Below are 57,671 nucleotides of genomic sequence, written 5' to 3'. Positions count from 1 at the left end.
GACAGCACGGAATGACGGGCCAATAATGGCCCGTCGTCCTTTCCGGAGCGTCCCATGCCTTCGCCAGTCCGCAGCACCTCCCGGTTACTCGCCGCCCTGGCGCTGACCGCCGCCGCAGTCAGTGCCCAGGCGCAAACCGCCCCGGGGATGGTCGCCGCCGCCAATCCGCTGGCCGCCGCCGCGGGCCTGGATGCCCTGAAACGCGGCGGCAGCGTGGTCGATGCGGCCATCGCCGTGCAGATGGTGCTGACCGTGGTCGAGCCCCAATCGTCCGGCCTGGGTGGCGGCTCGCTCATGCTGGTGTGGGACCAGGGCAACGCCACCCTGTCGGCCCTGGACGGCCTGGCCGCGGCGCCGGCGCGAACCACCGCCAGCCTGCGCACCGACGTCAACGGCGACACGCTGCCCCTGAAAGACGTGGCGCGCTTTGGCCGCCCGGTGGGCGTGCCCGGCACCGTGCGTGTCATGGCGCTGGCCCACCAGCGCTACGGCAAGCTGCCCTGGGCCAGCCTGTTCCAGGCCGGCATCCACAGCGCCGAAGACGGCTTCCCGATGTCGCCCTACCTGCACGACAGCCTGCAGCGTCTGCCGCAACTGGCCGAGAACCCCGCCATTCGCGGCGTGTTCTACGATGCCCAGGGGCAATTGCTGCCAGTAGGCGCCACGGTACGCAACCCGCTGCTGGCCGATGCGCTGCGCAAGGTCGCGGCCGACCCCGAAGCCATCAACCAGGGTGCGCTCACCGCCGACATCCTGGCCGTGACCGGCGCCGGCAAGTATCCCAGCCTGATCCAGGCCCAGGACCTGGCCGCCTATCGCCCGGCCGAACGCACGCCGATCTGCGGCCCGTTCCTGTCCTGGAAGGTCTGCACCTTCCCGCCCCCCAGCTTTGGCGGCGTCTCGGTCTTGCAGCAACTGGGCATGCTGTCTCAGCGCCGCATCGACACGCTGGCGCCAGGCTCGACCGCGGCCGATCATCTGCTCATCGATACGGCTCGTATCGCCCGCGCCGACCGGCTGGCCTACCTAGGCGATCCCGACCAGGTCAAGGCGCCCGTGCGCCAGTTGATCTCGCCTGCCTATGTCGATCAGCGCGCCGCCCTGCTGTCCGGCAAGGCGGTCGTGCACCCGCGCGCCGGCGTATTCGCGGGCGTGCCGGCGCCGGCCGGCGCCGAAGCCCCCGGCACCACCGAGACCAGCCAGGTCGCCATCGTCGATGCCCACGGCAACGCCTTGTCCATGACCACCACCATCAACCTGAACTTCGGCTCCTGGCTGATGCCGCATGGCTTCTTCCTGAACAACGCGCTGACCAACTTCTCATCAAGCCACGGCAAGGATGCGCCCAACGCCATGGCGCCCAACAAGCGGCCGGTCACGTCGATGGCGCCCACCATGGTGTTCGACCGCGACGGCAAGCTGGTGCTGGTCACGGGGTCGGCCGGCGGCGGCTACATCGTCGACTACATCGCGCAGGCCGTGGTGGGTACGCTGGCCTGGGGCCTGCGCCCGGCCGATGCCTTGGCGCTGCCGCACGTTGCAGGCAACACCGGCCGCAGCCAGGTCGAAAAAGACCGCGTGCCGCTCGAATCGGCGGCACAGCTGGCCGCGCAAGGCCACAAGGTCGAGCAGGTCGAAATGAAAAGCGGCGCCGCCGCGATCCGCGTGACGCCGCAAGGGCTGGATGGCGCGGCAGACCCGCGCCGCGATGGCGCTACGCTGGGCGGCTAGGGCCTTGGCCTGGCGGCGCCCGACGGCGCCGCGCGCAGGCCCGCCGGTGCGCTACGCGCTAAGCGTGTCGTACAGGTCCACGTGGATTCTGGCGACGCGTTCGATGTTGAACTCGCGCTCGGCCAGGGCCCTGCCGGCCGCCCCCATGGCCTGCCGCAATGCCGGATCACCGGCCAGGCGGGCGATGGCATCGGCCAGCGCCTGCGGGTCGCGCACCGGCACGAGCAGCCCCGTCTTGTCCGGATCGATCGCATCGCGGCAGCCGGGCACATCCGTGGTCACCACGGCGCGTCCGCAAGCGGCGGCCTCGATCAGCGATTTTGGCAGGCCTTCGCGATACGACGGCAGCACCGCGATGTGCGAGGCCGCATACAGCTGCGGCACATCCGAGCGCTCGCCCAATGCCTCGACACACCCCTCGCGTTGCCAGGCATCCACCTCGGCCTGGGTGGCCGATGCCGGATTGCCGGCGTCCACGCCGCCCACCAGGCGCATCGTCACCGGCACGCCGCGCTCGCGCAGCAGTCTGGCGGCCTGCACGAATTCCTGCACGCCCTTGTCGCGCAGCAGCCGCGCCACCATGGTCGCCACCACGGGCGGGTTGGCAGGTTCCGGCTGCGCCCGGTAGTCGTTCAGGTCTACCCCGGCGCCACGGATCAGCACCACCTGTTCGTCACGCACCGCCCCCAGCGACTTGAGCATGTCGCGGTCGCTGGCGTTCTGGAAAATCACGCGGCTGTTGGGGTGCCCCAGCGCGATGCGGTACAGCCGCGCCACCACGGCGCGCACCAGCCGCATCTTGAGCGAATTGGACAGGAACACGAACCCCAGCCCGGAGATCGCCGCCACCATGCCCGGCACGCGTGCCAGCCGCGCGGCGATACCGCCATACAGGACCGGCTTGATGGTCACCAGGTGCACCACCTGCGGCCGCAAGCGGCGGAACAGGCGCAGCAGCGCCATCAACGTGCCCAGTTCCTGCAACGGATGCTTGCCGCTGCGCGTCATGGGAATGGCGTGGTGCGTCATGCCCAGCGCCTGGATATCGGTCACCGCGGGGCCATCCATCGTGGCCACGTGCACGTCGTAGCCGGCGCGCTGCGCGGCCAGCGCCAGCGGCACCCGATGCGACATGAAGAACGCGGGGTTGTTGACGACGAACAGCAAACGACGGGCGGCGCTCATGCCGGCGCTCCGGAAATGCGGCGCCAGACCGCGATATAGCTTTGCACCATGCGCGCCAGGTCGAAGTTTTCCAGCACCCGGGCGCGTCCGGCCTCGCCCGCACGCCCCTGACCGCGTGAAGCCACTTCACGCAGGCCAGTTTCGATGCCACGCGCCAGCGCCTCGGGCTGCTCGGGCGGCACCACCACGCCGGTCTCGCCGATGATGTAGGCGGCGTCACCCACATCCGTCGCCACGCAATAGACGCCGCAGGCCATGGCCTCGGCCACCACGTTGGGAAAGCCCTCGGCGCAGCTTGACAGCACGTGCAGGTCCAACCCGTTCATCACGGCGGGCACGTCATCGCTGGGGCCGGCCAGCACCAACCGGTCGCGCAGATTCAGCTTGTCGACCAGCGCCATCAAGTCCGGGTTGTCCGCCGTCATGCCGCGCCCCACCAGCACGCAGCGCAGGCCGGCATCGCGGCCATCGCGCACCAGCGCGGCCACGGCACGCAGCAGGTTGGCATGGTCTTTCAGCGGGTCCCAGCGGGCCACGCAGCCGATCACCGGCACGTCGCCCGCCAGGCCCCATTGGGCCCGCACGCGTTCGCGCGCAGCCGGGTCCGGTGCGTAGCGCGACAGATCGTAGCCATTGGAGATCACCACCATGCGATCGCGCCGGTAGCCCTTGGCGGCATGGCGTTCGGCGGCATTCTGCGCGGCGCAGACGATGGCCCGAGGCAATACACCGGACAACGCCGCGCACGCGCGCAACACCATGCGTGCCGAACGGCTGCTGCGCTCGAGATGCGCGCCAGAATTGCGGATGCCCCAGGCAATCGCGCGCACGCCGGCCAGGCGGGCCGCCACGCCGCCGATCAGGTCGGCGTGGTACATCCAGGTCTGCACGGCCTGCGGCTTCGTTTGCGCGATCAACCGGCGCAACGCCATGAAGCCGCCCAGCGTGATGCGGCCGCGCGGCATGCCCAGCGTATGCACGGCAACGCCCGCCGCACGCAACCGTTCGCCGTACACACCGTCATCGGTCAACGACACCACCACGTGTTCGACGGCCTGATCCGGATACGTGGCCAGGCGCCACAGCACGGATTCCGCACCGCCCTGGCCCAGGCCGGTGATCACATGCAGGACGCGCAATGCGGCTTGGCTCATCGCCCTTCCCTTACGGCTTCGAACAACTCATCCCATTCCGACAGCACGCTGGCCAGCGCGTAACGCTGGCGCACGGCGGCCGCGGCGCGCACGCCCATCTGCTGGCGCAGCGCCGGATCGCTCAGCAGGCGCCGCAGCGCCTCGCGCAGCGCGTCGCGGTCGCCGGCAGGCACCAGCAGGGCGTCCTGTCCGTCGCGGGTCATTTCGCGCGGGCCGCTGGGGCAGTCGAATGCGGCGCAGGGCAGGCCCAGCGCCATGGATTCCAGCAGCACATTGGGAAACCCTTCCACCAGCGAACTCAGCACGAAGGCCTGCCCGCGCGCCAGTTCATCCCAGGGAGTCTCGGTGCGCCCCGGCAACTCGACCCGGGATTGCAGGCCCAGCCGTGCCACCTGCTGCTCGAGCGCGCCGCGTTCGGGGCCTTCGCCCCAGATGCGCAGGTTCCAGTCGGGGAAATCCGGCGCCAGCTGCGCGAACACATCGATCAGCAGGTCGAACTGCTTGTCGGTCACCAGGCGCCCCATCGCCAGGAGCGTGCGCGGTGAACCGTCATCCGTCTGCGTCACCAGCGGCGCATCCAGCAGCGGCGCGGGCAAGGGATTGGGAATCACGGCCAGGCGCTTGATGCCTGGCACCTGGCGCGAAAACGGGCCGGCCGTGTCGGCTGCCTGCACCGTCACCATGTCGGCGCGCGGATACAGCAGGCGACGCAGCCGGCGCCACACTGTCCCCGTGGTGGTTTCAGCCACCGGATTGGTACGCTCGCAGACGATCAGCGGCGCGCGCAACCCGCGCGTGGCCAGGATGGCGGCAACGTTGACGTTGGTCAGAAAAGACACCACCACATCCGGCTTGGCGTCGCGGATTTGCCGGCGCAGCGCCAGCAGGCGCCGGAATGCGGCCAGCGGACCCGACACCCGGGTGCCCGCCAGGTCTGCCAGCCATTCCAGCTTGACCTTGTCCGACAGCGGGTAGAAGCAGGTCCCCTTGGACGAGTAGGTCGGCGTCAGGGTGACATCGTCTCCGCGTTCGGCCCAGGCGTTGACCAGCGTGGCGGCCACGCGCTCGGCGCCCCCGGCGTGCATGGAACTGACCAGCATCAGTATCTTCATTCGTCAGCGACTCCCAAACGTTCCTCCTTGCTCACCGCCTGAGCGGTAGCGGTCCAACCAGGCCTGCATCATCAGCACGCCCCACAGATGGCTGTCCCAATTGCGATGGCCGGACACATGCTCGCGCCACTTGCGCAGGATCGGCTCCGGCTCGAACCAGCCTTCCTGGCGCAGGCGCGCCGGGTCCAGCAGGGCCTCGGCCCAATCGCGCAGCGGACCGCGCAGCCAGGCGGCCAGCGGCACGGCAAAGCCGCGCTTGGGGCGGTCCACCAGCGCCTGCGGCACGTGGCGGTACAGCACCTGACGCAGCAGCCACTTGCCGGTGGCGCCGCGCACCTTGTACTGGTGCGGCAGGCTCCAGGCGAATTCGTAGACGCGGTGATCGATCAGCGGCACGCGCGTCTCGAGGCTGACCGCCATCGCGGCGCGATCCACCTTGACCAGGATGTCGTCCGGCAGATACGTGATCGTGTCCAGCTTCATCATGGACTCGAAGGTCGAACCGCGCATCGCCTGCGCGAACTCGGAGACCGGCTCGACGCCGCCCTTGACCACGCGAGCCGGATCGGACCAGTACGAAACGAACAGGCGATAGAAATCGCCGCGCGTATCGGCGCGCAGCAGCTCGCCCAGCTTGCCGACCTTGCCGCGCCAGGCGCCCCGGCCCGGCAGATGGGTCGACGCGCTGAGCAGCGCGCCCGCGGGCGTGCGCAGCAGCGACGGAATCCGCTCGAACTTCTGCCACCAGTTGTTGACGCGGAAATAGCGCGAATAGCCGCCGAACAATTCATCGCCGCCGTCGCCCGAAAGCGCCACGGTCACGTGCTGGCGCGCCATGCGCGTCACCAGCGACGTCGGAATCTGCGACGAATCGGCGAACGGTTCGTCATACATGTCGGCCAGCCCCGGCACCACGGCCAGCGCATCGTCGGCGGTGACATACAGTTCGGTGTGGTCGGTGCCCAGGTGCATGGCCACGGCTTTGGCGTGCTGCGCCTCGTCATAGCCCTTTTCGTGAAAGCCGATGGCAAAGGTGCGCACCGGCTGCGAGCTCTGCGCCTGCATCAGCGACACGATGGTCGACGAGTCAATGCCGCCCGACAGGAACGCGCCCAGGCTGACGTCCGACAGCATCTGGCCGCCCACGGCCTTGGACAACACGCCTTCCAGCGCATCGGTCGCTTCGGCATCGGACCCGAACGACAAGCGCGATTGTGCCGCGGCGTCCGCGGCTTCCCGCGCCGACCAATACACGCGCGGTTCCGGCATGCGGCGGCTGCGGGTATCGTCGGCGGTGAACTCGATCCAGGTGCCCGGCGGCAGCTTGGCGATGCCTTCGTAAATGGATTGCGGCGCCGGAATGTAGTTGTGCCGCATGAACGAGGCCAACGCATTGCGGTTCAGGTCGCGGCCGAATCCCGGGATCGGCATCAGACCCTTGAGCTCGGAGGCGAACACCAGTTCGGCGCCGGAATAACCGTAGTACAGCGGCTTTTCACCCATGCGGTCGCGCGCCAGCATCAGCTTGCGCGAGGCCCGGTCCCACAGCGCGATGGCGAACATGCCCACCGACGCCTGCAGGGTGGCTTCGATGCCCAGGGCGGTGAAGCCCGCCAGCAGCGTTTCGGTATCCGAATGGCCACGCCAGGCCGGCGCCAGGCCGGACTGTTCCAGCTGCTGGCGCATATCCAGGTGGTTGTAGACCTCGCCGTTGAACACCATGACGTAGCGGCCGCAGGCCGACACCATCGGCTGGTGGCCGGCCTCGGTCAGGTCCTGGATCGCCAGGCGCACGTGCGCCAGCGCCAGTTCGGCGCCCGTGTCTTCCCAGAAGCCGTTGCTGTCCGGCCCGCGGTGGCGGATGCGGCGGCAGCTTTCCGCCAGCACTTGCGCCTTATCACCCAGGGGGCCCCAAATTCCGACAATTCCACACATGATCTAGGTTCTCGTGGTCACCGCAAACGGCGTGGCGCGTGGCCTATCGGCCCGATCCACGCACGCCGTCAAAAAGTTCTTCCCATAGGCCCAGCACCCGCTCGGCCGAAAACCGTTCGCGCACGGCCGTGGCCGCCTGCGCCATGCGCTGGCGGCCCGCCTCGTCGGTCATGACCGCATCCAGCGCGCGGCAGAGTGCATCCACATCGCCGTTGGGCCGCACCAGCACGCCGTCCACGCCTTCGCGCACGATCTCGCGCGGACCGGTATCGCAGTCGAACGCCACCGCGGCCAGGCCGCTGGCCATGGATTCGAGCAGCGTGTTGGACAGCCCCTCGAAACGCGAGGTCAGCACATACAGATCGGCGCTTTGATACCAGTCGCCCACGTTACCTGCCCGCCCGGGCAGGCTGACGCGGTCTTGCAGGCCGGCGCCTTGCACCTGCGCTTCCAGCGCGCGCCGCTCGTCGCCCTCGCCCAGGATAACCAGATCCCAGTCCGGATGCGACGGCGCCAACCGGGCATAGGCCTGCACCAGCAGGTCGAAGCCCTTGTCCGCGTGCAGCCGGCCCACGGCCAACAGGCGCTTGCGGCCATCGCCCGACCGCGGCGCGAGCATCGGCTCGCCCTTGGGCAAGGGCCAATGCACCGGATTGGGGATGACGGCCAGCCGCGACCCCGGCACGTGCTGCGCCAGCCAGTCGGCGGTGCCGCGCGTCAGGGCCACGACCCGCGCGGCGCGCGGGTACGTAAACCGGCGCAGGCGCTGCCAGAAACCGGACATGGCCTGCGACGGCGGATGGGTGTGTTCGGTGGCGATGACCCGCGTGGACAACCCGGTCGAGGCCAGCACGGACAGGACCGACGCCGTCGTCATCATGCCCAGCACGATATCGGGGCGAAACGCCTTGATCACGCGGCGCAGCGCGCGTACCCGCTGCACATTGCTCAGGATGCCGCGCAAACCGCCGCCCTCGCCCGCCGTGTGCAGCACTTCGCGGCGCACCTTGGGATGCAGGGTGTAGACGTCGCCTTCGGTGCCGGCCTGCGTCACCACCATCACCTCGCGGCCCATGTCAGCCCAATGCGCGCTCAGGTCGGCGGCCACGCGTTCGGCGCCGCCGCCGTGCAGCGAATGGATGAACAGCAGCACGCGTTGCGCGCGGGCGGAGTCGGCTACGGGCATTCAGTCGGCCTCTTGGGGTTCAGCGCGGCGCAGGGCCACCACCAGGTAGCAGGCATAGGAAAGCAGGTACATCAGGCTGGTCGCCAGCATGATGCCGGCCGCGCCCATCTTGGGCGCCAGCACCACGTTCAACCCCGCCTTCAGTGCGAAATTGCCCACCGCGATGGCGGACATGATGCGATAGCGGTTCTGGCTGGCCAGCAGCTGCACCAGGATCAGCACGCCGAAATAGAACGGCAATTGCAACAGGCCCCAGCGCAGCACATGCGCCACGGCCTCGGTATTCTCGGCGGTGAAGGCGCCGCGCTGGAACAGCACCGACACGCCCCACGGCGCCAGCAGCCAACCCACGGCCACGGCGGCAGCGCCAGCCAGCACCATCAGCATCGACCATTTCAGCGCCATGGCGCGCGCGCGCGCCGTATCGCCCCGCGCCTGCACATCGGCCAGCACCGGCAAGGCCGCACGGCCGACCGATACCGCGCCGATACCGAGCACCAGCGACAGCAATCGGCTGGCGTAACCCAGCGTGGCGTTGGCATTGGCGCCCAGGTTGGCGGCCGCGTATTGGTCCAGCGGACCGACAAAACTCATGGCCACCTGGCCGATCAGCATCACGCCCGCGGCGCTCATCAGTTCGGGCCAGTGCGGCGACTGCCACGTCAACCTGGGCGAACCCCAGAAGCCGCCATCGGCGCGCGCGGCCAGCCACGCCAGCCAGACGGTCTGGATCGCGTAGCCCACCAGCGTGCCCCACAGCAGCGGGCCGACGCCGTCGGCGCTGGCCGCCAGCATCACCCACGCCAACGTGGCGACCGCGGGCACGCTGTCCAGCAAGGTATTGACGTGACGTTCGTGCGACCGCAACCGCGCGGCGCTGATGCCGGCCACCAGCAACAGGGCCGAGACCGGCGCAAAGGCCACCAGCAGGTCGCCGGTCATGCCGCCGACCCGCGCGGACAGGCCCTGGCCCAGGCTGCCCAGCACATGCGGCCAGGCGAACCAGGTCAGAAGCGCCAGCGTAATGCCGGCCGCCGCCACCCAGCCCTGCAGTTCCCGGATGAATTGTTCCCGTTCGGCATCGTCGGCGCGGCGCAGGCGCACCAGCACCGGAATCAGCACCACCGACAGCACGCCCACGATCGTGACCGGCAGCCAGGTGGCCATGGTCATCGTGAATTGGTAGGCGTCGACGGCGTCGCTGACGCCGTAGCGGTACGCCACCGCCATCTCCTTGATGGCGCCGGCGGCCTTGCCCAGCAGCAGGAACACCGCCACCCGGAACGCGCCCTTGAAGATGCGCTGGTGGTCCGGGTGGATGGTGCCGAGTTTTCGGATGAGTGCTTTCAAATCAACGCAGGAATTGCGTGTACCAGGGCATTGCCACTTCCAGGCCCTGCAGCACGGTGTGCGTGGGCTGGTAACCCAGCAGGCGGCTGCCCTTGCTGACATCAGCCTGCGAATGGCGCACGTCGCCAGCGCGGAAGTCGCCGTAGACCGGCTTCTTGCCATAGGCAACGTCCTGCTTGCCCAGCGCCTGCACCAGGAACCCGAACAGGTCGTTCAGGGTGCTGCGGCCGCTGACGGCCACGTTGTAGACCTGGTTGCGCGCCTCGGGCGGCGCCATGGCGGCCAGGATATTGGCCTGCACGGCGTTGTCCACGAAGCAGAAGTCGCGGCTGGTCTCGCCGTCGCCGTTGATGGTGACGTCGTCGCCCTTGATCATGGCGGCCGTCCACTTCGGGATCACGGCGGCGTAGGCGCCGTCCGGGTCCTGGCGCTTGCCGAACACGTTGAAGTAGCGCAGTCCCACCGTCTCGAAGCCATACGAGCGCGCAAACACGCTGGCGTACAGTTCGTTGACGTACTTGGTGACGGCGTACGGCGACAGCGGATTGCCGATGTTCTCTTCGACCTTGGGCAACGCCGGGTGGTCGCCGTAGGTGGAGCTGGAAGCCGCATAGACGAAGGATTTCACTTCGGCGTCGCGTGCGGCGACCAGCATGTTCAGGAAGCCACCGATGTTCACCTCGTTGGTGGTGATCGGGTCTTTGAGCGAACGCGGCACCGAACCCAGGGCCGCCTGGTGCAGCACGAAGTCCACGCCCGCGGTGGCGCGGCGGCAGGCTTCCAGGTCACGGATGTCGCCTTCGATGAAGCTGAAGCGGCTCCATTGCTCGGGCGTCACGGCGCCTCGCACCTCGTCCAGGTTGCGCTGGTGGCCGGTGGCGAAGTTGTCCAGGCCGACCACGGTCTGGCCCAGCTTGAGCAGCGTTTCCAGCAGGTTCGAGCCGATGAAGCCGGCGCAGCCGGTCACCAGCCACTTGCGCGGCGCGGCCGACAGTTCACGGGTAACGGTTTCGTAGCGAGTGGTCATGGCCGTTTCCCCTTACAGACGCAGATCGGATTCGGCGGGCGACAGCACGTACTTCAGGTCGTACAGGATGTGCTCGGCCTTGCCCAGTTTGCGGATGCCTTCGGCGCCCATGGCCTTGAACTGGTTGTGCGCGACAGCCAGGATCACGGCGTCGTACTTGCCCTCTTCAGGCTTGGCAACCGGCGTGATGCCGTATTCGTGCACCGCCTCTTCGGGTTCGACCCACGGGTCGTACACGTCCACATCGACGTTGTAGTCGCCCAGTTCCTTGACGATGTCCACGATGCGCGTGTTGCGCAGGTCTGGGCAGTTTTCCTTGAAGGTCAGGCCCATCACCAGCACGCGCGCGCCTTGCACGTGGATGCGGCGCTTGGTCATGGACTTGACCAGCTGCGACACCACGTAGCCGCCCATCGAATCGTTCAGGCGGCGGCCCGCCAGGATGATCTCGGGGTGGTAGCCGATGGACTGCGCCTTGTGCGTCAGGTAGTACGGGTCCACGCCGATGCAGTGGCCGCCCACCAGGCCCGGACGGAACGGCAGGAAGTTCCACTTGGTGCCCGCAGCTTGCAACACGGCTTCGGTGTCGATGCCCATCTTGTTGAAGATCAGGGCCAGCTCGTTGATCAGCGCGATGTTGACGTCGCGCTGCGTGTTCTCGATCACTTTGGCGGCTTCGGCCACGCGGATGCTGGACGCCTTGTGCGTGCCGGCGGTGATGATCTGCTTGTACAGCTGGTCCACCAGTTCGGCGACTTCCGGGGTCGAGCCCGACGTGACCTTCTTGATGGTGCTGACGCGGTGTTCCTTGTCGCCCGGGTTGATGCGCTCGGGACTGTAGCCGGCGTAGAAGTCGACGTTGAACTTCAGGCCCGACACGCGTTCCAGCACCGGCACGCAGTCTTCTTCGGTGGCGCCGGGGTAGACGGTGGATTCGTAGATGACGATGTCGCCGCGCTTGAGCACGGCGCCGATGGTTTCGCTGGCTTTCACCAGCGGGGTCAGGTCGGGTTGCTTGTATTCGTCGATCGGGGTGGGCACGGTGACGATGAACACGTTGGCCTGGCCCAGTTCGGCGCGGTCGGCGGTGTAGCTCAGGTGACTGGCTTCGACCAGCTCGGCATCGCTGACTTCCAGCGTGTGGTCGTGACCCGCCTTCAGGGCGTCGATCCGGCGGGTGTTGATATCGAAGCCGATGACCGAGCGCTTCTTGCCGAACTCGACCGCCAGCGGCAGGCCGACATAACCCAGGCCGACAACCGCGAGTTTCACATCCTGAATACGCAACATAACTCTCCCTTCACCGTAAAACGATTACGGCATTTTAAATATGGTCGGGGTGATGGATAACCGGGCCCCCGGCGGATATCGCCGGGGCGCCCAAGACTTAATCGGCCCGCAAGACGGAAGGTAGCAACAGCCACCCCGGACGGCGCCAGGACACCAGCCGCGCGTACAGCCAGATATAGACGCTGGCGAACACCACCAGGCTGGCGCCAAGCGCCCAGGCGTTGTCCCACCAGATGGTGGCGGGCACCAGGCCGATCAGGGCCAGCACCCACATGTACGGCGACGCCAGGGCGTTGCACAACGCCGGCACCGCATGGCGGCGGCCGCGGCTGAAGGTCACGCGGACCAGGCGGCGGAACACCAGTTGGTGCAGGTGCAAGGCATCGGGCTGGTCCACCGGCACGCCACGCTTGAAGCGGCGGCGCCAGATAGAGAAGCCGGTTTCGAAGACGGGGTAGAACAGCACGGCCAGCGCGTAGAACGGCGACACCGAGGGGTTGCGCACCACCAGCAGCACAGCCAGTTCGGCCAGCATGAAACCCAGGAAATACGCCCCGCCATCGCCCAGGAAGACGCGGCCGAACGGGAAATTCCAGACCAGGAAGCCCAGCGTGGCCGACGCCAGCGCCGCGGCAATCAGGAAGATCGGCACATCGCCGACCTGCAGCGCGACCAGGCTGATGGACACGGCCATCAGCGTAGCCACCATGCCGGCCAGGCCATTCATGCCGTCGACGATGTTCAGGGCATGGGTACAGCCGCCCACGGCGAACATGGTGAACAGCAGGGAGACGGGCCAATACGACAGGACGTAGTCGACCGGGGCCATGCCCACGCGGCTGACGCCGCCCAGCAGCCACCACGCGATGGCAGCAGACAGGAAAGCCGCCAGCAGACGCTTGCTGGCACCGATATCCTTGGTGATGTCTTCGAGCAGGCCCGCCACGAACACGGGCAGCGCCGACACGAACAGGGCCGGCCACAACCAGGTCAGGGTCATGTTGTCGGGCCCGAGCACCAACAGGCCCAGGAGCGTGCCGGCCAGCACGGCCAGGCCGCCGACGCGGGGCGTGGCGCGCGAGTGGTTCGCTTGCGGTTTGTTGAGGTCGGTGTCGCCGGTGAAGGCGCCATGCCAGCGCTCCGACGCCACGATGAGTCCGCCCACCATGAACGCGACCACGCATATGTACAGCCAGGTCACAAGGTCACCTTTGGTTGGTCTATCGAGACAGGCCCGCCATTATCGGCGGCAGGTGTAACGCCCATATATGGGAGGAATAAGGAAGTGCAATGCACCGGGACAGAACGTAACACCCGCGGAAATACGGATTTCATGGATTAATTGTAGAGCTTTCCGTCTGGGCGCACGCGAAATCTGCAAGGGAAAACGCCAAGATCTTCACAGGGAATCCGACCCGGGCTGCCCCCACCCTGGGGGCAGTCACCCGCACAGTATTCCCGATAAATAGGGACACATTATTTCAGGATAAAAAAAAGCCCGAGATCGTAAGATCTCGGGCTAAATCCACCAAAGGAGGAGGGTGGAGGAGACAACCGTGGCATGTTGGGAGCGGCCTGAAGGTTTCGCTCGCTACGCTGTCGGGGTCTGGCTTGCGGGTTTCGCTTGCCTTGGCACCGCACCGACTGCGTTTCAACATCCGATGAGATGCATAGTATCGGGTTTTTTTGTGCGATGCAAGAATTTTTTTAGGCTCGCGGCAGCGCGACATTCCACGTTGCATTTTTGCCGCACGCTGCGCGGCGCATGCCTGGAAAGCCGCAGCCAGCAATGACCTTGCGACATGGCGGGTTTTTGCCGAACGGGTTAACCCCTTGCGGACTTACCCTAGACCTTGCCGGGTAATCCCGCCCTATGATTTGCACCAGAAAGGTGCATCCGGCACCAATATGCGGCAGTTTTTGCGCATCGCAACATTTTTACCTCGCCCCCCCCCTGGGGACGGGGCGCCGGGTGCCGCCGTCAGATCCCGCCTTCAAATCCAATAGGCGGTCGTGGTCATGACCTTGGACATGGCCCGCATGGCCGTCTTGACCGGACCGGGCAGCGGCACGCCGCCAGCAGCCTCGGCGCTGGCGCGATGCTGGGCTTCGTCTTCCTTCATCTTCTGCACGATCTGGCGCGAGCGGGCGTCCTGCTCCGGCAAGGTGCGCAGATGGCCGTCCAGGTGGGCCTCGACCTGCCGTTCGGTTTCGGCCATGAACCCAAGGTTGCGCGGCACGCCCGCATAACTGGCCAGCACGCCCAGCGCAAACGAGCCGGCGTACCAGACCGGGTTCAACAGGCTGGGCCGGCTGCCCAGCTCGGCCAGGCGCTGGTTGCACCAGACCAGGTGGTCGACCTCTTCGCCGGCCGCTTCCAGCAGCAAGGCGCGCGGGCCGGGCTCGCGGCATGCGGCCGCCTGCCCCCGGTACAGCGCCTGGGCGCAGACCTCGCCGACGTGGTTGACCCGCATCAGTCCAGCCGCGTGGCGCTTTTCCTGTGCCGACAGCGTGTCGGGGGCCTCGTCGGCGGTGGCCGGATTCGGCCGGCCGGCGCTGGCGCTGCCGGACAGCACGCGCAGCGCGCGGTCGGCTTCGGCCAACAGGGCGTCCAGCGGACTGGTGCGACGCAGGAAAGAAGCGGGGCCGGATTGGAACAGGGCGGTGGACATGGGCAACTCCTGGAATTGGGGCACGCACACCCCTGATGCGGGGCGGGGCTCTCGTGCCTGGAATTGTACGCAACGGGTATCATCAGCCATTGACTGCGCTCAAGCACCCGCACAAGGACACCGACACATGGAATGCACGATCGACTGGGGCGGCCCCAATGGCATGCTCTTTACCGCCAGCACCGGCAGCGGCCACGTTGCCGTCATGGATGGCGCGGTGGACGGCGGCGGCCACAACCTGGCCCCCCGCCCGATGGAAATGCTGCTGGCCGGCACCGGCGGCTGCACGGCGTACGACGTGGTGCTGATCCTCAAGCGCGGCCGCCACGCCGTGACCGGCTGCAGCGTCAAGCTGCAGGCCGACCGCGCCGATGTCGACCCCAAGGTGTTCACCCGCATCCATTTCGCCTTCACCGTCACCGGCCGCAACCTGCCGCGCGCGGCCGTCGAGCGCGCGGTGCAGCTGTCGCACGAGAAATACTGCTCGGCCTCGGCCATGCTGGAAAAGACCGCCGAACTGACTTTCTCGGTGGACATCGTCGACACCCAGGAAGCCCCCGCCACGGCCTGACGCGACCGCGCCCTTTCAGCCCTTACTCATTCTGTACCCATGAAACAATACCTGGACCTCGTTCAATCCATCCTGGACACCGGCGCGTGGCAGGAAAATCGGACGGGCATACGCACCCTGAGCATGCCGGGCGCCTCGCTGCGCTTTGACCTGCAGCAGGGCTTTCCCGCCGTGACCACCAAGAAGCTGGCCTTCAAATCGGCCATCGGCGAGATGGTCGGCTTCCTGCGCGCCTCGCGCAGCGCCGCCGAATTCCGCGAACTGGGGTGCAAGGTCTGGGACCAGAACGCCAACGAGAACAGCCAGTGGCTGGCCAACCCGTACCGCGAAGGCCCCGACGACCTGGGCCCGGTCTATGGCGTGCAATGGCGCCAGTGGCCGGCCTACAAGGTGCTGGACGCCCACCACCAGGAACAGATCGCCGACGCGCTGGGCCGCGGCTACACGAAGGTGGCCGACCTGCAGGAAGACGGCGCCCCCAAGGTGCTGCTCTATAAAGCCGTCGACCAGTTGCGCCAATGTCTGGACGCCATCCACGAGCGCCCGGGCGACCGCCGCATCCTGTTCCACGGCTGGAACTGGGCGCAGATCGAGGAAATGGCGCTGCCGCCCTGCCACCTGCTCTATCAATTCCTGCCCAACGCGACCACCCGCGAAATTTCCCTGTGCCTGTACATCCGCTCGAACGATGTCGGGCTGGGCACGCCGTTCAACCTGACCGAAGGCGCGGCGCTGCTGCACCTGGTGGGCCGGCTGACGGGTTACAAGCCGCGCTGGTTCACGTATTTCATTGGCGACGCCCACATCTACGAGAACCACCTGCCGATGCTGCGCGAACAGCTGACGCGCACGCCGTATGAAGCGCCCCAGCTCGTGCTGTCCGACCGCATTCCCGATTTTGCCCAGACCGGCCGCTACGAGCCCGAGTGGCTCGAGAAGGTCGAACCGGGCGATTTCTCGCTGGCGGGCTACACCCACCACGCGCCGCTCACCGCGCCGATGGCCGTTTGAGGCCATGGCGGTTCGGCCGCCTGGCGGCCGTCCGCCATGCCGGAACTCGCAGGTGAAGATTGGTGAGCTTCTGGAAGCGCGTTTTCGGTATAACCCATCCCTTAGCCTCGGACGCGCGTCCGGCAAGCCTCGCGCGCCGTTGCTTCTGAACGGCCCATGCCGCGCCGTGCCTGCCGCTCGCCGCGAAACCGGGCACCCCGCCCGGCCTTCCCGGCCGCCTGCACCGCAGCGCCGCACCCCCTATCCAGAAAAGAGAGTACGTGAATCGCCAGCGTCGACAGCAGGACCCCCTTGCGGCCCGAATGCAACTGTTGACTACTAATTGATTTGAATTGAGGCCGGCGCGGCGGCTGTATGCGCTCAGGACAGGACCCCAAAAATGCTCGTTGGAACATATAACCCTTCGCTCGTCCTCGTATCCCTAGGGGTCGCCATTCTGGCGTCGTATACGGCGCTGGGCATGGCCAACCGCGTGCGGGCCGCGAACGGGCTGCCAGCGGCGCGTTACTGGTTGGCCGGCGGCGCATTGGCCATGGGCATCGGCATCTGGGCCATGCATTTCGTCGGCATGCTGGCGTTCAGCCTGCCGATTCCCATGGGCTACGACCTGCCGCTGACCCTGCTGTCGCTGGTGATCGCGATCGGCTGCTCGGCCTTCGCGCTGTGGATCGTCTGCAAGGACGAGCTGCCCTGGCCGAGGCTGATCGCGGGCGCGCTGCTGATGGGCGCAGGCATCGCGGCGATGCACTATATCGGCATGGCTGCGATGCAGATGATGCCCGGCATCTCCTACAACCCGGCCTGGTTCGCGCTGTCCATCGGCATCGCCGTGGCGGCCTCGGGCGCCGCGCTCTGGATCACCTACCGCCTGCGCCAGGACGGCCCGCGGGTGGCGCTGTCGCGGCCGCTGGCGGCCGTGGTCATGGGCATGGCCATTGTCGGCATGCATTACACCGGCATGGAAGCGGCCGGCTTCCCGGAAGGCAGCATCTGCATGGCCGCCAACAGCGGCATTTCGGCGGGTTGGCTGGCCATTGCCGTGACTGCCGTGACCCTGAGCGTGCTGGCCATCGCCCTGGTGGTCGCCGTGCTGGACAACCGCCTGGAAGCACGCACGTCCGCCCTGGCCTCGTCGCTGGCCGAGGCCAACGAAGAACTGGTGCAGCTGGCGTTGCACGACACCCTGACCAAGCTGCCCAACCGTATCCTGCTCGAAGACCGGCTGGAACAGGCCATTGAAAGCGCGAGCCGCCGCAAGGGCTATTTCGCCGTGCTGTTCTTCGACCTGGACGGCTTCAAGGCGGTCAACGACGCCTACGGCCACCATACCGGCGACGCCCTGCTGATCGACCTGGCCCAGCGCATTCGCCAGACCCTGCGCACGCAGGACACCGTGGCGCGCCTGGGCGGCGATGAATTCATCGTGCTGAGCGAGGTGGTGGAACCCACCGACGCCGCCAACGTGGCGGACCGCCTGATCGAGGCCATCGCGCGCCCGGTCATGGTGTACGGCCACGAAGTGCTGGTGACGTCCAGCGTGGGCATCGCCATCTACCCGAATGACGGCGAGGACACGCACGCGCTGCTGACCAACGCGGACGCCGCGATGTACCACGCCAAGCGCCTGGGCGGCACCGGCTACAGCTTCTTCGAGCCGTCCATGAACGCCGACGCGCACGAGCAGATCGAGCTGCTGCACGACCTGCGTCTGGCGCAGGAGCGCGACCAATTCGTGCTGCACTACCAGCCCAAGTACGAAGCGCCGGCCGGCCCCATCATGGGCGCCGAGGCGCTGCTGCGCTGGAACCACCCCACCCGCGGCCTGGTGGGCCCGGACCAGTTCATCCCCACGGCGGAAAAGACCGGGCTGATCCTGTCGATCGGCGAATGGGTCATCAACGAAGCCTGCCGCCAGATGCGCGAGTGGATCAACGCGGGCCAGGGCCACTGGACCATCGCCGTGAACATCTCGGCGCTGCAGTTCGCCCACGCCGGGCTGGTCGAGACGGTGCGCAGCGCGCTGGCCCGGCACGACGTGCCGCCGTCCTGCCTGACGCTGGAAGTGACCGAATCCACCGCCATGCGCGACGCCGAGGCCAGCCTGACCGTGCTTAAGCGGCTGTCGGGGTTGGGCGTGACCATCTCCATCGACGACTTCGGCACCGGTTATTCCAGCCTGCTCTACCTGAAGCGGCTGCCGGCCACCGAATTGAAGATCGACCGCGGCTTCGTCAACCAGCTGGAAAACGACAACGAGGATGCCGCCATTGTCTCGGCCATCGTCGCGCTGGCCCAGCAGCTGAACCTGCGCATCGTGGCCGAGGGCGTGGAAACGGCGGCGCAGCAGAAATTCCTGACCGGGCTGGGCTGCGACTCGCTGCAGGGCTTCTTGCTGGGCAAGCCGATGCCGGCCAGCGAATTCCTGGAACACGCGGCGGGCTGAATTTGCTACGCTTGGGGCCTTCCCGCCGGCCCTGCCGGCCGACTTCCCCAAGCCTCCCGACCGCATGTCCGCCAGCCTTACCCTGATCGTCGCCTATTCCACCAACCGCGCCATCGGGCGCGACAACGCCCTGCCCTGGAAATTGCCGGGCGACCTGGCGCATTTCAAGCGCAGCACGCTGGGACACCCCATCATCATGGGGCGCAAGACCTGGGAATCGCTGGGCCGCCCCCTGCCCGGGCGCACCAATATCGTGGTCAGCCGCAATCCGGACTTCAGCGCCGCCGGCGCCACGCTCGTGCCGTCGCTGGAAGCGGCCATCGCCGCCTGCGGCGACAGCGCCGAGGCCTTCGTGATCGGCGGTGCGCAGATCTACACGCAGGCGCTGCCGCTGGCCCGCCGCATCCTGGCCACCGAAGTCCATGCCGAGGTCGAGGGCGACGCCTTCTTTCCGCTGCTGCCGGGCTTCCAGTGGAAGGAAACGGCGCGCGACGCGCAACCCGCCGAGAATGGCTACGACTACGACTTCGTCACGTACGAGCGCGGCTGAAATGCATGCCTGGCCTGTGCGTGCCTGACCTGCGTGCCTGAACCGAGCGGCTGACCCCGCACGGCCCTAGGCCGCGCCCGCATTGCGCATGAAGCGCCACAGCGCCGACGCCTCGGAATACGCCACGTTGAAGCGCACCCAGGGCGTATCGGCCTCGTCGGCCTCGAAATAGGAACCCGGCGCGAGCCAGATGCCGTCTTTCAGGGCCAGCTCGGCCAGGCCGTTGGCACCGCGTTCGCGCCACTGGCCGGCCACCTTCGCCCACAGGAACAGGCCGGCCTGGGGCCGCGCATAGACCTCGAAGCCATGCTGCGCCATCTGGCCCGCTACGTTGGCATGGGCCTGGGCCAGGCGTTCGCGGGTGCGCTCGATGTGCGCCCGGTAGCGGCCTTCGCGGATGACCTGATGGACGATGCGCTCCATGATTTCGGGCGACGTCAGGCCGACCGCCATCTTGGTGCGGGCGATATCGCGGGTCAGGTCGCGATGCGCCACCACGTAACCCACCCGCACCGACGGGCTGATGACCTTGGAATAGCCGCCCAGGTAGACCACCCGGCGCCCGCCATCCAGCGCCGCCAGCATGGGCGTGACGCCCGGCGCGAGTTCCCGCGAGATGTCGTCTTCCACCACCCAGAGTCCATGGCGCTCGGCCAGTTGCAGGATGCGAAAGGCGTTGGCCATGCTGATGCTGGCCCCGGACGGATTCTGCAGCGCGGTGTTGACGAACAGCGCCCGCGGCCGGTGTTGCGAGGCCGCGCGCTCCAGCGCGTCGCAATCCAGGCCGTCCAGGGTGCGCGCCACCGGCACCACCCGCAGGCCGGCCAGGCGCAGCATCTGCAAGAGATTGGCGTAGGCCGGCTGCTCGACCAGTACGGTGTCGCCGGGCCGCAGCAGGGTGCGGATCACCATGTCCAACCCGTGGGTCACGCCCTGGGTCAAGAGCACCTGGGAGACCTCGACCTCCATGCCCTGCGCGCTGAGCGTGGCGGCGATGGTTTCGCGCAGCGGCGCGTAGCCGTACGGATGGCCGTAGTGGGCGATGCGCATGGCCGGCACCCGGCCCATGTGGCGCAGCGCCACGTGCAGCCCCTCTTCATTCAGCCATTCGCCAGGCAGCCAGCCGCAACCCGATTTGATGGGGATGGAGTGGTCCGCGAAGATGTCCGACAGCAACCAGCTCGCATTCAAGCGGGGCGGCTCCCAGGATTGCGGCTCGCCCCGACGCGCCGGGGCATCCGGCTGGGCCACCCGATAGCCGGCGCCCGGCCTTGCGGCCAGCCAGCCCAGCGACACCAGGCGGCTGTAGGCGCTGGCGACCGTGAAGGTGCTGACGGCGTGCTGGCGCGCGAACTCGCGCACCGAGGGTAGGGACATACCCGGACGCAGCAGTTGGGCCTCGATGGCTTGCAGAATGGCCGCCACCAGCTGGTCCACCAGCGTGGGGGCCTGGCCGCGGGCGCGCACGGGCTGGAAATCGATCACGGCAGGAAAGCTAACTGTACAGTTGTCATGCTTGCAACTATACAGTTAGCCCGCTTTGCGCGGATTGTATATTTTCAATCCGCGCGGGACGCACCAGAATCATTCGCATCCGCCGGCTGCCTGCACGCGACGCAAGCAATGCCGGGCCTGTCACCCCCTGGAGCCGCCATGAACGCCCCCGCCGAGTTGCCTGACCTGTCCCATCTCTGGATGCCCTTCACTGCCAACAAACAGTTCAAGGCGCATCCCCGCATGCTGGCGGCAGCGAAAGGCATGTACTACACGTCGGCCGACGGTCGCCAGATCCTGGACGGCACGGCCGGCCTGTGGTGCGTGAACGCCGGCCACGGCCGCCAGGAAATCGTCGATGCGATTTCCCGCCAGGCCGGCATCATGGACTACGCCCCGGGCTTCCAGCTGGGCCACCCGCTGGCCTTCGAAGCCGCCACCGCCGTGGCCAGCTTCATGCCGCAGGGCCTGGACCGCGTCTTCTTCACCAACTCGGGGTCCGAGTCCGTCGACACCTCTCTGAAGATCGCCCTGGCCTATCACCGCGCCCGCGGTGAAGGCCAGCGTACCCGCCTGATCGGCCGCGAACGCGGCTACCACGGCGTGGGCTTTGGCGGCATCTCGGTCGGCGGTATCTCGACCAACCGCAAGACCTTCTCCGGCGCGCTGCTGCCCGCCGTGGACCACCTGCCCCACACCCACAACCTGGAGCAGAACGCCTATTCCAAGGGCCAGCCCGCCTGGGGCGCCCATCTGGCCGACGAACTCGAACGCATCATCGCGCTGCACGACGCGTCCACCATCGCCGCCGTGATCGTCGAGCCCATGGCCGGCTCCACCGGCGTGCTGATCCCGCCCAAGGGCTACCTGGAAAAGCTGCGCGAAATTACGTCCAAGCACGGCATCCTGCTGATTTTTGACGAAGTCATCACCGCCTACGGCCGCCTGGGCGCCGCCACCGCGTCCGAATTCTTCGGCGTCACGCCCGACCTGATCGCCATGGCCAAGGGCGTGAGCAACGCCGCCGTGCCCGCGGGCGCCGTCGCCGTGCGCCGCGAAGTGCACGATGCCATCGTCAACGGCCCGGCCGGCGGCATCGAGTTCTTCCACGGCTATACCTATTCGGCCCACCCGCTGGCCGCCGCCGCCATCCTGGCGACGCTGGATATCTACCGCCGCGAAGACCTGTTCAGCCGTGCCCGCAAGCTGTCGGGCGCGTTCGAACAGGCGGCCCACAGCCTGAAGGGCGCACCGCACGTCATCGACGTACGCAACCTGGGCCTGGTGTCCGGCATCGAACTGGCGCCGCGCGCCGGCGCCCCCGGCGCCCGTGCCGCCGAAGTGTTCCAGAAATGCTTCGACAGCGGCCTGATGGTGCGCTACACCGGTGACATCATCGCCGTCTCACCCCCGCTGATCATCGAAGAAGCCCAGATCGGGCAGCTGTTCGAGCAGATCGGCAAGGTGCTCAAGGAAGTTGCATGACAGGGCGCCCCGCCGCTGCGCCCACGCGGCGCCGACGGGGCCTTTGCCCCCACCCGCGCGCGGGCCTGCCCCGCGCGCACTGACACCCACTCGCGGGCGGCCCTGGGCCGCCCTCCGGCATTTTCAAAGAACCCGTTCCGAGCCTTTCCCATGAAGAAGATTCCCCACTACATCAACGGCCAGCACTACGACGGCCGCAGCAACCGCTACGCCGACGGTTTCAATCCGGCCACCGGCGAAGTGACCACCTCGGTTCCGCTGGCGTCCACTGACGAAGTGGCGCTGGCCGTGGCCTCGGCCAAGGCCGCCTTCCCGGCCTGGTCCGAGACGCCCGCGCTCAAGCGTTCGCGCGTGCTGTTCAACTTCAAGGCGCTGCTGGACAAGCACCAGGACGAGCTGGCCGAGCTGATCACCCGCGAACACGGCAAGGTGTTCTCGGACGCCAAGGGCGAAGTCATGCGCGGCATCGAGATCGTGGAATTCGCCTGCGGCATTCCGCAGCTGCTCAAGGGCCAGTATTCCGACCAGATCGGCGGCGGCATCGACAACTGGAGCATGCGCCAGGCCTTGGGCGTGGTGGCCGGCATCACCCCGTTCAACTTCCCCATGATGGTGCCGTGCTGGATGTTCCCGGTGGCCATCGCCTGCGGCAACACCTTCGTGCTCAAGCCGTCCGAACGCGACCCGTCGGCGTCGCTGCGCCTGGCCGAACTGCTGACCGAAGCCGGCCTGCCCCCCGGCGTCTTCAACGTGGTGCATGGCGACAAGCAGGCCGTGGACGCACTGATCTCGCACCCTGACGTCGAGGCCCTGTCCTTCGTCGGCTCGACCCCCATCGCCGAATACATCTACGCCGAAGGCACCCGCCGCGGCAAGCGCGTGCAGGCCCTGGGCGGCGCCAAGAACCATCTGGTCGTGATGCCCGATGCCGACCTGGACCAGGTCACCGACGCCCTGATGGGCGCGGCCTACGGCTCGGCCGGCGAACGCTGCATGGCCATCTCGGTGGCCGTGGCGGTGGGTGACGTCGCCGACAAGGTGGTCGAGCGCCTGATCCCGCGCGTCAAGGCCCTGGTGGTCAAGGACGGCATGAACGGCGACGCCGAAATGGGCCCGCTGGTCACCGCCCAGCACCGCAACAAGGTCATCGGCTACATCGAGGACGGCGTTGCCGCCGGCGCCGACATGCTGGTCGACGGCCGCGGCCTGACGGTGCCGGGCAACGAAAAGGGCTTCTTCCTGGGCGGCACGCTGTTCGACAACGTCAAGCCGGCCATGAACATCTACCGCGAAGAAATCTTCGGACCGGTGCTGTGCATCGTGCGCGTGCCTGATTTCGCGTCGGCGGTGGAACTCATCAATGCCCATGAATTCGGCAACGGCGTGGCCTGCTTCACGTCCGACGGCGGCGTGGCACGCGCATTTGCGCGCCAGATCAAGGTCGGCATGGTCGGCATCAACGTGCCGATCCCGGTGCCCATGGCCTGGCATTCGTTCGGCGGCTGGAAGCGGTCGCTGTTCGGCGACCACCACGCCTACGGCGAAGAAGGCATCCGCTTCTATTCGCGCTACAAGAGCGTGATGCAGCGCTGGCCGGACAGCATCGCCAAGGGTGCGGAATTCACCATGCCCGTGGCGAAGTAAGCGCGCCACGCGCGTCCATACCGCCCCGGCCGCGGCGGCCGGGGCTTGCCGAAAGACACAACAAGGGGAATCCTGATGCGCATCGGGATAGGCGGCTTTCAGCATGAAACCAATACGTTCGCGCCGTCGCGCGCAACGTGGGAAGACTTTGCCGACAAGGGCGGCGGCTGGCCCAAGCTGGTCAGCGGCCCGGCGATGTTCCAGGCGGTGGCTGGCGCCAACATTCCAGTGGCCGGCTTCATCGAGGCCATGGGCAGCCACACGCTGCTGCCCGCCACCTGGGCCGCAGCCAGCCCTTCCGGCCTGGTCACCGAAGACGCATTCGAACGCATCAGCGCGCTGATCCTGCAGGGCTTGTCGCAGGCCATGCCGCTGGACGGCGTCTACCTGGACCTGCACGGCGCGATGGTCACCGAGCATCTGGACGATGGCGAGGGCGAACTGCTCAAGCGCGTGCGCGCGCTGGTGGGACCCGACGTGCCGGTGGTGGCCAGCCTGGACCTGCACGCCAACGTCACGCGAGCCATGGTGCAACATGCAGACGCGCTGGTCTGCTATCGCACCTATCCGCACATCGACATGGCCGAAACGGGCCAACGCGCCGCCGCCTTGCTGGCGCAGCGCCTGGCCGGCGCGCCGCGCAGCCGCGTGACGCTGCGGCAACTGCCCTATCTGATTCCACTGTGCTGGCAGTCCACCGACATCGAGCCGTCCCGCAGCCTGTACCAGTTGGTGGGCGAGCTCGAAACGCGTGGCGCGCAGAGCGTGTCGTTTGCCACCGGCTTTCCGGCGGCCGATTTTCCCGACTGCCTGCCCGCGGTCTGGGCCTACGGCGCGACGCAAGACGAGGCCGACGCGGCCGCCGATGCGCTGACCCGCGCGGTGCTCGATGCCGAGCGCGATTTCGGCGGCACCCTCTACACCCCGGACGACGCCGTCACCACGGCCTTGCGGCTGGCGCAGGACGCCAGCGCGCCGGTCGTCATCGCCGATGCGCAGGACAACCCCGGCGCTGGAGGCAGTTCCGACACCACCGGCCTGCTGCGCGCGCTGATCCGCCACAACGTGCGCGATGCCGCCATCGGCCTGATCGTCGACCCCGAGGCCGCCCTGGCCGCGCATCGTGCCGGCGTCGGCAAGACGGTTCGAATTTCATTGGGTGGACATTCGGGTATTCCTGATGACGAACCCCTGGACGCCGAGTTCATCGTAGAGAAAACTTCGAATGGGCGCTTCGATACGCACGGCGCGTTCTACCGCGGTTTCCACATGGATCTGGGCCCCAGCGCCTGCCTGCGGATCGGCGGCGTGCGTATCGTGGTGGCGTCCAGCAAGGTGCAGATGGCCGATCAGGAGATGTTTCGCTTCGCCGGGGTGGACCCGCGCCGCGCGGCGATCCTGGCGGTGAAAAGCTCGGCGCATTTCCGCGCCGATTTCACGCCCATTGCGCACACGATTCTGGTGTGCGCGGCACCGGGCTCGATGCTGATGGATGCGGCTAAACAACCATGGACACGGTTGCGTCCGGGCATCAGAATGGCGCCTTGCGGCCCGGTCTTCGCCGGACCCGCTACAGCCTGACCCTCGCACGCCGCGCCCCTGGCGCGGCGCGTTAACGACGTAGCGGCCGACAGCGCCGCTCACTACGCATCAAGGGGATTTTCATGCTCAAGTTTGTCCGCGCGGCCGCATTGGCCAGCGCCACCCTGCTGATGGCTCACGGCGCCTACGCCGAGACCGTCATCAAGTCGGTGATGCACTCGCCTTTGCGCCTGACCGACCCGCACGCCACCACCGCGTACATCACGACGTGGCACGGCTACATGATCTACGACACGTTGCTGGCCACCGACGCCGACAACAAGATCCAGCCGCAGATGCTGGAAAAGTGGGATGTCTCGGCCGACGGCAAGACCTACACCATGACGCTGCGCCCGGGCCAGAAATGGCATGACGGCAAGCCGGTGACGGCCGAAGACTGCGTGGCGTCCATCAAGCGCTGGGCCGCGGGCGATGGCATGGGCCGCACCCTGCTCAAGTTCACGGACAAGATCGAAGTCATCGACGACAACAGCTTCCGTATCGTCATGAAAGAACCCACGGACCTGGCGCTGCGCGCCCTGTCCAAGCCCACCGGCACGGCGCCGTTCATGATGCCCAAGCGCATCGCCGACCTCGCCATCGGCCAGCCCATCACCGACATGACCGGCTCGGGCCCGTTCAAGGTCATCGAGTTCAAGCCGGGCGTGAAGACCGTCTACGCCAAGAACACCGACTACGTGCCGCGCAAGGAACCCGCCAGCGGCCTGGCCGGCGGCAAGGTCGTGAACGTGGACAAGGTCGAATGGGACGTCATGCCCGACGCCCTGACCACCGCCAATGCGCTCCTGGGCGGCGAAATCGACTTCGTCGAGCAATTCCCGTATGACCTGTTGCCGATGATCGAAGGCAACAAGGACCTGAAGGAAGAATCGCTCAGCCCGGTCGGCTACTTCACGATGTACCGCTTCAACTTCAAGTACCCGCCCTTCAACAACAAGAAGATCCGCCAGGCCGCCATGTACGCCATCGGCCAGGAAGACGTGATGAAGGCGCTGGTGGGCAATCCCAAGTACTGGAAGACCTGCGCATCGCTGTGGGGCTGCGGCACGCCGCTGGAATCCGACATCGGCAAGGACGTCGTGGTGCCCTCGAACATCGAGAAGGCCAAGGCCCTGCTGAAGGAAGCCGGTTACGACAACACCCCCATCCTGGTGATGCACGCCACCGACGTGGGCACGCTGTCGGCCCAGCCGGTGGTGATGGCCCAGGCCCTGCGCAAGGCCGGCTTCAACGTCAACCTGGCGGCGATGGACTGGCAGAGCGTGGCCACCCGCCGCGCCTCGAAGGCCGCGCCGGCCGAAGGCGGCTGGAACATCCACAACACCAACTGGTACGCCACCGACGTGATGGACCCGGTGCGCTCGGCCCCCGCCGCGGCCAACGGCGACAACGCCTGGTTCGGCTGGCCCGACTTTCCCCAGGTCGAGGAACTGCGCACCAAGTTCGCGCTGACTTCCGACCCGGCCGAGCAGAAGAAGATCGCCGACGAGCTGCAGCGCATCGGCATCGACGAAGGCCTGTACGTGCCGCTGGGCCAGATGTCCGTGCCCACCGTGTACTCGGTCAAGCTGTCCGGCCTGGTGCATGCACCGGTGTTCGCGTTCTGGAATGTGAAAAAAGCTCCTTGAGGAGCGATTAGGGCCTGCCTTCGGGCAGGCCCGGATTCTGGGGGAATTACATGCTGGCATTCGTTTCACGCCGGCTCCTCGCGACCATCCCCGTACTGGTGATGGTCGCGGTGGTGGTCTTTGCGATATTGCGTGCGGGCTCGGGCGATCCGGCCATCATCATGGCCGGCGACGGCGCCACGCCTGAACGTGTCGAACAGATACGTCAGACGATGGGCCTGGACAAACCGGTGGTCCAACAATTCTTCATCTGGGGCGGCCGGCTGTTACAGGGCGACCTGGGTACCTCGCTGATGTCCGGCGTGCCGGTCACCAAGCTCATCAGCCAACGGCTCGAACCGTCGCTCAGCCTGGCAGTACTGACACTGATCTTCACCCTGATCGTGGCGATTCCGCTGGGCGTGCTGGCGGCCTGGCGCCAGGGCCGGCTGCTGGACCGCGCGGTGATGGGCTTTTCGGTGCTGGGCTTCTCGGTGCCGGTGTTCGTCACCGGCTACCTGCTGATCTGGACCTTCGCCATCAAGCTGGGCTGGTTCAACGTGCAGGGCTACGCGCCGCTGGCCAACGGCTTCTGGCCGTTCCTGCACCGGCTGATCCTGCCGTCGCTGGCGCTGTCCACCGTGTACATCGCGCTGATCGCGCGCATCACGCGCACCAGCGTCATCGAAGTCATGGGCGAAGACTTCATTCGCACCGCGCGCTCCAAGGGGCTGACCGAAACCGGCGTGCTGCTGGGCCATGCGCTGCGCAATGCGGCCGTGCCCATCGCCACGGTGGTGGGCCTGGGCATCGCGCTCTTGATCAGCGGCGTGGTCGTGACCGAGTCGGTCTTCAACATTCCCGGCCTGGGCCGGCTGGTGGTCGAAGCCGTGCTGGCGCGCGACTACCCCGTGATCCAGGGGCTGACGCTGTTCTTCGCGTTCGTCTACGTGTTCATCAATCTGGTTGTCGATTGCGCCTACACGGTGTTCGACCCCCGTATCCGATACTGAGGCCACGCCATGCAAACGCCAACCGACGCCGCCGCGCAAGCGGCCGCCGACCTCCCCGGAGGCGGCAATCCCCACGTCACCGCCTGGCGCCAGATCCGCCAGGGGCTGCGCAGCTGGCCGGTCATGCTGGCCCTGGTGGTGCTGGCGCTGATCGTCGCCATCGCTCTGTTCGCCCCGCTGCTGGGCACCGTGGACCCGACCCAGATCAACCCGGGCGCACGCCTGAAGCAGCCGTTCACCGACTATCTTTTCGGCACTGATGCATTCGGCCGCGACGTCTGGTCGCGCGTGGCCTACGGCGCCCGCATCTCGCTCATCGCGGGCCTGGGCGCCGCCGTCGTCAGCGTGGCCATCGGCCTGGTGATCGGCGTGATCGCGGGCTGGTTCCGGTCGCTGGACGGCTTCATCATGCGCACCATGGACGCCATCATGGCGATTCCCGGCATTCTGCTGGCGATCGCCCTGGTATCGGCCACCGGCGCCAGCCTGATGACCGTGCTGATCGCCATCACCATCCCGGAAATCCCGCGGGTGGTGCGGCTGGTGCGCGGCCAGATCCTGACCGTGCGCGGCGAGCCCTATGTCGAGGCCGCGCTGGCCCTGGGCACGCCGTTGCCGCTGCTGCTGTGGCGCCACATGGTGCCCAGCACGGTGGCGCCCCTGACCGTGCAGGGCACCTACGTGTTCGCCTCGGCCATGCTGACCGAAGCCATCCTGAGCTTCCTGGGCGCGGGCATTCCGCCCGAGATCGCCTCCTGGGGCAACATCATGTCCGAAGGCCGCATGTACTTCCGCATGCTGCCGGGCCTGATCCTGTTCCCGGGCCTGTTCCTGTCGCTGACCGTGCTCAGCGTGAACATCCTGGGCGACGCGCTGCGCGATGCGCTGGACCCGAAAATGGTGCGCAGGATCTGATGCCGATGACCTACTCCCCCACTCCCCCCGCGGGCGATACCTCGTCCGCCGTCCTGGCCATCCGCAACCTGTCGGTGGAAGTCGCCGGCGCCGGCAACCGCGTCGTGCGCAACCTGAGCCTGGACGTGCATGCCGGCGAAACCGTCTGCGTGGTCGGCGAATCCGGCTCGGGCAAATCAGTGACCTCGCTGGCCGTCATGGGCCTGTTGCCCCCCGGCGTGCTGCGCATCAGCGCGGGTTCCATCCGCGTCGAAGGCGAAGACGTCGCCACCGCTACGCCGCGCCGTCTGCGCGAGCTGCGCGCCACCCGCATGGCCATGGTGTTCCAGGAACCCATGACCGCGCTGAACCCTGTGCACACGGTGGGCAAGCAGGTCGACGAAGTGCTGCGCCTGCACCGTCGCATGTCGGCCGCCGAACGCCGCGCCAAGGTGCTGGAGATGTTCCGTTCGGTGCACCTGCCCGATGTCGAACGCATTTTCGACGCCTACCCGCACCAGCTGTCGGGCGGCCAGCGCCAGCGCATCGTGATCGCCATGGCGCTGATCCTCGAGCCCAAGCTGCTGATCGCCGACGAACCCACCACGGCGCTGGACGTGACCACGCAAAAGCAGATCCTGCTGCTCATCAAGGAACTGCAGATCAAGCACAAGACCGCCGTGCTGTTCATCACGCACGACTTCGGCGTGGTGGCCGAAATTGCCGATCGCATCGTGGTGATGAACCGCGGCGACCTGATCGAAAGCGGCACGCGCCACGAGATCCTGGCCGAACCCAAGCAGTCGTACACGCGGCGCCTGGTGTCGTCCGTGCCCAGCCTGGTGCCGTCACGGCGCGACGCGCCCGCCGGCCAGCCGGTGCTGCACGTCAAGGGACTGGGCCGCACCTACGGCGGCAAGCGCGCGCTGCTGTCGCGCCGCGCGCCGCAGAACGTCATCGCCGCCACGGACGTCAACCTGACCCTGCGCAAGGGCGAGATCCTGGGCATCGTGGGCGAATCCGGCTCGGGCAAGTCCACGGTGGCGCGCTGCATCGTGCGCCTGATCGAACCCACCGCCGGCCACATGATGATGGGCGGCGAAGACCTCAGCACCTTGTCCGGCGCGGCGCTGCGCCCGGTGCGCCGCCGCATCCAGATCGTGTTCCAGGACCCGTATCGGTCGCTGAACCCGCGCCGCACCGTGGGCGAATCCATCATCGAAGGCCTGCTCAATTTCGGCATGCCGCGCGAAGAGGCCCTCAAGCGCGCGGGCGAAACGCTGACCGTGGTCGGTCTGAGCCCCGACGCGATGCGGCGCTATCCGCACCAGTTCTCGGGCGGCCAGCGCCAGCGCATCTGCATCGCGCGCGCGCTGGTGATGGACCCGGAAATCCTGGTGGCCGACGAAGCCGTGTCCGCGCTGGACGTGTCCGTGCAGGCGCAGGTGCTGGAGCTGCTCGAACAGGTGCGGCAGCGCACCGGCGTGGGTGTGCTGTTCATCACGCACGACCTGCGCGTGGCCGCGCAGATCTGCGACACCATCATGGTCATGCAGCGCGGCAAGGTCGTCGAGACCGGCACCGCCGAAACCGTGCTGACCGACCCCCGCCACGAATACACCCGCGCCCTGATCGACGCGGCGCCCGGGCGCGACTGGGACTTCCGCAATTTCCGGCCCGTCGCGGCCGGCCAGACGCCCGCCGCCACCGCCTGACGCGCTCTCATCCACTGGAATCCGCCATGCCGCAACCGCACGAACTCTCGGCCCAGGAACTGCTCTCGGCCTACCGCAACAAGACGCTGTCGCCCGTCGAGGCGACGCGTTCGGTGCTTGACCATATCGAGCGCTGGGAACCGCACATCCGCGCTACCTACGCACTGGACCCGGAACAGGCGTTGACCCAGGCACGCGCCTCGGAAGCGCGCTGGATGAAGGGCGAGCCTCAGGTCTGCGGCGGCTACACGCTGGACGGCGTGCCCGCCACCATCAAGGAAAACATCGCCACCCGCGGCGTGCCGGTGCCGCTGGGCACCGCCGCCACGGACCTGACTCCCGCGACGGCGGACGCCCCGCCCGCAGCCCGCATGCGCGAGGCCGGTGCTGTCGTGCTGGGCAAGACCACCATGCCCGACTACGGCATGCTGTCTTCGGGCCTGTCGAGCTTTCACGAACTGACGCGCAACCCCTGGGACGTCACCAAGAACCCCGGCGGCTCCAGCGCCGGGGCGGGCGCGGCGGCCGCCGCCGGCTATGGTCCGCTGCACATCGGCACGGACATCGGCGGCTCGGTGCGCCTGCCGGCCGCCTGGTGCGGCATCGCCACGCTCAAGCCCAGCCTGGGCCGCATTCCCATCGACCCGCCGTTCATGGGCCGCTGCGCCGGCCCCATGACCCGCACCATCACCGACGCCGCGCTGATGATGGGCGTGCTGTCGCAGCCCGACGTGCGCGACCACATGAGCCTGCCGTTCCAGGATTTCGATTGGCTCAACCTGACCCAGGATGTACGCGGGCTGCGCATCGGCCTGTTGCTGGACGCCGGCTGCGGCCTGCCGCTGGACCCGGAAATCCGCCAGGCCGTCGAGGCGGCTGCCCGCCTGTTCGAGGCCGCCGGCGCCATCGTCACGCCCATGAATCCCTGGATGACGCCCGACATGCTGGACGGCGTCGACCGCTTCTGGCGCACCCGCTCGGCCATCGACCTGGGCGCGCTGCCCGAAGCCCGCCGCGCCAAGATCCTGCCGTTCATCCGCACCTGGGCCGAAAGCGGCGGCGGCCAATCCGGCGAAGCCGTGTTCCGCAGCTACTACGACACCCTGAACGTGCGCGCCAAGACCGTGGCCGCATGCGCCCCCTACGACTACGTGCTGTCGCCCGTGGCGCCCGTGGTGGCCTACAACGCCGAGTGGGCCGCGCCCACCAACGACGTGGCCACCACCATGCACCACATCGGCTACACCCTGCCCTACAACATGAGCGAGCAACCGGCCGCATCGGTCAATTGCGGCTACACCCGCGCCGGCTTGCCCATCGGCCTGCAGATCGCGGGCGCGCGCTTTGACGACCTGGGCGTGCTGCGCGTGGCGCACGCCTGGGAGCGCATGCGCCCGGCGCAGCACCCGTGGCCCCAGCCGCCCGGCGCGGCCTGATTCCTTCCGTGGGCCGGCCTTTCCGCCGGCCCCGTCACTTTCCGGTCTTTCCCCTTTGGCAACCACAGGAATCCCCATGCGTTGGCTTCTGGCAATGATCAAGCACGAGACGAACACCTTTTCGCCCGTGCCGACCCCGCTGTCGCGGTTTTTCCGCGGCGCCCCTGACATCCTCGAAGGCGAGCGCGCCATCCGCGCCTACGAAAACACCGATAGCGGCCTGGGCGGCTACATCGAAGTGGCGCGGCGCGTCGGCGCCGAGATCGTGGTGCCGGTGGCCGCCGAATCCTGGCCCAGCGGGCCGGCCAGCAGCGACACCCACGAAGCGCTGTGCAAGCTGGTGCTGGACCAGGTCAAGCGCGGCGGCTTCGACGCCATCCTGCTGGACCTGCACGGCGCCATGGTGGCCGAGGGCGTCGAAGACGCCGAAGGCGACCTCTTGCGCCGGTTGCGCGAGATCGACCCCAAGACGCCCGTGGCCGTGACGCTGGACATGCACGCCAACATCTATGCCGACATCGTCGACCACGCCACCGTCATCAGCGGCTTTCATACTTACCCACACGTCGATATCCGCGAGGCCGGCGTGCGCGCCGCCAACGTCATCGTGCGCACGCTCAAGGGCGAGATCAAGCCGGTCATGACCTGGGCCAGCAAGCCGATGCTGCCGCACGTGATGTGCCAGGGCACCCATGCCGAACCCAACAAGTCGCTGCAGGAACGCTGCAAGCAGCTCGAGGCCGGCGGCGTGCTGGCCGCCTCGGTGTTCGTGGGCTTTCCGCACGCGGACATCCGTGAAGCCGGCCTGAGCGCCGTGGTCTGTATGGACGGCAACCTGGGCCAGGCCGAACAATATCGGGACGAACTGCTGGAACGCGCCTGGAACGACCGCGCCAAGTGGGTCTTCCACCCCGAACCGCTGGCTCCCACCATCACCCGTGCCAAGGCCATCGAACAAGGGCCGGTGGTGCTGCTGGACCACTTCGACAACACCGGTTCGGGCGGCACCATGGACACCACCGCCGTGCTGGCCGAAGTGTTGCGCCAGGAACTGGAGAACGTCGTCTTCTACGCAATCTGCGACCCGCAGGCGGCCCGCGAGGCTGCCGCGGCCGGCGTGGGCAGCACGATCACCCTGGCGCTGGGCGGCAAGGTGCCGATGCCCGCCATCAAGCAGCCGAGCGAACCGCTGACGGTCGCGGGCCGGGTCAAGCTGGTGTTCGACGGCGTCTACCTGAATCGCGGCCCCATGTATCGCGGCGTGCGCAACGACACCGGCCTGACGGTGGTGATCGATACGGGCCGGGTCGAGATCGTGGTGGTGTCGCGCCACCAGGAGCCCTTCGACATCAATTGCCTGCTGTCGGCCGGCATCGACCCGCTGCAAAAGCGCTACGTGGTGCTGAAAAGCCGGGTGCACTGGCGTGCAGGCTTTTCCGACATGGCCACCGAGGTCATCGAATGCACCGGGGTGGGCGTGACCACGTCCGACTACGGCCAGCTGGAATTCAAGCACGTGCGGCGCCCCATCTACCCGCTCGATCCGCTCTGAAACCGGTTTTGTCGACAATATGGCCGGCGCCCGAGGGCGCCGGCTTTCATTTTGAAATCTTCGGTAACTGGGCGCACTCTCCGCACGCGATTTGCCTCGTTATACTCGCCCCGGTCCTTACAGGGCGATGAATCCAATATCGCCGCCGCCCGCCTGTTTCACGGCGTACGGCCGCGGTCGGATCAGACTCGATAATCAACGACAAAGCAAAACGATGAAAAAGAGCGTAGCGATCACCTTAGCCGTGGTCATAGTGGGAGCGGGAAGCTGGGTTGGCGCCACGTGGTACACCGGCAAGCGCATCGAAGAGAGCGCCCAGCGCCACCTGGCCGAAACCAACGAAAAGCTGGCCAAGATCACGCCTTTGTTCGGCCTGCGCATCGACCAGATCAAGTACGAACGCAGCCTGTTCTCGACCCAGGCCCGCTATGGCCTGTCGTTCGTCAAGAACGACAAGAGCCCGCAGGAGATGCCCGACGGCATGATCGAGTTCGATGCCAAGATCGAACACGGCCCCTTCCCCAAGAGCGCCCTGGCGCGCGGCGCCATCGCCCCCAAGCTGGCGTTCTTCCACGCCGAACTGGCCAAGACGGACAACGTCAAGCCCGTGTTCGAGCTGACCCGCGACGTCTCGCCCCTGATCACGGACGCCGTGGTCAGCTTCGGCGGCAACACCGCGTCGACCTCGAAGATCGCGCCGGTCAAGATCACCCACGAAGGCAACTCGGTCGACTTCAGCGGCATGACCATCACCGGCGCCTTCGACCGCAGCCTGCAGGGCGTCACCGCCCACGCGCAGACCGACACGCTGGCCGTGGATGGCACCAAGGGCAACGACCCGATCAAGATGCTGCTGTCGGGCCTGTCGATCGACGTCGACAGCCGCATGGGCAAGTTCGGCCTGTCCGTCGGCGATTCGGGCTTCAAGATCAAGCGCACCGAGGTCGTCAAGCCTGACGCCGACGTCAAGCTCAGCCTGGACAACTTCGGCTACACCGTCAAGGTCGCCGAAGACGACAAGACCATCAACGTGCAGGCCGCCTACCAAAGCGGCGACATCATCGTGAACGACGTGGCGCTGGGCAATGCCCAGGCCGTGATCAAGCTGGCCAAGCTGGACGGCGCCGCGGTCAAGCAACTGTCGGACACCTACAACCAGCTGATCCGCCAGTACATGGCCGATACGCGCGACGAAGGCCTGAACGATGAACAGTTCCAGGTGCTGCTGGACAACGCCGGCAAGCTGCTGTCGGGCAACCCGTCGTTCAGCATCGATCCGATCAGCTGGAAGACCGCCAAGGGCGAAAGCAAGCTGACGTTCTCGCTGGACCTGGCCAACCCGCCCAACGCCAAGGACCTGACGCCGCAGGAAATCATCGTCAAGGCCATCAAGCAGATCGATGCCACCCTGGTGATCTCCAAGCCGATGGTGCAAGACCTGATGGTGCAGTACGCCGTCAAGAAGGAAGGCCTGGCCGCCGACAAGGCTGCCGAGGAAGCCGCCGACAACGTGCGCAGCATGTCCGGCATGGCCGAGATGTTCAACGTGGGCAAGAACGAAGGCGACAACATCGTCGGCAAGTTCCACTTTGCCGACGGCATGGGCGACCTGAACGGCAAGAAGATCCCCGCCGACGAACTGTTCGCGGGCCTGTTGGGCTCCATGGGCATGAACCCGAGCATGACGGACGACGATGAAGAATCCGAGCCCGCCGTCGGCGCCACGTCGATGGACGGCGACACCGCATCGGCCTCGGCCGGCGAGACGCTGCAGGAATTCAACGTCGACATGGTCGTCAGCATGCTCGACGACATGGGCTACACCACGCGCAAGACCGACGGCGACGAAGGCCCCGTGCTGATCCTGGACGCCGGCAGCACCGGCGCCACCGACCTGCGCATGGAATTCCTCTGCAATGACTTCACCGAGAAGTGCTACGACCTGGTCGTGACCGCCACGTACGCCACCAAGAAGCCCGCCTCGCTGAAAGCCATCAACGCCTGGAACCGCGAATACCGCTGGACCCGCGCCTACCTGGACGACAAGAACCAGGCCGTGCTGCAGATGGACATGAACGCGGAAGGCGGGATCGGCAAGAACAACCTGCAGATCCTGATCAACACGTACTTCAGCATCACCGAAGACTTCGCCAAGACCTTGACGGCCGCACCGGCGAAGTAAGCCACTTGCACCCAGCCGCCCGCCCCCTGGCGCGGCGGCGGATACGACAAGCCAAGGGCCGCACGCAACGTGCGGCCCTTTTTGCATCCGGGCGACGCAGTACAGGCATCCCGGAAAAAAGCCCCTGCTTTTTCAAGCAGGGGCTGTTGCACCACGGCCGGACCCGCCTTGCGGCGGGCCCGAGCGCTGACGCGTTACGCGTAGGCTTCGATCGGCAGGCAGGCGCAGACCAGGTTGCGATCGCCATAGGCGTTGTCCACACGGGCCACCGGCGGCCAGTACTTGGCGTCGCGCAGGGAGGCCACCGGGTAGGCGGCCTGCTGGCGCGGGTAGTCGTGCAGCCATTCTTCGGCCAGCAGCATCTGCGCGGTGTGCGGCGCGTTCTTCAGGACGTTGTCTTCGCGATCGCGTTCGCCGCGCTCGACCTGGGCGATTTCCTCGCGGATCGAGATCATGGCTTCGATGAAGCGGTCCAGTTCGGCCACGCCTTCGGATTCGGTCGGTTCGACCATCAGCGTGCCGGCCACCGGGAAGCTCATGGTGGGGGCATGGAAGCCGTAGTCCATCAGGCGCTTGGCGATGTCTTCGGCGCTGATGCCGCTGGTTTCCTTGAGCGGACGCACGTCCAGGATGCACTCGTGCGCCACGCGGCCGTTACGGCCCGCGTACAGCACCGGGTAGTGGTCGCGCAGGCGGGTGGCGATGTAGTTGGCGTTCAGGATGGCCACTTCGGTGGCGCGGCGCAGGCCGTCGGCGCCCATCAGCGCGATGTACACGAACGGGATCGGCAGGATGCCGGCAGAACCGAACGGCGCGGCCGAAACCGGGCCGACCTTCGCTTCACCGGGCAGCTTGCCCTGTTCGTTGACCACGCCCGGCAGGTACGGCGCCAGGTGCGCGCGCACCGCGACCGGACCCACGCCCGGGCCGCCGCCGCCGTGCGGGATGCAGAAGGTCTTGTGCAGGTTCAGGTGCGACACGTCGGAACCGAACTTGCCCGGTTGCGCCACGCCGACCATGGCGTTCATGTTGGCGCCGTCCAGGTAGACCTGGCCGCCGGCCTGGTGCACCAGGTCGCAGATTTCGGTCACGGCTTCCTCGAACACGCCATGCGTGGACGGGTAGGTGATCATCAGCGCGGCCAGCTTGTCGCCGACCTGTTCGATCTTGGCGCGCAGGTCGGCCAGGTCGACGTTGCCATTGGCATCCGAGGCCACGACCACGACTTCCATGCCGGCCAACTGGGCCGACGCGGGGTTGGTACCGTGTGCCGATGACGGGATGAGGCAGATATTGCGCTGGTGCTGGCCGTTGGCCTGGTGGTAGCCGCGGATGGCCAGCAGGCCGGCGTACTCGCCTTGCGCGCCCGAGTTGGGCTGCAGGCTGATGTTGTCGTAGCCGGTGATTTCGCACAGCGCGGCCGACAGGCGGGTGATCAGCTCGTTGTAGCCCTGGCTTTGCGAGCCGGGCGCGAACGGGTGGACCAGCGCGAATTCGGGCCAGGTGATGGGGATCATCTCGGCGGTGGCGTTCAGCTTCATGGTGCACGAACCCAGCGGGATCATCGTGCGGTCCAGTGCCAGGTCCTTGTCGGCCAGCTTGCGCAGGTAGCGCAGCATGTCGGTTTCGGACTGCACGCTGGAGAACACCGGGTGCTTCAGGATGGCGCTTTCGCGGGCCACGGCGGCGGGGATGCCGCTGGCGGCCACGGCGTCGAGCGCGTCGACGTCGAGTTCGACGTCATCGCGTTCCAGGCCGGCGGCGAACACGTTGACCAGCGCTTGCAGGTCGGCGGCGGTGACGGTCTCGTCCAGCGAGACGGCCAGGCGGGCGCCGTCGACGCGGCGCAGGTTGATGTGCTCGCACTCGGCGGCCGTCAGGATGGCCGGGGTGGCGGCGCCGGTTTCCAGCAGCAGCGTGTCAAAGAAGGTGTCGTTGGCGACCTTGATGCCCAGCTTGCCGAGTTCGGCGCGCAGGATCGCGGTGTAGCGCTGCACGCGATGGGCGATGCGGCGGATGCCGGCCGGGCCGTGCCACACGGCGTACATGCCGGCCATGACGGCCAGCAGCACTTGGGCCGTGCAGATGTTGGACGTGGCCTTCTCGCGGCGGATGTGCTGTTCGCGCGTTTGCAGCGCCAGGCGCATCGCCGGGTTGCCCTGGGCGTCCTTGGACACACCGACCAGGCGGCCGGCCATGTTGCGCTTGAAGGCATCCTTGCAGGCCATGAAGCCGGCGTGCGGGCCGCCAAAGCCGAACGGCACGCCAAAGCGCTGGGCCGAACCGACGGCGATGTCCGCGCCCCACTCACCCGGCGCGGCCAACAGCGCCAGGGCCAAGAGGTCGGTGGCGACGGCCACCACGGCGCCTTGGGCGTGGGCGGCGTCAGCCAGCTTGCGATAGTCGGACACCGAACCGGTGCTGTGCGGGTATTGCAGCAGCACGCCGAAGCATTCCGGCAAGCCCTCGGCTTCGTCGCCGATGGCGATTTCGATGTCCAGGCCTTCGGCGCGCGTGCGCACGACTTCGATGGTCTGGGGGTGCACGTGGCGCGAGATGAAGAACACCGGGCTCTGCGACTTGGCGCCGCGGCGGGCCAGCGTCATGGCTTCGGCGGCGGCGGTGCTTTCGTCCAGCAGCGAGGCGTTGGAGATGTCCAGCCCGGTCAGGTCGGCGACCATGGTCTGGTAGTTCAGCAGGGCCTCGAGGCGGCCCTGCGAGATCTCGGGCTGGTAGGGCGTGTAGGCCGTGTACCAGGCGGGATTCTCGAGAATGTTGCGCAGGACCACATTGGGGGTCTGCGTGCCGTAGTAACCCTGGCCGATGTAGTTGCGAAAGACCTTGTTGCGGCCGGCGATCTGCTTCAGTTCGGCCAGCACGTCGGCTTCGCTGCGCGAGGGCGGCAGCGCCAGCGGGGCCTGGCTGCGGATCTTGGGCGGCACGACTTCTTCGATCAGGGCGTCCAGGCTGGCGCTGCCGATCACGGCGAGCATGGCGGCCTGGTCGGCGTCGGAGGGGCCGATGTGGCGGGGAATGAAGTCGGTGTGGGTGTCTAGGGCGCGCGACATGGAGGGATCTCGGGGTAGCAGGTGTCGTCGGGGGACGAACGGTGATGCATCTTGCGGACGGGCGCGGCGCCTGGCGCCGCCACCCGTCCGGACAGGCTTAGCCGTTGGCGACGGCTTCGTAGCCGGCAGCGTCCAGCAGCTTGTCGGCATCGGCGGCGTTGACCGGCTTGATCTTGAAGATCCAGGCGGTGAAGGCCGATTCGTTGATCAGATTGGGGTTGCTTTCGAGTTCGTCGTTGAACGCGACGATCTCGCCGGCGACCGGGGCGTAGATGTCGGAGGCGGCCTTGACCGACTCGACCACGCCGGCGGTTTCGCCCGCGTTCAGCTTGGCGCCGACCTTGACGTCGCCGACGAAGACCAGGTCGCCCAGTTGGTCCTGGGCGGTATCGGTGATGCCGACGACAAACACGTCGCCTTCGGCTTTGACCCATTCATGGGACTGGGTGTACTTGCGATCGGTGGGCAGACTCATGGGAACTCCTGAGGGATTCGGGTAGAAGAATGGTGTTGCGCGCCTCGCGCCGGCGGCCCGCCCGCCACGGGGGGCCTGCGGCGCGAAGCTTCGAGTTTACGAGTGTTCGACGGCTTTGCCGTTACGGACAAACGGCAGTTTGCAGACCAGGGCGGGCACCCATTTGCCGCGGATGTCGACCTCGACCGTATCGCCCACGGCCACGCCTTGCGGCAGGCGGGCAAAGCCGATCGACACACCCAGCGTGGGCGACATGGTGCCGCTGGTGAGCTCACCCGTGCCTTGCGCGGTGCGCACGGCCATGTGGGCGCGCATGACGCCGCGTTCCTGCAGCTTCAGGCCGACGAAGGCGGCGGGCGTGGCGAATTGTTCCAGCGCATCGCGACCGATGAAGCGGCGTTCGGGGTTTTTCAGGGACACCGTCCAGGTCAGGGCGGCTTCGCCCGGCTGGGTCAGTTCGTCCATGTCCTGGCCATACAGGTTCATGCCGGCTTCCAGGCGCAGCGTGTCGCGCGCGCCCAGGCCCGCCGGGCGCACGCCCTGGGCGACCAGGTCGCGCCACAGCTGCACGGCCTCAGAAGCGGGCAGCACGATTTCAAAACCGTCTTCGCCGGTGTAGCCGGTACGGGCCACCAGGGTGTCGTCGCCGATGCGAGCGGCCACGAACGGGGTCAGCGGTTCGCTGGCGGCCTGCCAGGCGGGGCGCGCGGCCCAGACCTTGGCGCGGGCATTGGGGCCCTGCACGGCGATCATGGCCAGGTCGCGGCGCGGCGTGATGGTGACGTCGAACTTGCCGGCCTGCTTGACGCGCTGCATCCAGGCCATGTCCTTGTCGGCCGTGCCGGCATTGACCACCACGCGCCATTGGTCGGCGGCGAAGAAATAGACGATCAGGTCGTCGATGACGCCGCCCTGCGGGTTCAGCATGCAGGTATAGAGCGCCTTGCCCGGCACCGTCAGCTTGGCCACGTCGTTGGCCACCAGGCGTTGCAGGAAGGCGAAGGCGTCCGGGCCGGTGACGTCGGCGTTGAGCATGTGCGAGACGTCGAACATGCCGGCATCCTGGCGCACCGCGTGGTGTTCTTCCAGTTGCGAGCCGTAGGCCAGGGGCATGTCCCAGCCGCCGAAATCGACCATGCGGGCGCCAGAGGCGATGTGTTCGTCGGCCAGCGGGGTGCGTTTGAGGGTTGCGGACATGCGCGGGTACTCCGGAGCGGCAGCGGTGCCAGGGTTACGGAATGCCGCTGGCGGACGGGCGATGTGCCCCCGCGCAACGGCTGAATCTTCCGCCCCTCTGTCCTTTTGCCTGAGAGTTGCCCCGCATGGCGGGTTTGCACCTTCGGCGCCTGGGCTGCGCGCTATGTCCCTGATTGGGCAGCGGCGCCAGGTCTCTCCAGAGTACTGTTTTGCCCGTCCGCACGGCGAAAACCGGGACAGGGCAAACATGTGCGGTATGGGATACCTGAGCGATTCCGGGCGAATTGCGCCTTCGGCGGCGGCCGCCGCACTTGGCAGCCGCTCTCTCCCGCAACATGCGTGACAGCGGCGAAAGCATACCGCGAAACGCGCGCTTCGCCCAGCGCCGCGCAGCCGGCAAGCCCGGCGTGCAACCCCTTCCCGGCCCCTAGCCCAGCGCCGTGTCCAGCAGCATCATCAGCACGAAACCCAGCATCAGCCCGCAGGTGGCGTAGACCTCGTGCCCCTTGCGGTGCGATTCGGGAATGATCTCGTGGCTGATCACGAACAGCATGGCGCCCGCCGCGAACCCCAGGCCCCAGGGCAACATGGCCGCCGACCAGCCCACGACCGCCGCGCCCAGCACGGCGCCGATCGGCTCGACCAGGCCGGACAGCATGCCCAGCGCGACCGCGAACGACCGCTTGTAGCCGGCCGCGATCAGCGCCACGGCCACCACCAGCCCTTCGGGAATGTCCTGGATGGCGATGCCGGTGGCCAGCGCGGTGCCGCGCACCGGATCGTTGCCCGCGTAGCCCACGCCGATGGCCAGGCCTTCGGGCAGGTTGTGCAAGGTAATGGCGAAGACGAACAGCCAGGTGCGGCGCAGCCGGTGCGCCTCGATGCCCTCGCGGCCCTTGATGAAGTGTTCATGCGGCAGCAGCCGATCCATCAGCAGCAGCGCGGCCGCGCCCAGCAGGATGGCCGCGCCGACGGTCAGCCCGGCGCCCCAGGGGCCGGCGCCCTGGGATTCGGCCGCCGCGATGCCCGGGGCCACCAGCGAGAACGCGCTGGCTGCCAGCATCACGCCCGCGCCGAAGCCGAACATGCTGTCCTGCATTTTCTGGGGAATGGTGCGCGCGAAAAGGATGGGCAGCGTGCCCGCCGCCGTGGCGCCAGCGGCGACCATGCCGCCCAGCAGCGCGTCCGCCACATGCGGCGCGTTCGCGTCGAAGTAGACCCACAGCTGATGCAGGCCCAGGCAGGCGACCAGCACCGCCAGCGTCCAGACGCTGACGCTGGTGGCCGCGGGCCGGATGCGATGACGGCTGAATGTGTTCATGGAACGCTGCCCCCCGCGCAAAGCCGGATCAGCCGATGGCGGCGGCGTAGCGACGCGCCACCTCGGGCCAATTGACGACATTGTAGAAGGCGCCGATGTACTCCGGCCGACGGTTCTGGTACTTCAGGTAGTAGGCGTGTTCCCACACGTCCAGGCCCAGGATGGGGGTGTTGCCCTGCATCAACGGGCTGTCCTGGTTGGCGCTGCTTTCCACCACCAGCTTGCCGGCCGGCGTGACGGACAGCCAGGCCCAACCGCTGCCGAAACGGGTCAGCGCTGCCTTGGTGAAGGCCTCGCGGAACGCGGCCAGGCCGCCCAGTTCCGCATCGATCGCGCGGGCCAGCGCGCCCTCGGGCTCGCCGCCGCCCTGCGGCGACATGACGGACCAGAACAGGCTGTGGTTGGCATGGCCGCCGCCGTGGTTGCGCACCGCGCCGCGGATCGCCTCGGGCAACTGGTCCAGGCGGGCCACCAGCGCTTCGACCGGCTCGTCGGTGGCGATGCCGGCGCCGTCCAGGGCGGCGTTCAGGCTGGTGACGTAGGTCTGGTGGTGCTTGCTGTAGTGGATTTCCATCGTCATGGCGTCGATATGGGGTTCGAGCGCGTCATAGGCGTAGGGCAGGGTCGGCAGGGTGTAGGCCATGAGATGTCTCCGTCAGACCGGCGCCGCGGAATGCGGGGCCAGATTGATTATCGAAAACATAAATGATATGTATTTTTATTTGATATCACAATGGTTGCGTTGCAATGGCTGTCATAGAAGCGGGCTATGCGCCGCCGCCGGCTGCGCAGCGCAGACGCACCAAGGCGCCGCCTGGCGGATGGCCGTCGGGAAATCGTCCGAGAATGAAAGAGAAATGGCGGCCCGCCGACGCGGGCGCCGGCCCTACAGCGCCTTGCCGCAGGCCACGCCCGAGGCCCAGGCCCACTGGAAGTTGTAGCCGCCCAGCCAGCCGGTCACGTCGACGGCTTCGCCGACGAAGTACAGCCCGGGGGTGGTCTTGGCCTGCATGGACTTCTGGTCCAGCCCGCGGGTGTCGACGCCGCCGCGCATGACTTCGGCCTTCTTGTAGCCGGCGGTGCCGCTGGGTACCAGCGTCCACTGGTGGATGTCCTGCGCCAGGGCGCGCAGGGTCTTGTCGGGCGCATCGGCCAGGCGCAACGCCGCCAGGCCGGGCTTGCCGCCCTGCTCGGCCAGGTGCAGCCAGCGATCGGCCAGGCGCTTGGGCCACAGGCCGGCCAGCACCGTGTGCAATTGCTGGCGGTTGCCGGACTTGGAGGCCAGCAGTTCGTCGGCCAGGTCGCGCCCCGGCGCCAGGTCGATGACGATGGGTTCGCCCGGTTTCCAGAAACTGGAGATCTGCAGGATCGCCGGGCCTGACAGCCCGCGGTGCGTGAACAGCAGGTCTTCGAGGAATTCGCCGCGGGTCTTGCCCTGCCCTGTCTGCAGATTGACCTCCAGCGCCACGCCGGACAGTTCCGCCAGGGGCTGCCACTGGGCCGCATCGAAGGTCAGCGGCACCAGTGCGGGGCGCGGCTCGACCACCTTCAGGCCGAACTGGCGCGCCAGCTTCAGGCCGAAGTCGGTGGCGCCCAGCTGCGGGATCGCCATGCCGCCGGTGGCCACCACCAGCTTGGCCGCCCGGATCGGGCCCTGGCTGGTGCGCAGTTCAAAGCCGGCTTCGCCATGGGCCACCTCGGCGACCTGGCAGCCCATGCGCCACTGCACGCTGCCCGCGTCGCATTCGGCGCGCAGCATCTCGATGATGGATTCGCTGGAATCGTCACAGAACAGCTGGCCGCGATGCTTCTCGTGCCAGGCAATATGGTGGCGCTTGAGCAGCGCCAGGAAGTCCTGCGGCGTATAGCCCGACAGGGCCGAGCGACAGAAATGCGGATTGTCGGACAGGAAGTTGGCCGGGCCCGCCCCGATGTTGGTGAAGTTGCAGCGGCCGCCGCCGGAAATGCGGATCTTTTCGGCCAGGCGCTCGGCATGGTCGACCAGCACCACGCGCAAGCCACGCTGGCCGGCGACCGCTGCACACATCATGCCAGCGGCGCCGGCGCCGAGAACGGCAACATCGAACATCGGAACAGTCGGCCCGTATCAGTCTTCGATCAGGCAGTCGACGTAGTAACGCTTCTCGCCGTCCGGACCCACTTCGTCGGCCAGGCCGTGGATGTAGGTTTCGAAGCCCGGGAAGCGTTCGTTGAACTCGCGCGCGAACTGCAGGTACTGGACGATGGTGCGGTTGAAGCGTTCGCCCGGAATCAGCAGCGGAATGCCCGGGGGGTACGGCGTCAGCAGCACGCCCGTGACGCGGCCTTCGAGCTGGTCGATATCGACGCGCTCGACCTCGCGGTGCGCCATGCGGGCAAAGGCGTCGGACGGCTTCAGCGCCGGCACCATGTCGCTCAGGTACATCTCGGTGGTCAGGCGGGCCACGTCACGCTCGCGGTAGGCTTCGTGGATCTGCTGGCACAGATCGCGCAGGCCCATGCGCTCGTAGCGGCGATGCACCTTGCAGAAGTCCGGCAGAATGCGCCACAGCGGCTGGTTGCGGTCGTAGTCGTCCTTGAACTGCTGCAAGGCGGTCAAGAGCGTGTTCCAGCGGCCCTTGGTGATGCCGATGGTGAACAGGATGAAGAACGAGTACAGGCCGGTCTTTTCGACCACCACGCCGTGCTCGGTCAGGTACTTGGACACCAGCGCGGCGGGGATGCCGGTTTCGCCGAAGCTGCCCGACATGTCCAGCCCCGGGGTGATGACCGTGGCCTTGATCGGGTCCAGCATGTTGAAGCCTTCGGCCATTTCACCGAAGCCGTGCCAGTGGTCGTTGGCTTCCAGCACCCACTCGTCGCGGTTGCCGATGCCTTCGGACACCAGGCGGTTCGGGCCCCAGACCTTGAACCACCAGTCGTTCTTGCCGAACTCGGATTCCACCTTGCGCATGGCGCGGCGGAAGTCCAGCGCTTCGCGGATGCTTTCCTCGACCAGCGCGGTGCCGCCCGGGGGTTCCATCATGGCCGCGGCCACGTCGCACGACGCGATGATCGCGTACTGCGGCGAGGTCGACGTGTGCATCAGGTACGCCTCGTTGAAGACGTTGCGGTCCAGTTTGCGGGTCTCGGATTCCTGCACGATGATCTGCGAGGCTTGCGAAATGCCGGCCAGCAGCTTGTGCGTGGAGTGGGTGGCAAACACCATCGCATCCTGGCTGCGCGGGCGGTCCTGGCCGATGGCGTGCATGTCCTTGTAGAACTCGTGGAACGCGGCGTGCGGCAGCCAGGCTTCATCGAAGTGCAGCGTGTCGACATAGCTGCCGAGCTGCTCTTTGATCATTTCCACGTTGTAGATGACGCCGTCGTACGTGCTTTGCGTCAGCGTCAGGATGCGCGGGTTCTTGTTCACCGCTTCGCGCGCGAAGGGGTTGGCCTCGATCTTCTTGCGGATGTTGTCCGGGTGGAATTCTTCCAGCGGGATCGGGCCGATGATGCCCAGGTGGTTGCGCGTGGGGCGCAGGAACACCGGGATCGCGCCCGTCATCGTGATGGCGTGCAGGATCGACTTGTGGCAGTTGCGGTCCACCACGACCACGTCACCCGCGGCCACGTTGGCATGCCACACCACCTTGTTCGAGGTGGACGTGCCGTTGGTCACGAAATAGCAGTGGTCGGCGTGGAAGATGCGCGCGGCGTTCAGTTCCGATTCGGCGACCGGGCCGGTGTGGTCCAGCAGCTGGCCCAGTTCGTCCACGGCGTTGCAGACGTCGGCGCGCAGCATGTTCTCGCCGAAGAACTGGTGGAACATCCGGCCCACCGGGCTCTTCAGGAACGCCACGCCGCCCGAGTGGCCGGGGCAGTGCCAGGAATAGGAACCGTCTTGCGCGTACTTGACCAGCTCGCGAAAGAACGGCGGCGGCAGGCTGTCCACGTAGCTGCGGGCTTCGCGGATGATGTGGCGCGCCACGAATTCGGGCGTGTCCTCGAACATGTGGATGAAGCCGTGCAGTTCGCGCAGGATGTCGTTCGGAATGTGTTCCGAGGTGCGCGTTTCGCCGTACAGGTAGATGGGGATGTCGGCGTTGCGGAAACGCAGTTCGCCGATGAACATGCGCAAGTTCTTGATCGCGCTGGCCACGTCCTCGGGCGAATCCACGTCGAACTCTTCATCGTCGATCGACAGGATGAAGGCGCTGGCGCGGCTTTGCTGCTGGGCGAACGAACTCAAGTCGCCATAACTGGTCACCCCGATCACCTCGACGCCCTCGGCCTCGATCGCTTCAGACAAGGCACGAATACCCAAACCGGACGCGTTCTCGGAACGGTAGTCCTCGTCGATGATGAAAATAGGGAAGCGAAATTTCATGCAGGCGCTCCTGGGGCAAGCGAATCGGACCGTTATGGCGGACGCGAGTGTACTTCTAGTGAAAAACCGTCTGATGACAGGCGGCGCGGAGGCCCCGCCAGGGTGGCGGGAATGGCGGAATTGTAGGGCGGATTTTCCCCAAGCCCTATGGTTTTCCCGAAGATGGCCGCACACGGGCCCCGATGGGGCCCGCGACAGGCCCGTTCCCGGGCCCGCCCAGGGCGGCGGCAGCTAGCGGATGGTGCGCGCTTCGCCGGCCCGCAGCGCGGCGGTGAAGGCGTCGAAGTAAGGCGGGATGGCCTCGGCGTCGCCGTAGCGGATGCGCCGTTCGACCTTGGCGATGGCGCCGAAGCAGACCTCGGCGTCGGGCTCGCCGCAGACCAGCACGACCGGGTCCTCGTCGTCGCAGACCTCGTACAGGCCGCCGTGGGCGCGGCGCGCCACTTCGTACAAGTAGGCGGCGGCGCCGACGGTCTGCATGGGGGTCAGGGGCAAGGTGCCGACGTGCGCGGCTTCGAGCGCCGCGTCGAGCGCGTGGATGCTGGAGGGGGAGTAGTCGAGCGTGGCCCCGGCGGACCCGGCGGCCTGGACGAAGTCTTTCGCGGCATTGGCCACGCGCGCCACGAACTCTTCCTGGACTTCGTCGCGCTTGGCGTCCTGGTTTATCTTGAGGAAACCGAACATCATTGGCTCCTTTGTGAAAACCGCAAGCGGCGTTAGCCCCATTATAGGCAGCCCACCCGCCTATACTGGCCAGTAACCCCCCGAACCGTTCCCTATTCCCAACACTTGTCCGCATGCCTTCCAGCGCCCCACTTGTCCGACGTCTTACCCCCGCAGACGCCCTGTCCCTGCGGCAGTTGCGCCTGGATGCCTTGCAGGAAACCCCGGAAGCATTCGGATCAAGTTACGAAGAGGAACACACGCTGACACTGGACGACATCCGCGGCTGGATCGCCCCCGCGGACGACAGCGCCATGTTCGGCGTGTTCGTGCATGACGCGCTGGCCGGCATGGTGGGCGTGGCGCGCCAGCGCAAGCTGAAGATGCGGCACAAGGCGCATATCTGGAGCATGTACGTGGCCCCCGCCTTGCGCGGCCAGGGCCTGGGCCGGCTGCTGATGCGCGCGGCCATCGACCATGCCGCCGGCATGCGCGGCGTGCGCCAGGTGCAATTGAGCGTCACCGCCAACAATGCCGCCGCCTACAACCTGTATGCCACGCTGGGGTTCGAGGAATACGGCCACGAATGCGAGGCCCTGTGCGTGAATGGCGAGCTCTACGACGAGCTGCTGATGGCGCTGCCGCTGGCCGGCAAGTAGCGCGCTGGCCGTTCAGCCCGAGCGGCGCCTGGCGCCGTAGGCCCAGACCTGGTTGCGGCCGCCGTCCTTGGCCTTGTACAGCGCCTGGTCGGCCGCCTTGATGACGGCGTCCGGCGCGCGCAGCGCATCGCCGCGTTCGGCCACCCCGATGCTGACCGTGACCCGCAGCGGGCGCGAATTGCGGCCGCCACGTGCGCCGCGGCGGCGCTGGCCGACCTGGTCCGCCTTGGGCCGCGCCGGCTTGTCGCGCAGGCGCATCTGGTAGGCCTCGATCGCGCGGCGCACGGTTTCCAGGTGCGGCATGGCCTCGGCCGCGGTCTTGCCCGGAAACACCAGCGTGAATTCCTCGCCGCCGTAGCGGTAGGCATAGCCGCCGCCCGCCACCCGGCGCAGTTGCGAGGCGACCATGCGCAGCACCTGGTCGCCCACGTCGTGGCCGTGGGTGTCGTTGAAGGCCTTGAAGTGGTCCACGTCGGCCATCGCCAGCGTGTAGACGCGGCCCATGCGTTGCAGCCGTTCGTTGAGCGCGCGGCGTCCGGGCAGGCCGGTCAGTTCGTCGCGAAAGGCCATGTGGAAGCCTTCGTGCGCCAGCGAAATCGACAGCGCGGTCAGCGCGGCCGACGCCATCACGGCCAGTTCCAGCGGATGCTGGGCGCCGCGCGGCAACGCCCACGCCATGCAAACAAAGCCCAGCCACTGGCCGGCCTGTTGCGGGCGGCCATAACGCAGCAACAGCAGGGTCAACGTCAGGCCGGTCAGGAGCAGCGCCGCCAAGGCTTGCACGGGCAGGCCCAGCCGGGCCAGCATGCCCTGCACCGCCAGCGCACCGAACCACTCTGCCACGCCGTCCTTGCCCGCCAGCGCGATGACGGCGGCGCCCACGGCCATCAGGCCGATGCGGGCAGCCATGTCCAAGAGCAGGCTGGAACGCTCGGCCCACAAGGCGTTGATGCTGTAGGCCAGCGACCACCACACCAGCGCCGGCCCCAGCGCCCAGGGCGCCTGGCTGGCCAGCGCGGGCCAGACGGCCACCGCCCCCAGCACGCTGAGCATCAGCGCCAAGGTCTGCGACCGCTGGTACATCAGGCAGATGGCCCCGCCCACCAGCGCCATGACCCAGGGCACGAACGGCACGATCTGCGTCAGGGCCGGGGGCCACTGCTGCCATAGCAACAGCCCGCCCGCGGCGAATACCGGCAGCGCAGGATAGAACAACAGGGGCAGCCAGGGGATATGGGGGTAACGCACGGATAGGGCCTTGCTCACGCTTGCAGAGATGACGTCGCCAAATCGGCAAACACATATCCCTTTTTACGGTCGCGGCCCGGGGTTCTTTAGCGCAGCAACGATCTTGGCCGGGCCTGCCGCGCGGGGCCGGCGCCATGCTATGTTTTCGCGACGCGCTTTCCCGGAAAACCCCATGCGTATCCTGGTCAATATCGACGTTCCCGATCTCGAGCAAGCCATCGCCTTCTACCAGGACGCCTTCGGGCTGGTCCTGCACCGACGCCTGGGCCCGCAGGCTGCCGAAATGCTGGGCGCCTCGGCCCCCGTCTACCTGCTGGAGAAGGCCGCCGGCACCCCGGCCGCGGGCAGCGTGCGCCAGCCGCGCGACTACACCCGCCACTGGACGCCGGTGCACCTGGACGTGGTGGTCGACGATGTCGATGGCGCGGTGCAGCGGGCGGTGACGGCGGGCGCGCGGCTGGAAGATGCCGCCGTGTCGCACGCGTGGGGCCGCATTGCGCACCTGAGCGACCCGTTCGGCCACGGCATCTGCATCCTGCAGTTCCTGGGCCGCGGCTACGACGCGCTCGCGCCCGCCGTGCTACGCGACCTGCCGGTCACCGAGGCCGATTTCGAAGCCCTGCTGGCCATCCGCATCGAAGCCATGCGGGAGAGCCTGGAACGCCTGGGCCGCTTCGATCCCGAGCGGGCGCGGGCGCGGCTGCGCAGCGCCTTCCGGCCCGAACATACCTGGATCATCGAGCGGGGTGGCGCACGCGTGGGCTTCTATGCCCTGCGCCCGGACGGCGACGGGCTGCGCCTGGACCACCTGTATGTGGTGCCGGCCGTGCAAGGGTTGGGGGTGGGCGGCCAGGTGCTGGACCGCCTGCTGCGCGATGCCGACAGCCGGGGCCTGCCGGTGCGCGTGGGCGCGCTGCGCGGCAGCGACTCGAATCGCTTCTACCGCCGGCACGGCTTCGTGCAGGTGGAAGAAAGCGAATGGGATATCGATTATCTGCGCCCTGCGCCGGGGCGCGGAGCCTGATGCACCGCCCGCGACCGGGGCCGGCAAGGCCCCGGGTGGCGACGGCGCGCGCCGATCAGGTGCGCGGCAGGGTGACGCCGGTCTGGCCCTGGTACTTGCCGCCGCGGTCGCGGTACGAGGTCTCGCAGACTTCGTCGCTTTCCAGGAACAGCATCTGGGCGCAGCCTTCACCGGCGTAGATCTTGGCCGGCAGCGGCGTGGTGTTGGAGAATTCCAGCGTGACGTGGCCTTCCCATTCGGGTTCCAGCGGGGTCACGTTGACGATGATGCCGCAGCGCGCGTAGGTGCTCTTGCCCAGGCAGATGGTCAGGACGCTGCGCGGAATGCGGAAGTATTCCACCGTGCGGGCCAACGCGAACGAGTTGGGCGGAATGATGCAGACGTCGCCCTTGAAATCCACGAACGAGCCTTCGTCGAAGTTCTTCGGATCGACGATGGTGGAGTTGATGTTGGTGAAGATCTTGAATTCGTCGGCGCAGCGCACGTCGTAGCCGTAGCTGCTGGTGCCGTAGCTGACGATGCGCCCGCCATTGGCCGTGCGGACCTGACCCGCTTCAAAGGGTTCGATCATGCCGGCTTCGGCCTGGCGGCGGATCCAGCGGTCGCTTTTGATGCTCATGGTGGCAGAGTGCTTGGGATTGAATGGGCCTCATTTTATCCCGAGCGCGCCGCCCCGTCCCCCAAAGGGCCGGGGCGACGCCCCGTCAATCGCCAAAGAAGGTGCGGTAGACCAGCGCAATGCCGTTGACCGAGCCGCCCTTCAGGTCCAGCGACAGACCCCGTGCCAGCCGGTAACTGGCCCGCCCGACGGTGTCGCTGCCGGCCAGCGCCTGCTCGACGCTCAGGGTGATGCCGTTGGCGAACGACTTGCTGGCCACCAGGAACTGGGTTGCCAGCTGGCTGTCGCTGTCGCGGTTGACGTCGCCCGCCACCGTACGGTCGGGCAGGATGCTGCCGGAGCTGCCCAGGTTGCCGGTACGCACGCTGACGTCGTCCAGTCCGAACTGCTTGTAGAACGGCTGGCCGCCGCCCAGCAGGGCCGTGCCCACCGACAGCAGCAGCGCGGCGTCGCTGCCGCTTTCGTCCGGACCGCGGCCCAGCAGCAGCCACGACAGCTTTTCGACGTCGCTGACGTCCGGGTAGGACACCAGGTCGATACGCGGACGCTGGGCGGTGCCCACGACCTTCACGCCGGCCTCGACCTGCTCGCCCGTGCGCAGGGCCTCGATATCGAGCAGCGGATTGTCCAGCCGGCCCTGGAAGGTCAGCGTGCCGCGGCGCAGCCGCAGCTTCTGGCCATAGGCCTCGATGCCGCCGCCGCGGGTGCGCAGCGCGCCCACGCCGGTCAGGCGGCCGTCGTTGAGCAGAATCTGGATCGACCCGAGCAAGCCGGCGTCCAGCCCCATGCCGGTGATGTAGAAACGCGGCCCCATGTCGAACTTCAGGTTCATGCTGGTCTGTAGCGGCGTGGAGACGGCGCCGGGGTCGTCGCCCGCGCGCCGCACCTTGACGTCGTCATCCAGCGACGGCACGCCCTGCAGAATTTCCAGGCTGAACCAGCCGGCGTCCGCCTTCAGGTCGCCGACGATGTCGATGCGCGGCATCTGCGCGGTCAGGTCCACCGTGCCGGACACCATGGCGTAGCGGTCGGACCGCTGTAGCGCCGGGAAGCGGTACAGGGTCAGGCGCACGTTGCCGCCGCCGTCGATCAGGTTCCATTGGCCCCGGGCTTCGGCATAGCCATCCTTGGCCTCGGGGTTGGTGGTGATCCATTCCTTGGTGCGCCATTCGGCCGGCATGACCCGCAGCGACGCCGGAAAGCGCAGGCTGTCCAGCACCAGCTTGTCGCCGTCCAGGCGCGCCGATAGCTTGCCTTCGATCAGGCGCACGCCGTCGTCGATCCGCACCACGCGCAGCTTGTCGCCGCGGATCGCGCCCGTGGCGCTCCATTTGCCGGCCAGCGTGCCCTGGGCCTCGAGGTTGGCCTTGACCTGGCCGCCGATTTCCATCGAGTCGCCGATGAAAAGGCCCACCCAGGCCAGGTCGGCGATGTCGGCATCCAGCTTGGCGCGGATGGGCTGGCGCGGGTCCAGCGCCATGCCGCCCTGGGCGTTGACCAGCAGCACCGCGGTGCCGTTGCCGGAAATTTTGCCCATCTTGTCGGTGGCCAGGTCCAGCTTGGCGTCCAGGCGGCTGGCGTTGGCCGAGGTGGGCGTGGCGGTCAGGTCCAGCACCAGCGCCTTCACGCCCAGCGGAATGGGCGGATCGCCGGGGATCAGCAGGTCGCCATCGCGCCGCGCGATGCGGGCGCGGCCGGCCAGCCGTCCGTCGAACTTCAGGTCCCACAGCACGTCCAGCGCGATGCGGCGCTGGCCCTCGGCCACCATCGCGTTGACGCGCTTGGGGCCCTTGTTCAACTTGGCCGCCGCCTCGGGATCGACCGCGGCGATGACCTGGCGCGCCATGGCGGCCGTGATGATGAGATTGTCGGACTGCCCGGCGGTTTCCCAGCGCTTGGCGTCGCCGCGCGAGCCCTTGTGGGCGATGACCAGTTTTTCCTTGCCGGGCAGCGTCAGCGCCAGCGCCGTCTGGCCCACCTGCCACTGCCATTGCGGCGCCACCGCCGACGGCAGGTACGACAGCGTCACGGGGCGCTCGGTGGCGACCGTGAATCCGGCGGTGTCGGCCGACAGGCGCGAGAACGTGCCGCGCCAGCCGGTCAGAGCGGCGTCGGCATCCCCCGTGGGTCCCTTGCCCCAGCCCCCCGCAAACGTGATGGCCGCCTGGGCCCGCGCCTGCCCCAGCACCCCGGGCCGCGGCTTGGGCGGGTTGTAGCCCGCGGTGAATTCGCCCTTGTGCGCGGCCGGCGTGCCGGTCAGCTTGCCCTTCAGGTCAGCCCCGCCCGGCAGGCCAGGCCAGAAGGCGTCCAGCTGCGGCGCCTGGGCGTCCAGCGTCAACGCGCCGTCGGCGGCGCCGACTTCGCCCTGCGCCCGGATGCGGTTGGCGCCGAGCTTGAGGTCGATGTCCAGGCCATGGATGCGCAGGCCGGCGAGCAGGTCGTCGACGGGCGTGGCGGGGTTGGCTGCGTCCGTGGCTGGCGCAGCCGGATTGGCGGCGGGTTGCGCGGCGGCGTTAGCTACCGCCGTGGAGTTTGCGGCAGACTGACCCGGCGGCGCGGCGATGTCCACCTGCGCCTTCACCGTGCCGGTCAACGGTTGCTTGTTCCAGCGCGCGCCGTCTTCGAAGCGCAGGTCGATGGCGGCCTGGCGCAGCTGGCTCAGGTTTTCAAGTTCGGCGCTCAGTTGCGCGTTGGCGCTGACCACGGCCGGCGGAATCGCGTCGCCCAGCCAGTGCGACAGGTCCAGGCCCCGCGCGCCCAGCGTGCCGGCAATGCGGTCACGGCCGGGGCGGTCGGGCACCGCTTGCAGGTCCAGGCGCGCCGACAGGGACGACTTGTCCGGCAGTTGCGCGTCGGCCCGAGCGCTGCGCAGCACCAGGGGCGTGCGCGGCGCCAGGTCGGCCACTACATCCAGCGCCAGGCCGGCGCCGGTGCCATCGAGCTTGGCCTGGATGCTGTCGAGCGATCCTGCAGCATCGGCGCGCAGCACTACCTGGCAGGCCGGCGCAGGCGGGCCGGCCAATTCGGCGGTGGCCTTGCCTTCGTTTTTATCCTTGCCCGCGTCGTCAGCCTGGGCCTTGGCCGCAGCGGCCTGAGGCTTGGCGGCGCCTTGCGCCTTGGGCGCGTCCGCCGAAGCCTTGGCCGCGGGCGCTTTGCCGACCGGCATGAACTTGCCGCTCAGTTGATCGGCCTGGCACAACGGGGAATCGGGGCCTGCGCCTCGCGCCGTCACGTCCAGGCGCGCGGCGAAGGGCCACGGGTCCGCCAGCCCCAGCAATTCGGCCTGGCCGCTGACCTGGGCCTGGCCGACCTCGTGGCCGACCCGCAGGTTGGCAATGCGCAGTTGCGCGCCGTTGGGGCCGGCCGCGAAGGTGGCGGTCAGGTCGCCCAGCGTCACCGGCAGCGGCTGGCCGTCTTGCAGCAGCTGGAATTCGCCCAGCGCCAGGCGATCCACCGCAATGGTCACCGGCAACGATGGCAGGGTGAAGGGTTCATCGGACGACGGTTCGGCGGGCGCGTCGGCGCTGGACGTCAGCGCCACCTCGACCGTGCGCGCCGAGATCTCGCGCACGTGCAGCAGCCGGTCGCCCAGCGCGCGCCAATGCACATCCAGGCGCAGGTCGCTGATGCCGATGCGGGTGCCGCCGAACGCCAGGTCCAGCCGGCCGACGTCCAGGCCGCGCAGGATCGAGCCGCGCACCTCCAGCGCCTGGCCATCCAGCTGCTGCGCCGCGGTGGTGAGCAGCAGGCGCGAACCGGTCTGCGAGGCCAGCAGCCAGAACACGAAACTGCACGCCAGCACGGCCAGCATCGCCAGGCCCGGCAGCCACCAGACCAGCACATGGCGCAGGAATCTGCGCAGCGCCGTCAAAACGCGATCCCCAGCGAGAAGTGCAGGCGCAGGTCGCGCTCGCGCTGGCCGTAGGCCACGTCCAGGAACAGCGGGCCGGCCGGCGTGCGCACCCGGGCGCCCACGCCATAGCCCACCGACATCGACATGTCGCTGAAGGATTGGGCCGCGTCGCCGGCATCGACGAACACGCCCATGCCCCAACGTTCATTGAAGTAGTGGTCGTATTCGATGCTGCCGACCACCAGCGACGGCGCGCCCACCGTGGCGTTGTCGCGCTTCAAGCCAATGCTCTGGTACTTGTAGCCTCGGATGGAGCGCGCACCGCCCGTGCGAAAGCCGAAGTCGTCCGGCACCTGCACGTTGCCGTTGGCCCAGACGCGGCCGACTTCGCCGCGCACGGTCAGCACGTCCAGCTTGCCGATAGGCCACCATTTCTGGGCACGGAAGCGGGCGCGGGTATAGGGTTCACCGGTATCCAGCGTGACGCCCACGCCGCCGCCCAGCGCGATCAGGTTGCCTTCGCGCGGGTCGTATTTGTTGTCGACGTCGCGCCGCAGCCACTCGCCGGTGGCGGTCAGGGTGGGCAAGGTGTATTCGTCGCCGCCGTCGATCTTGACGTGGTCTTGCGCCAGCAAGAGGCCCCAGCGCGTTTCGTAGGTGACGCGGCTGTCGCCGGCGCCCTTGCGTTCCTGGCTGCGGGTGGCGCCCAGGGCGTAGCGGGTCACGTCCAGCCCCTGGATGTCGGAATGCTGCGCCAGCACGCCGATGGAATCCTTGTAGCCGCGCTCGGTCGGCGGCAGATAGATGTCGGTGTAGACGCGTTGCTGCAGCCGGTCGACGCTGAAGCCCGATTCCATCGTCACGGGCTGGCCGAACACCACGTTCTGACGGTACAGCGATTCCAGCCGCACGCCGGCCTCGTCGTCCACCCCCAGCGACACCGAAAAGCGCTTGGGCGGCGCCTCGACCACCCGCACCTGCACGGGCAGGGTCACTTCGCCGTCGGAATCATAGGTGGCGGGCGGCGGCGGCATCGCGCCGGACACCACCGGATCGCCGGCCGGCGCGGATTCGGCCGCATTGGCCGCGCCCGGCGCACGGGCCCGGTCCGACGCGGGTTCGGCGGGCTTCTGGGCGCCACCGGGCTGACGCAAGGCCACGAAGGCGCCGCGGAAAAACGCAGTGGATTGCAGGTCCTGCTGCCATTCATCCAGCCGGTTCTGGTCGTAGGGCGACCCCGGCGAATACCGCACGTAGCGCGTGATGAGCTTGTCCGGCACGCGCTCGAGCCCTTCGGTGCTGAGTTCGCCCATGCGCACCTGCGGGCCGCTGTCGATGGTGACGCGCAGGGCGGCCAACGCGGCATCGGCCTGCACTTCGGCTTCGGATGCGGTCATGCGCGCCAGCATGAAGTCGCGCACCGAGACCTCGTCCAGCAACGCGGACTTGGCCTTGTTCCAGTCGCTGTTGATGAACGGCTGGCCGACCTTGAGCAGCCAGTCGTCGCGCAGCTTCTGCACGCGGGCGGCGTATTCCGGGCGGGTGATGCGGCCGGTGAAGGTCAGGTCGACCGACGACACCATGGTGCGCTTGCCGGGAACGATGCCGATGTCCCAGGTTTCGCCGCCGATGTCGGTGCCGGCTTCGAGCGTGACGGTGGGGCTGAAGTAGCCCTGCGTGGCCAGCGCGGCCAGCGTGGCGTCGCGCGCCCGACGCCGCAGGCGGTTGATTTCACCGCCGTCCTGGTCTTCGGCCAGGCGCGCGATGGCATCCACGGCCTCGGTGATCGACTGCAACGCGGCCGGCGGCACGCCGCCGGGGTCCACGATGATCTCGGGACGCTTGGCCGCGGCCTCGCCCCCCACCATGCAAAGTCCAGCCAGAAAGGCCCGGGCCGCCCACCGCATGCGTCAGGTCGGCTGCTGCACGACGATGGACGGGAATTTCCCGGCCATGTCGCGGGGAAGCGCCGCGACGCCCGCCGCGAGTTTCCGGGCGATGCCGCGGTACAGGGCCGCGGCTTCGCTGGCGGGGTCGGCCACCACCGTGGGCGTGCCCGCGTCGGTCTGCTCGCGGATCGCCAGCGTCAGCGGCAGGCTGCCCAGCCAGGGGGTGTCGTACTGTTCGGCCATGCGGCGTCCGCCGCCTTCGCCGAAGATGTGTTCGGCGTGGCCGCACTGCGAGCAGATGTGGATCGCCATGTTCTCGACCACGCCCAGGATCGGCACGTCGACCTTCTGGAACATGCGCAGGCCCTTGCGCGCATCGAGCAGCGCCACGTCTTGCGGCGTGGTGACGATGACCGCGCCCACCACCGGCACCTTCTGCGCCAGCGTCAACGCCACGTCGCCCGTGCCCGGGGGCATGTCGACGATGAGATAGTCCAGGTCGCGCCAGTTGGTCTGGCGCAGCAGCTGTTCAAGCGCCTGCGTGACCATCGGACCGCGCCAGATGGCGGGCGAGTCGGCATCGATCAGGAAACCGATGGAGTTCGCCTGCAGGCCGTGGCCGGTCAGGGGTTCCATGCTTTTGTTGTCCAGGCTTTCGGGGCGGCCCGAAATGCCCAGCATGGTCGGCACGCTGGGGCCGTAGATGTCGGCATCGAGCAGGCCCACCTTGGCGCCCTCGGCCGCCAGGGCCAGGGCCAGGTTCACGGCCGTGGTGCTCTTGCCCACGCCGCCCTTGCCGGAGGCCACTGCAATAATGTTGCGCACATTGGGCAGCGGCTTCAGGCCCTTCTGCACGGCATGCGCGGCCACCTTCCAGGTGACGGTCACCTGGGCGCCGGGCGCGCCGGCCGCGGCCAGCGCGGCCACGGCAACGTCGCGCACCTGGTCGCGCACGGCGTCGGCGGGATAGCCCAGTTCGAGCGTCAGGGCGACACGGTCGCCCGCCAGTTGAATGTCACGATCTTTTACAGATACCCCCAGGTCCAGGCCGGTGTTGGGGTCTTGCGCGGCGCGCAGCGCAGCGCGGATGTGTTCTATCGTTATACTCATATCACTGTGGTTCCGTAGGCAGCGCGGCTTCTGCGGGCCGCCATCCCCTAAAGGATAGCGGAATACGCGGGAACCTTTCGCTGCGTTTTGCATCCGACCTTCATGACCAATACTCTCATCCGCTTCTTCCGTGCCGTCTTATTCGCCGCCCTGGCCTTGATCGGCATGGCGATGGCGCTGGTCTTCATGTTGTCCACGGCCATCGCCGTGGCGATCCTGTACGTCGTCGCCAAGGTGCGCGGCAAGCCTTTCGGCGTTCGCGCCTATTGGAGCCAGCGCCAGGGCGCCCGCCAGGGTCCCTTCCAGTCCGCCAGCGCCCCGTTCGCCACGCAACC

General features: G+C 67.7%; 42 protein-coding genes and 2 riboswitches (1 of these 44 only partly in view). Of the genes, 18 read left to right on the top strand and 24 right to left on the bottom strand.

From position 1 onward, the window contains the following. The first annotated feature begins 54 nt into the window (after positions 1 to 54). On the top strand, positions 55 to 1,731 hold the full coding sequence (locus tag U858_RS0122520; protein ID WP_042885397.1) for a gamma-glutamyltransferase family protein: 1,677 nt from the start codon (positions 55 to 57) through the stop codon (positions 1,729 to 1,731). A gap of 51 nt (positions 1,732 to 1,782) precedes the next feature. Here the strand turns inward: U858_RS0122520 and U858_RS0122515 are convergent, their stop codons facing one another. The 10 genes from U858_RS0122515 to coq7 all read right to left on the bottom strand — a co-directional run bounded on the left by U858_RS0122515 (position 1,783) and on the right by coq7 (position 14,642). Next, positions 1,783 to 2,916: a glycosyltransferase family 4 protein gene (locus U858_RS0122515; RefSeq protein ID WP_025139416.1), complete on the bottom strand. Its 1,134-nt coding sequence runs from the start codon at positions 2,914 to 2,916 to the stop codon at positions 1,783 to 1,785. Further along, on the bottom strand, positions 2,913 to 4,070 hold the full coding sequence (locus U858_RS0122510; protein WP_025139415.1) for a glycosyltransferase: 1,158 nt from the start codon (positions 4,068 to 4,070) through the stop codon (positions 2,913 to 2,915). Before U858_RS0122510 ends, U858_RS0122515 begins: the two co-directional genes overlap by 4 nt. After that, entirely contained in the window at positions 4,067 to 5,182 is a 1,116-nt protein-coding gene (locus U858_RS0122505; protein WP_025139414.1) for a glycosyltransferase family 4 protein, read from the bottom strand. Before U858_RS0122505 ends, U858_RS0122510 begins: the two co-directional genes overlap by 4 nt. Before the next feature lie 3 nt (positions 5,183 to 5,185). Then, positions 5,186 to 7,117 (bottom strand): asparagine synthase (glutamine-hydrolyzing), encoded by a 1,932-nt coding sequence (gene asnB / locus U858_RS0122500; RefSeq protein ID WP_025139413.1) that lies wholly within the window; start codon positions 7,115 to 7,117, stop codon positions 5,186 to 5,188. 43 nt (positions 7,118 to 7,160) lie between these two features. Continuing rightward, positions 7,161 to 8,303, bottom strand: coding sequence for a glycosyltransferase family 4 protein (locus U858_RS0122495; RefSeq protein WP_025139412.1), 1,143 nt, complete (start codon positions 8,301 to 8,303; stop codon positions 7,161 to 7,163). Beyond that, positions 8,304 to 9,653: a murein biosynthesis integral membrane protein MurJ gene (gene murJ, locus U858_RS0122490; protein WP_025139411.1), complete on the bottom strand. Its 1,350-nt coding sequence runs from the start codon at positions 9,651 to 9,653 to the stop codon at positions 8,304 to 8,306. Between the two features lies 1 nt (position 9,654). Further along, positions 9,655 to 10,680, bottom strand: coding sequence for an SDR family oxidoreductase (locus U858_RS0122485; protein WP_025139410.1), 1,026 nt, complete (start codon positions 10,678 to 10,680; stop codon positions 9,655 to 9,657). Positions 10,681 to 10,692: 12 nt separating this feature from the next. Then, positions 10,693 to 11,970, bottom strand: a complete 1,278-nt coding sequence (gene tviB / locus U858_RS0122480; protein ID WP_029954220.1) for a Vi polysaccharide biosynthesis UDP-N-acetylglucosamine C-6 dehydrogenase TviB — start codon at positions 11,968 to 11,970, stop codon at positions 10,693 to 10,695. Positions 11,971 to 12,067: 97 nt separating this feature from the next. Then, a complete protein-coding gene (locus U858_RS0122475) occupies positions 12,068 to 13,171 on the bottom strand; it encodes a glycosyltransferase (protein ID WP_025139408.1) in 1,104 nt (367 codons plus the stop codon). A gap of 793 nt (positions 13,172 to 13,964) precedes the next feature. Next, complete coding sequence (coq7, locus tag U858_RS0122470; protein WP_025139407.1) at positions 13,965 to 14,642, bottom strand: 2-polyprenyl-3-methyl-6-methoxy-1,4-benzoquinone monooxygenase; 678 nt, start codon at positions 14,640 to 14,642, stop codon at positions 13,965 to 13,967. Positions 14,643 to 14,769: 127 nt separating this feature from the next. Here coq7 and U858_RS0122465 point away from each other — a divergent pair, with 127 nt between their 5' ends. The 4 genes from U858_RS0122465 to U858_RS0122450 all read left to right on the top strand — a co-directional run bounded on the left by U858_RS0122465 (position 14,770) and on the right by U858_RS0122450 (position 19,217). After that, on the top strand, positions 14,770 to 15,213 hold the full coding sequence (locus tag U858_RS0122465; protein WP_025139406.1) for an OsmC family protein: 444 nt from the start codon (positions 14,770 to 14,772) through the stop codon (positions 15,211 to 15,213). 39 nt (positions 15,214 to 15,252) lie between these two features. Further along, positions 15,253 to 16,224, top strand: a complete 972-nt coding sequence (locus U858_RS0122460; protein ID WP_025139405.1) for a thymidylate synthase — start codon at positions 15,253 to 15,255, stop codon at positions 16,222 to 16,224. Between the two features lie 379 nt (positions 16,225 to 16,603). Next, positions 16,604 to 18,667, top strand: coding sequence for a bifunctional diguanylate cyclase/phosphodiesterase (locus U858_RS0122455; protein WP_025139404.1), 2,064 nt, complete (start codon positions 16,604 to 16,606; stop codon positions 18,665 to 18,667). A 64-nt stretch (positions 18,668 to 18,731) separates the two neighbouring features. Further along, a complete protein-coding gene (locus U858_RS0122450) occupies positions 18,732 to 19,217 on the top strand; it encodes a dihydrofolate reductase (protein ID WP_025139403.1) in 486 nt (161 codons plus the stop codon). A 66-nt stretch (positions 19,218 to 19,283) separates the two neighbouring features. Here the strand turns inward: U858_RS0122450 and U858_RS0122445 are convergent, their stop codons facing one another. After that, the gene (locus U858_RS0122445) at positions 19,284 to 20,702 is read right to left on the bottom strand and encodes a PLP-dependent aminotransferase family protein (RefSeq protein WP_025139402.1); all 1,419 of its coding nucleotides are present in this window, start codon (positions 20,700 to 20,702) and stop codon (positions 19,284 to 19,286) included. Positions 20,703 to 20,870: 168 nt separating this feature from the next. Here U858_RS0122445 and U858_RS0122440 point away from each other — a divergent pair, with 168 nt between their 5' ends. The 10 genes from U858_RS0122440 to U858_RS0122395 all read left to right on the top strand — a co-directional run bounded on the left by U858_RS0122440 (position 20,871) and on the right by U858_RS0122395 (position 35,841). After that, positions 20,871 to 22,196, top strand: a complete 1,326-nt coding sequence (locus tag U858_RS0122440) for an aspartate aminotransferase family protein (RefSeq protein ID WP_025139401.1) — start codon at positions 20,871 to 20,873, stop codon at positions 22,194 to 22,196. A gap of 150 nt (positions 22,197 to 22,346) precedes the next feature. Continuing rightward, the gene (locus tag U858_RS0122435; RefSeq protein WP_025139400.1) at positions 22,347 to 23,840 is read left to right on the top strand and encodes a CoA-acylating methylmalonate-semialdehyde dehydrogenase; all 1,494 of its coding nucleotides are present in this window, start codon (positions 22,347 to 22,349) and stop codon (positions 23,838 to 23,840) included. A gap of 75 nt (positions 23,841 to 23,915) precedes the next feature. Further along, positions 23,916 to 25,421: a M81 family metallopeptidase gene (locus tag U858_RS0122430; RefSeq protein ID WP_025139399.1), complete on the top strand. Its 1,506-nt coding sequence runs from the start codon at positions 23,916 to 23,918 to the stop codon at positions 25,419 to 25,421. Positions 25,422 to 25,504: 83 nt separating this feature from the next. Continuing rightward, positions 25,505 to 27,070 carry an ABC transporter substrate-binding protein gene (locus U858_RS0122425; RefSeq protein ID WP_025139398.1) on the top strand — a complete coding sequence of 522 codons (1,566 nt, stop codon included), beginning with the start codon at positions 25,505 to 25,507 and terminating at the stop codon, positions 27,068 to 27,070. Positions 27,071 to 27,120: 50 nt separating this feature from the next. After that, entirely contained in the window at positions 27,121 to 28,062 is a 942-nt protein-coding gene (locus U858_RS0122420) for an ABC transporter permease (protein WP_025139397.1), read from the top strand. Between the two features lie 9 nt (positions 28,063 to 28,071). After that, positions 28,072 to 28,977 carry an ABC transporter permease gene (locus U858_RS0122415; RefSeq protein WP_025139396.1) on the top strand — a complete coding sequence of 302 codons (906 nt, stop codon included), beginning with the start codon at positions 28,072 to 28,074 and terminating at the stop codon, positions 28,975 to 28,977. Positions 28,978 to 28,982: 5 nt separating this feature from the next. Then, positions 28,983 to 30,671: an ABC transporter ATP-binding protein gene (locus U858_RS0122410; protein WP_025139395.1), complete on the top strand. Its 1,689-nt coding sequence runs from the start codon at positions 28,983 to 28,985 to the stop codon at positions 30,669 to 30,671. Between the two features lie 26 nt (positions 30,672 to 30,697). Continuing rightward, a complete protein-coding gene (locus U858_RS0122405) occupies positions 30,698 to 32,107 on the top strand; it encodes an amidase (RefSeq protein WP_025139394.1) in 1,410 nt (469 codons plus the stop codon). Between the two features lie 76 nt (positions 32,108 to 32,183). Continuing rightward, positions 32,184 to 33,659: a M81 family metallopeptidase gene (locus U858_RS0122400; RefSeq protein ID WP_025139393.1), complete on the top strand. Its 1,476-nt coding sequence runs from the start codon at positions 32,184 to 32,186 to the stop codon at positions 33,657 to 33,659. Positions 33,660 to 33,873: 214 nt separating this feature from the next. Continuing rightward, positions 33,874 to 35,841, top strand: a complete 1,968-nt coding sequence (locus tag U858_RS0122395) for a DUF945 family protein (protein ID WP_025139392.1) — start codon at positions 33,874 to 33,876, stop codon at positions 35,839 to 35,841. A 194-nt stretch (positions 35,842 to 36,035) separates the two neighbouring features. Here the strand turns inward: U858_RS0122395 and gcvP are convergent, their stop codons facing one another. The 8 genes from gcvP to U858_RS0122355 all read right to left on the bottom strand — a co-directional run bounded on the left by gcvP (position 36,036) and on the right by U858_RS0122355 (position 46,955). Next, positions 36,036 to 38,909 (bottom strand): aminomethyl-transferring glycine dehydrogenase, encoded by a 2,874-nt coding sequence (gcvP, locus tag U858_RS0122390; protein ID WP_025139391.1) that lies wholly within the window; start codon positions 38,907 to 38,909, stop codon positions 36,036 to 36,038. 97 nt (positions 38,910 to 39,006) lie between these two features. Beyond that, entirely contained in the window at positions 39,007 to 39,384 is a 378-nt protein-coding gene (gene gcvH / locus U858_RS0122385; protein WP_025139390.1) for a glycine cleavage system protein GcvH, read from the bottom strand. 96 nt (positions 39,385 to 39,480) lie between these two features. Continuing rightward, on the bottom strand, positions 39,481 to 40,581 hold the full coding sequence (gene gcvT / locus U858_RS0122380) for a glycine cleavage system aminomethyltransferase GcvT (RefSeq protein WP_025139389.1): 1,101 nt from the start codon (positions 40,579 to 40,581) through the stop codon (positions 39,481 to 39,483). Between the two features lie 87 nt (positions 40,582 to 40,668). Beyond that, positions 40,669 to 40,791: riboswitch (glycine riboswitch) on the bottom strand. Between the two features lie 32 nt (positions 40,792 to 40,823). Continuing rightward, positions 40,824 to 40,922: riboswitch (glycine riboswitch) on the bottom strand. A gap of 86 nt (positions 40,923 to 41,008) precedes the next feature. Then, the gene (locus U858_RS0122375) at positions 41,009 to 41,902 is read right to left on the bottom strand and encodes a ZIP family metal transporter (RefSeq protein ID WP_025139388.1); all 894 of its coding nucleotides are present in this window, start codon (positions 41,900 to 41,902) and stop codon (positions 41,009 to 41,011) included. 28 nt (positions 41,903 to 41,930) lie between these two features. Continuing rightward, positions 41,931 to 42,545 carry a superoxide dismutase gene (locus U858_RS0122370; RefSeq protein ID WP_025139387.1) on the bottom strand — a complete coding sequence of 205 codons (615 nt, stop codon included), beginning with the start codon at positions 42,543 to 42,545 and terminating at the stop codon, positions 41,931 to 41,933. A gap of 243 nt (positions 42,546 to 42,788) precedes the next feature. After that, positions 42,789 to 43,991 carry an NAD(P)/FAD-dependent oxidoreductase gene (locus U858_RS0122365; protein WP_025139386.1) on the bottom strand — a complete coding sequence of 401 codons (1,203 nt, stop codon included), beginning with the start codon at positions 43,989 to 43,991 and terminating at the stop codon, positions 42,789 to 42,791. An 18-nt stretch (positions 43,992 to 44,009) separates the two neighbouring features. Further along, complete coding sequence (locus U858_RS0122360) at positions 44,010 to 46,271, bottom strand: arginine/lysine/ornithine decarboxylase (protein ID WP_025139385.1); 2,262 nt, start codon at positions 46,269 to 46,271, stop codon at positions 44,010 to 44,012. Between the two features lie 231 nt (positions 46,272 to 46,502). Then, entirely contained in the window at positions 46,503 to 46,955 is a 453-nt protein-coding gene (locus U858_RS0122355) for a hypothetical protein (protein WP_029954218.1), read from the bottom strand. A 113-nt stretch (positions 46,956 to 47,068) separates the two neighbouring features. On the opposite strand from U858_RS0122355, the gene U858_RS0122350 reads away from it, so the two are divergent. Then, complete coding sequence (locus tag U858_RS0122350) at positions 47,069 to 47,593, top strand: GNAT family N-acetyltransferase (RefSeq protein ID WP_029954216.1); 525 nt, start codon at positions 47,069 to 47,071, stop codon at positions 47,591 to 47,593. A 12-nt stretch (positions 47,594 to 47,605) separates the two neighbouring features. On the opposite strand, the gene U858_RS0122345 is transcribed toward U858_RS0122350, so the two are convergent. Continuing rightward, complete coding sequence (locus U858_RS0122345; protein ID WP_029954214.1) at positions 47,606 to 48,841, bottom strand: diguanylate cyclase; 1,236 nt, start codon at positions 48,839 to 48,841, stop codon at positions 47,606 to 47,608. Between the two features lie 172 nt (positions 48,842 to 49,013). On the opposite strand from U858_RS0122345, the gene U858_RS0122340 reads away from it, so the two are divergent. Further along, the gene (locus U858_RS0122340) at positions 49,014 to 49,865 is read left to right on the top strand and encodes a GNAT family N-acetyltransferase (RefSeq protein WP_029954213.1); all 852 of its coding nucleotides are present in this window, start codon (positions 49,014 to 49,016) and stop codon (positions 49,863 to 49,865) included. 55 nt (positions 49,866 to 49,920) lie between these two features. Here the strand turns inward: U858_RS0122340 and dcd are convergent, their stop codons facing one another. The 4 genes from dcd to apbC all read right to left on the bottom strand — a co-directional run bounded on the left by dcd (position 49,921) and on the right by apbC (position 57,336). Beyond that, a complete protein-coding gene (dcd, locus tag U858_RS0122335; RefSeq protein WP_025139383.1) occupies positions 49,921 to 50,484 on the bottom strand; it encodes a dCTP deaminase in 564 nt (187 codons plus the stop codon). Positions 50,485 to 50,569: 85 nt separating this feature from the next. Further along, entirely contained in the window at positions 50,570 to 54,295 is a 3,726-nt protein-coding gene (locus U858_RS0122330; protein WP_198529753.1) for a translocation/assembly module TamB domain-containing protein, read from the bottom strand. A gap of 56 nt (positions 54,296 to 54,351) precedes the next feature. Then, entirely contained in the window at positions 54,352 to 56,244 is a 1,893-nt protein-coding gene (locus U858_RS0122325) for an autotransporter assembly complex family protein (protein ID WP_025139381.1), read from the bottom strand. Positions 56,245 to 56,247: 3 nt separating this feature from the next. Beyond that, complete coding sequence (gene apbC / locus U858_RS0122320) at positions 56,248 to 57,336, bottom strand: iron-sulfur cluster carrier protein ApbC (protein WP_025139380.1); 1,089 nt, start codon at positions 57,334 to 57,336, stop codon at positions 56,248 to 56,250. A 102-nt stretch (positions 57,337 to 57,438) separates the two neighbouring features. Between apbC and U858_RS0122315 the strand changes: the two genes are divergently transcribed. Continuing rightward, a protein-coding gene (locus U858_RS0122315) for a hypothetical protein (protein WP_025139379.1) crosses the window boundary here: on the top strand, positions 57,439 to 57,671 show its 5' portion. The gene runs 43 nt beyond the window's last position; the window shows 233 of its 276 coding nt (coding positions 1-233); the start codon lies at positions 57,439 to 57,441; the stop codon falls past the right edge of the window.

It is taken from the genome of Achromobacter sp. DH1f, assembly GCF_000633435.1.
Lineage (GTDB): Bacteria > Pseudomonadota > Gammaproteobacteria > Burkholderiales > Burkholderiaceae_B > Achromobacter > Achromobacter deleyi.
This window is presented reverse-complemented; position numbering and strand designations above follow the sequence as displayed.

Coding starts and splice junctions, on each gene's coding strand:
- U858_RS0122520 (WP_042885397.1), top strand. CDS start 55: ATGCCTTCGCCAGTCCGCAGCACCTCCCGGTTACTCGCCGCCCTGGCG.
- U858_RS0122515 (WP_025139416.1), bottom strand. CDS start 2,916: ATGAGCGCCGCCCGTCGTTTGCTGTTCGTCGTCAACAACCCCGCGTTC.
- U858_RS0122510 (WP_025139415.1), bottom strand. CDS start 4,070: ATGAGCCAAGCCGCATTGCGCGTCCTGCATGTGATCACCGGCCTGGGC.
- U858_RS0122505 (WP_025139414.1), bottom strand. CDS start 5,182: ATGAAGATACTGATGCTGGTCAGTTCCATGCACGCCGGGGGCGCCGAG.
- asnB (WP_025139413.1), bottom strand. CDS start 7,117: ATGTGTGGAATTGTCGGAATTTGGGGCCCCCTGGGTGATAAGGCGCAA.
- U858_RS0122495 (WP_025139412.1), bottom strand. CDS start 8,303: ATGCCCGTAGCCGACTCCGCCCGCGCGCAACGCGTGCTGCTGTTCATC.
- U858_RS0122485 (WP_025139410.1), bottom strand. CDS start 10,680: ATGACCACTCGCTACGAAACCGTTACCCGTGAACTGTCGGCCGCGCCG.
- tviB (WP_029954220.1), bottom strand. CDS start 11,970: ATGTTGCGTATTCAGGATGTGAAACTCGCGGTTGTCGGCCTGGGTTAT.
- coq7 (WP_025139407.1), bottom strand. CDS start 14,642: ATGTCCACCGCCCTGTTCCAATCCGGCCCCGCTTCTTTCCTGCGTCGC.
- U858_RS0122465 (WP_025139406.1), top strand. CDS start 14,770: ATGGAATGCACGATCGACTGGGGCGGCCCCAATGGCATGCTCTTTACC.
- U858_RS0122460 (WP_025139405.1), top strand. CDS start 15,253: ATGAAACAATACCTGGACCTCGTTCAATCCATCCTGGACACCGGCGCG.
- U858_RS0122455 (WP_025139404.1), top strand. CDS start 16,604: ATGCTCGTTGGAACATATAACCCTTCGCTCGTCCTCGTATCCCTAGGG.
- U858_RS0122450 (WP_025139403.1), top strand. CDS start 18,732: ATGTCCGCCAGCCTTACCCTGATCGTCGCCTATTCCACCAACCGCGCC.
- U858_RS0122440 (WP_025139401.1), top strand. CDS start 20,871: ATGAACGCCCCCGCCGAGTTGCCTGACCTGTCCCATCTCTGGATGCCC.
- U858_RS0122435 (WP_025139400.1), top strand. CDS start 22,347: ATGAAGAAGATTCCCCACTACATCAACGGCCAGCACTACGACGGCCGC.
- U858_RS0122430 (WP_025139399.1), top strand. CDS start 23,916: ATGCGCATCGGGATAGGCGGCTTTCAGCATGAAACCAATACGTTCGCG.
- U858_RS0122425 (WP_025139398.1), top strand. CDS start 25,505: ATGCTCAAGTTTGTCCGCGCGGCCGCATTGGCCAGCGCCACCCTGCTG.
- U858_RS0122420 (WP_025139397.1), top strand. CDS start 27,121: ATGCTGGCATTCGTTTCACGCCGGCTCCTCGCGACCATCCCCGTACTG.
- U858_RS0122415 (WP_025139396.1), top strand. CDS start 28,072: ATGCAAACGCCAACCGACGCCGCCGCGCAAGCGGCCGCCGACCTCCCC.
- U858_RS0122410 (WP_025139395.1), top strand. CDS start 28,983: ATGACCTACTCCCCCACTCCCCCCGCGGGCGATACCTCGTCCGCCGTC.
- U858_RS0122405 (WP_025139394.1), top strand. CDS start 30,698: ATGCCGCAACCGCACGAACTCTCGGCCCAGGAACTGCTCTCGGCCTAC.
- U858_RS0122400 (WP_025139393.1), top strand. CDS start 32,184: ATGCGTTGGCTTCTGGCAATGATCAAGCACGAGACGAACACCTTTTCG.
- U858_RS0122395 (WP_025139392.1), top strand. CDS start 33,874: ATGAAAAAGAGCGTAGCGATCACCTTAGCCGTGGTCATAGTGGGAGCG.
- gcvP (WP_025139391.1), bottom strand. CDS start 38,909: ATGTCGCGCGCCCTAGACACCCACACCGACTTCATTCCCCGCCACATC.
- gcvH (WP_025139390.1), bottom strand. CDS start 39,384: ATGAGTCTGCCCACCGATCGCAAGTACACCCAGTCCCATGAATGGGTC.
- gcvT (WP_025139389.1), bottom strand. CDS start 40,581: ATGTCCGCAACCCTCAAACGCACCCCGCTGGCCGACGAACACATCGCC.
- U858_RS0122375 (WP_025139388.1), bottom strand. CDS start 41,902: ATGAACACATTCAGCCGTCATCGCATCCGGCCCGCGGCCACCAGCGTC.
- U858_RS0122370 (WP_025139387.1), bottom strand. CDS start 42,545: ATGGCCTACACCCTGCCGACCCTGCCCTACGCCTATGACGCGCTCGAA.
- U858_RS0122365 (WP_025139386.1), bottom strand. CDS start 43,991: ATGTTCGATGTTGCCGTTCTCGGCGCCGGCGCCGCTGGCATGATGTGT.
- U858_RS0122360 (WP_025139385.1), bottom strand. CDS start 46,271: ATGAAATTTCGCTTCCCTATTTTCATCATCGACGAGGACTACCGTTCC.
- U858_RS0122355 (WP_029954218.1), bottom strand. CDS start 46,955: ATGTTCGGTTTCCTCAAGATAAACCAGGACGCCAAGCGCGACGAAGTC.
- U858_RS0122350 (WP_029954216.1), top strand. CDS start 47,069: ATGCCTTCCAGCGCCCCACTTGTCCGACGTCTTACCCCCGCAGACGCC.
- U858_RS0122340 (WP_029954213.1), top strand. CDS start 49,014: ATGCGTATCCTGGTCAATATCGACGTTCCCGATCTCGAGCAAGCCATC.
- dcd (WP_025139383.1), bottom strand. CDS start 50,484: ATGAGCATCAAAAGCGACCGCTGGATCCGCCGCCAGGCCGAAGCCGGC.
- U858_RS0122330 (WP_198529753.1), bottom strand. CDS start 54,295: ATGCTGGCCGTGCTGGCGTGCAGTTTCGTGTTCTGGCTGCTGGCCTCG.
- U858_RS0122325 (WP_025139381.1), bottom strand. CDS start 56,244: ATGCGGTGGGCGGCCCGGGCCTTTCTGGCTGGACTTTGCATGGTGGGG.
- apbC (WP_025139380.1), bottom strand. CDS start 57,336: ATGAGTATAACGATAGAACACATCCGCGCTGCGCTGCGCGCCGCGCAA.